Here is a 57,671-nt window from a genome sequence, read left to right on the forward strand (position 1 = left end):
TATTGACCTATGTGGGTAATAACCCATTATCAGGCAGTACTTTTGGCACTGATACTTTTTATGGCTTTGTTGATCGCCCTGCGGTATATGGCATACAAGTTGATTATAATTTTTAGCTGACGCTATTAAGGGCAGTTGACCTTGCAAACTAACGCTGCCCTTTGCCTTTATTTACCCCTGAAATAGCAACGTTCCAGTTGCTTTTTTTATCGCCCGTTAGCTCTGACTCAAACAGTAACTAAACCTTTGCATGGCATCAACGGTCAGTGTTGAGCCTTGATATTGCTTCATTTGTGCCAATAAATAATTTAATCCTAGAAAAATCTCATTTACTTCTATAATTACCATTCTTCACCTTAATTTTTAATTTAATTAGCACAGGGATGTATAATATGAATGTTTTATCTGGCTCAACCTCTTCTCGTCCGGACTTAGACTGGAGCCAATTAAAAGAAACTATCGTCATGCTTAACTTGGCAGTGACTCAAATTGATCAATCGATGAATGAGGGTAACTCTTCTGTTTCAACTTTATCTAAATCATTTACCGGTCTTGCCACCAATTTAAGTGATATTCAGAGCTCCATTGCCCAATTAAATCAAAAAGATGAAAGTAGTGAAAAAATGAAGTTAATAATTGAAGGCTCTACGTCAACTGCCTTGGATAAAGTACATTCAGCTATAATCGCCTTTCAGTTTTACGATAAACTCAGCCAAAGGTTAGATCATGTCAGTCAAAGTCTCAGTGCTTTAACCGCACTTATTAGTAACCCAACAGATTTATATTCGCCTATTGCTTGGCAAGGATTACAAGAAACAATCCGCAGTAAATATACTATGGAAGAAGAACGGCAAATGTTTGATAAGGTTATATCTGGCGTGCCCATTGAAGAAGCTTTAATTGAATTTAACCTAGATATGGCAAATAAAATTGCTTCTGAAGAAGATGAAATCGAGTTATTCTAGCTTGAATATTTTACTGTAAATCCAGTTCGGCTTTACCAAGTGCTAGGTTAAATTATAGCTAAAACAGTGCGATTAGCGCCTAGCTAACTAGCTAATAAGCTCACTGCCGTTAGCAACGAGCAAACTTTGTTACTCTGCGGCCTTAATTAAGGCTATGTCTGAAGTAGCTGTTGTGGCATTCGCCCAACAGCTTCAAATAAGCAAATCTCTGGGCTTATATGAGAATAACGTTCTAGCATTCTTCTCCATCCTAAGTAATTCCCCAAATACTTGGTTGCAACACCGTGAAACCGTTTCATCCACCCTTTAAGCCTGCTATCAAATGCATTGACGTTTTGAATATGAAATGCGCCTCGCGTTCTCGGGCCTTTAGTATGGATCACCTCATGTTTGATCCCTTTAGTTTTACAAAATGCGGAATATACTGCTGCACCATCAGTGCAAAGTACCGCATCTTTATCAACAAGAGGGGTTAAAACCGCAGCCACATGCTGGGCATCAACTTTTGCTAAGATCACTGTCGCGGTAGATTTATGTCTATCCCTGACGACTAGCACAGGAATTTGATCATCGCTGGTTCCTCTGGTTTTACCCACGCCTCCACGCTTTCTTGGTGGCCGCGGTAAGTTGCGTTGACCTTTAAACGACTCAAGAAAAAAGGTTTCATCAGCTTCAACAATCCCTTCTTCATGCAACGCTTGATGCGTGTTAACGATTTCTAGAAACCGGTGACGCCAAAGAAATGCTGTGTTCTTATCAACACCGCATAATTTGGCTGCTTTTCTAATACTCAACCCATCAATTAATGTTTGAGCATAGGTTAGCCACTTATCGCGTTGGCGTAATCTAGCCAGTGGCGTTTTAGTTAATGGATTACATGTTTTTTGACAGGTTGCACACCGATAACGGGGCAGTCCATGGCTTGATCCCCATGGTTTTAATAACGTTGATTGACAGTGAGGACATCGTTGCAAAGTTGCCTGAACTGATAAGACTTCTTCTGCCGATAATTCAGTCTGTCCTAGTCTCTGATGAAGTCGTTGTCGCTGACTCGGCGATAACAATGTAAGCTGCTGTAAAAAAGGAGTAAATTGTTGTTCATTCATGAGTGTCACCTTGGAAGTTATTCACACATAAATTAAGTATGGTTCCTTTGCAACAATTTACTCAGACATAGCCTTAATTAAGTCCATTATTCAACTGACTGCTTTGCCGCTCTATATTCTGCGTGCATAAAGGCCCATACAGACAATATGCCAACGGCAGAAATCAAGATGAGCATATTCATAAAGCTAGACCAGCCACCGGCGCTATCTGCCAGTCTGCCGCCAATGAAAGCAAAAATTGCACTGGCAGCAAAACCAAAGGCATCAATTAAACACACCAAAGTCGCACTATGGGGACCGCCGTATTCAATAGAGAATATCGACATAGGTAAGTAATAGGCAGGGGAAATTGAAAAAGCAAACAAAAATATTGCGCCCAGCGCTACCGAGAAGTTCATTTGTGCACTCAAATTAAACCAGGGTAAATACTGCAAAGTAAGCACGCTCAATAAACTAAGTATCAGCGCTATGGTTAATACTGTCCTAATGCCTCGCTTTGAACAGCGGTCATAAAAGGCGATTGCGGCCAACAGACCAGTCAAAGAGCCAAGGGGAAAGACGGTCGAGGCCATTGCGGCTTTAGAGGGGCTCAGTTGATAGCTTTCCATCAGATAAACCGCAACAAAGTCTAAAAAGGCCATCATGCAAGTAAGCACCATCAACATGATCACCACTAGCCAAACTCTGGGGCTTTTTGCAAAGGCCACCAGTCCAGCAATCGTGTCGGTGTCTTTAAGTGGGTGATTATATTTGTTATCCAGCGCCTGTTTTTCTGCCCTAGCCTGCACTGAATTGTCAGTTTTGTGATTGTCTTTGTTATCGCCTTTGTTATCGCTATGGCTTTCATTTACTTTGAAAAATGCTGGATTATCTGGCTTCTCTTTCAGGTAAATATAGCAGCCGATAAAAATTATTAACGCTAAAGCAGCCGCGATGAAGGCCACGGTTCGCCAAGGCATAAAGCTCAACAGCCAACCAAAGAAAAAAGTGGCCAATACCACACTAAATCTCGAGCTGGTAGCGAGAATACTCCACACTCGTCCATAATGTTGCGGGTGATACCACTGCCCGATCAATTTAGTCATACCGGGCCAGCCAGAGGATTTTGTGCAGTAAAGCAGAAATGAACAGCCAGTAAAGGCCATGACATTGGTTGAAAGTCCAAAGGCAATGATAAATAGCGCGGTAAGAAAAATTCCCATTAACATTGTCAATCGACCGCCAATCTTGTCGGCAAGAGGTCCCCAAATAAGTTTGCCAACCAGAGCACCTAAGGTGCCATAAGCGGCAAAATCGCCAAGGTTTGTTTTGCTTAACGCTAAGGTTTCATCGGCAAGTAAGGCAGGACTGAGAATGGTGACCATTTGACGACAAATCATCATGGCGGCATAACCTAGATACATGGCAACGATAATATTGATTTGGTGTGGGACTCGGTTAGACATAATCACTCCCTGAACTGTCAGCAGTATCGCCGATGACTCGCTTAGCGTTAATGGTTAAGCGCTTTCAACTTTGAACAAAACTTTAGGGTTGACCATGGTTTTCATTTCAAGAATATTTCCGTTCGGATCGGCAATAAAAAAGGTTTCTTGTTCATATTCACTGTCGATAAAACGACGATAAGGCGGGTCTAAATAGACCAGCCCAGCCGCTTCAATACGCGCTTTTAAGGCTTGAAACTCCCGTTCAGGTAAATGTATACCAAAGTGGGGCACAAGTACCGCCCCCATGTCCACATCATGCCGTACTTTTGGTAAACTCTCCTCACTTTGATGTAGCGTCAATTCATTGCCCCAAAAATCAATGTCGAGCCAACGTTGCTTTTCGCTATTGCCACTCTTACAGCCAAGTACATTGCAATAAAAATTTTTAGCCAAATTTAAATCTCCTGCAGGAATGGCAAGATGAAAACAGTTGGACATAAATTTCCCCTTATTTTTATATTAAAGCTGTGAACTATATACCCGTGACCATTCAATATGCATATTTCAGAGTGCTTGAGCAATTTCAATTCAAGGCGCTGTGATGAAATAATGGTTGTTCAGGAGAATATGCTCAGGATAATATGCTCAGGATAATTGCTCCTGCATTATCCGTATAAGGTACTTCCTGTACCGTCTGCATTATCCGTATAAGGTACTTCCTGTACCGTCTGCATTCTCTAATAACACCATCCATGTCGCGTCATTATAAGTTACAGCAACGATGAAGTGCTGTTGCTCAAACGTTTCTTTGATGGGTAACGGGTATAGCTACTCTATTTTATAGAACACCTATCCATAGAATTCTATATTTTATGAATTTTTTGATGTTATTAGTTTGCTAATGAGTAATAAATCAGTTCGATTGCTATAAAATATAACCACAAGTGCCACGAAAGGAATATTAAGGATTTAAGCTTGGGCAAGACTTGCTAGGAATAATACTGGGTTAATTAAATCATGGGGTGCTGGAGGAAGACCTGATTGCCCGCCCATAAAACGCAAGCATTATAGCTAAGCTTACCAGAGCAACAAAGGATATAATTCATTGCCTTAGCGCTCTGTTTATTTTTGTTACTACCGGTTCAGCAGCTCAGCATTCGTTGGGTATTTCTCCAGTAACTCAACAAGTTTACTTGCACCTTCTGCAGGTTTAAGACTGGTAAGTGCCCTGCGCAACATTCTTATCTTGCCAAGTTCCTGCGTATTTAGCAGTAGTTCCTCACGTCGAGTGCTACTTTTAGCAATATCCAGCGCAGGAAAGATTCGTTGATTTGCCGCTTCTCGTGATAAAACGATTTCCATATTCCCCGTGCCCTTGAACTCCTCAAATATCACCTGGTCCATTCGGCTACCAGTATCAACAAGTATGGTCGCTATAATGGTAAGTGAGCCACCATGCTCAATTTTTCTCGCTGCGCCAAACAGTTTTCGTGGTATTTCCATCGCTCTAGCATCAAGCCCACCCGACATGGTACGACCGCTACTCTTTTGACTAGCATTATGTACTCTTGTTAGCCGAGTGAGCGAATCAATGACAATCATGACATCGTGACCTTCGCCCGCTTGCTGGCGCGCGATTTTAAGTAGGTCATTGGCTACACGGACGTGTTGTTCATAAGTTTCATCCGTGGATGAGGCATATACTGTTGCTGGTACGCTGCGCTTAAAGTCGGTCACTTCTTCTGGACGCTCATCAATGAGTAACGCATACAGCTTTATTTTGGGATAAGCTGCCCCTACCGCCTGGCATATATGTTTTAACAGGGTTGTTTTGCCCGAGCCTGGCGGAGCTACAATCAAACCTCGCTGACCCATGCCAATTGGCGTGAACAAATCTATCGCTCGGGTGGAGAGTTGCTGAGAACCTAATTCTAGGCGAATACACTGATGAGGGTTGATCGCTACGCCATTAGAAAAACGCTTTTGTGGATCAATATGAGGTACTTCCTTAAGTACTTCTTTGACGGGGGGGGCGACTTTTTTTCTTTTCAGATTCAACGTTAATATTTTTCTTGTCATGATATCGTTTTAGAGAATTATGTGTTTTTTGCAAGAGTTACCTTAATATACCCGTTCAACTTCGAGGTACAAGGTGACAAACTTAATGGAAGAGATATAATAACGTATTAGAAAAACTATTGATAAAATATTTTCGCTAATGTCCACTTTGTCCACACCTGTCTGCCTTAGCTCAAAGCCATGCTTATATCCCTTAACCAAAGCAAGCGCGAACTGTCTACAAGGTCGCGAGCACGTTTAGCCTAGTTGCTAAGTTAACGGCAGCAGGAACATAGGGTCAGCAGAGAGGTTTTATCAAAGGAGCGGCTTATTCAATGGCTATTTAGGCGCTGAGTGGTTGTGGAAAAGTTTTTTCAAACAAGAAAAGATAAGCTAAGCAGAAAAGCAATTGACAAAGTGTAGTACATCTTATTTTTTTATCCAGTAAATAGTAAATTATTCGATGAATAAGTCACTGACTGCCTCTTTTTCACTCACTTGTCGCTTACTGGTTGAACAGTGACTTACCGATGGCTTTTAACATTAATTGTGGATAACTCTGTGAATAACGATTAAACAGTGCCTGCCCCTCGAAGTATCCTATGCTATTGAATATGCCATCAATATAGCCAATTTAAAAGTGTTACTTGCTCAGGGCGTCAGCTTTATTTTACATGCCTATGTAGTTTACTCAGGAACTCTTTGTAAACGCTCTGTTGTTGTTGAGTGTGGGCGAGTAAACAAGCGAGACGCATCCATGGGGCTCTGCACAAGCATCAGGACAGTGTGCTCCTGCACTGTCTAGTAAGGGTATATCCATATACCGTCATGCTTGTGACGCTCGCTTTTATCACACCACCAACACCTAACTACAACACAGCTCTTTGTAAACGTCATCTTCGAAGTTTCTAATCGAAGATCCATTGCTCTTTATACACTGCATCCCCGATTAAAACACCACGGGGATGACGATCCTGAGCCAAGTGCATAGGCATGTTATTTTATTGCTTTGGTCTAAGGCTTGGGGTGGGTATCACAGGTTTTGTTAATTAGCCCAGACCTTATTCAGTTCATTACGGCTGAGCTGCTTTTAACTGGCAATAGTGCAATAATTTGTCGCCATTCTAGCTGATATTATCAACTAAAAGCCTGAGACCTGCTCTGCCATTATTGGCGGTGTTATTAAATGACTTACCGTGGGGAATAACTGAGCTCGATAAAGCGCATTATCTAACATTAATTGGATTACTTTATCATAGCTTAAGCCAAATTCCATTTCACATGATTTTGGAAAATAACTAGAATCTTGAGTCAAGCCTGGAACAAGATTAGCCTCCATAAAAAAACACTCGCCATTCTTGTTTGATTTAATGTCTATTCGTGCAAAATCTCTTATGCCAAGGTTAATAAAAGAATTAAGGGCAAGTTGCTTCACTTTATTTAACATTTGATTATTATCAATTTTTTTCAATGCTTCGCTATTATCATTTTTCACTTTATGCCCTAAAATTCTTAGGCCATTTTTTGATTCAGGTGGAATAATTTCAATGGCAGCAACAATGAATTCGCCATTAGATTTACTTATTATGGCCACTGTAAATTCTCGACCGTCCAAATATTCTTCAACCAGTATAGGCTGAGAAAATAACGTATATAGTGATAAAACCTTAGCTTCAAATTCTGAAAAATTTACCACCCATGATGAATCGTCAATACCATTACCATTGGCTGCATCTATGGGTTTCAAGAACAAAGGAAATTTAATCGGCAATTCATTTTCACTACGGTACTTACCCGGTACCGTGGTAAAATATTTGGCGGTAACAATGCCTTTATTTTGTAAAATGGTTTTAGCAAGCACTTTATTGGAGTCAAATTCCAATATATTCCTTAAGGAACCAGTAAAATTAACTTTATGCCTCATAAAATATTCAGATAACCAAATATCACCATTATTATCGATAGCGATATATTTAACCGCCAGAACGACTAAATCTGGACATCTGTCGATGACATTATCTAAATCAGCCATTGTTTTACAGACTGTTAGTTGTACAGTATGGCCCATTTTTCGTATGGCTGACAACACGCCCTCGCAAGCATTAATACTGCCAAAACCAGTTTCTTTTAATTCTTGATTTGGTGTGGTAATTATCTCTATTTTCATTATTATTTCCTGCAACAAATAAATAATCTGTCTAAATTTTAATTGACTAAAATAAACATGTTGCTGTTTTAATTTCACCCAGAAAGTCTAAGTACGGACACTGGGTAAAATAGTGAGGTAAAGTAAATAATACTAAGGTAATAGTACGTCTTAGGCTTTTTTAGCAAGGAAAACTTAGCAAACAGCCCTAATGATTGTTTGTTCTAATCGGTGATAGCCTTCATTTAGCAATAAATTTTCAGTCACCGATTTATTATGATCGAGGATGCCCAACAGTTCACAAATGACCCCACAAATATCGGTTTGTTTTGGTGTGCAACCTGCTTGGTGAGAGAAACGGTCGCCAATAACATATAAGGGAATATCTCGTTCTTCTGCTAAAGAGCCGCCATGGCTTTTATCCTTATTCATACCATGATCTGCGGTAATTATAATTTGGTATCCGGCTTCAATCCAAATTGGCAGGTATTCGGATAGCTCTTTGTCTGATTTGCGGGTGGTGTTGCGGTAATGAGAACTATCAAGGCCAGACCGATGACCCGCTTCATCAATACTCATCGGATGAATCAAGAGAAAGTCAGGATTATAGCGGCGGCGTAATAATTCAGCATCAAGGTACAAGTGACCATCAGGGTATTGCCCATCATGATAAAAAGAACCATATTGAATGAGTTGTTCGGTATCTACGGTATGGCGATCGCGTATCGCATTGTAAGGGCTTTGATTATACAGTTCGCTAAACCAATGAAAGGCAGCGGCAGCGGTTGACAACCCCGCTGCGCGAGCCAAGCTAAAAACACTTTTTTGGTTGGAATTCCGTATCACTTGGTTGTGAACTATGCCGCTAATTGCTGGTGTCACCCCCGTTAGGATAGTCTCGTATAGTGGACGAGACATTGAGGGTAATTCACATTGTACCTTGTAAAGTGTAGCCCGTTTTTGCTCCTTTAATGCCTGAACAAATCCCATGCATTGCTCGGCAACTTTAAACGCTAAACCATCAAGAACAATAAGTATCACTTTGTTTGTCATTATATATACTCCGAACACAGCGTTGAATTAAGACGTCATTTTTTCATGACTAACTGTGTAAAAAGAATACGCACCTTTTATGACGATAATATGACGCTAAAAGGGTATTTTGATGACAAGACTCATTTTAAGTTAATTGCGGCACTGCTCTTTGCTAAAATCTTCAGTGACACGAAATTAAAGCTAAGCCATGATTAGCAGCCTCAGCTAGCGCTCAGAAATTACTAACGCTTTAATTTTTAATGCTTTTTCAAAGTGATCAAGCTTATGGGTGATAATCCACCAGGTTGCCGCTTCCATCAATAACTCAGCATCATCATTTTTGTTAGCAAAGAAGGCATAAAATGATAAACCGACATTAGTGCCTTTCTGGGCAATTTTTTTATCACATACGGCGATAATTTTTTCTTGTAAAGTATCTTTCACCCGTTAATTTCCTTTTAATGAGGGTAATGGTTAACTCTTTATGTTGACTAAAATAAAAAGCCAGCACTTCTATTTGCTGACTTTATTATTTTATCCCCAAGCTAGTTGCAGCTGCAGGTTTAAGTGTTAGTTGCTACCAAATAATCTAGCTACTACTTATCTTCAAAATAAAATTTTTCACGCTTATTATCATAGTTACCTATTTCATTCATGGTTTCAGCGTTATATAAACGGCCATTAATCATGGTATGGGTAACCTTATCACTTAAGCGAATGTCATTCCTGACATCGCCATCAATAACAATCATATCGGCAAGTTTACCCACGGTGAGTGAGCCTAAGTCTTTATCCAAACCAAGCGTTCTTGCCGGTGAAATAGTTGCGGTACGAATGGCTTGCAGTGGTGTCATACCACCCTGTACCATCATCCACATTTCCCAGTGCATGGCTAAACCTTCACGTTGACCGTGACCACCGGCGTTAACTTCAATGCCTAAGTCTTGCATTTCTTTCGCCACTTTAGCGACATTGAAATGATTGTAATGATGAAGCGGCGCTTTTGGTCGACGCATAGCACGGGGATCTAAAACTTCACTCGGCACATATTTACTTAAACGCGGATGCTGCCAAACATTGGTGGTATCGTACCAATAATGTTCACCGGAAATACCACCATAAGCAACCCCCATGGTTGGTGTATAAGCCATGTTTGATTGTGACCATAACTGCTTGATATCATCATAAATTTTAGCCGTAGCAATTGAATGTTCTAACGTAGTATGGCCATCAACTACCATGGTTAAGTTATGTTGCAGTAATGAGCCACCTTCTGGCACAACCATCATTTCTAATTCACGCGCGGCTTGAATAAATTGTTGGCGCTGGTCACGGCGTGGTTGATTATAACTTTTGACACTAAAAGCCCCGGCCGCTTTTAACCGTTCAACGTGAAATTTAGCATCGTCAAGACTATCCACATGTGACGTATAGCCAGGAATAGTGGCGCCATATAAAATAGCACCGGTAGAGAATAAGCGTGGGGCGACTATCTTACCGGCTTTTTGCATTTCACTAGCGGCAAAGAACTCTGTGGTGTCGTTTGAAGGATCATGAATAGTGGTGACACCTAAGGATAAGCCGGCATAGTTTTTCCAGTTTTGCTGGGGAATAATTTCATTACTACCTTGTGAGCCATGGGCATGGGCGTCGATTAAGCCCGGCATTATTGTTTTTCCCGTTATATCAATGACATATGCATCACTGGGGATCTTAACGTGTGCTTTTGTACCCACCGCGGTAATTTTGTTGCCCTCGACCAGAACAACGCCATTTTCAATCACTTGCTCTCCGTCCATAGTGATAACAGTACCGCCAACAAAGGCAACTCGACCCGATGGAATATCTACTTTTTGCTGATAACTTAAATTAGTAACTTTAACTTTATTTTTAACTTTGTTTTTAACTTGGTTAGCGGTCTTATCCGCCTGTTGCTCTTTTTCTTGCTCACTAACTTTAGCGCTGATATCAAATAAACCTTGCACTGAGCTTTGGTATAAATCAGCACCTAGACTCCAATAAATCTGGTTAGATTTACCATTCCAATTAATACCTTCACCAGCACGAATTGATAACTGCTCTACCGGTAAGTTTTTTGCTTTAGGACCAATATCTATAACATCACCACGCTCTACCAAGGGGGTAACAAATACTTTAAAGCGCTCGGCAAAAGCCAGGTATTTACCGTCGGGCGAGACCCGGTATTCTGAAGAAAACTCACCTTGATATAACTTGGTATCATGCTGACCATCTAAATCAATACGAGCAATATGGGGCTTTTCTCCGTTACGCGTTACATAGATACGATCATTTCGTGCGCCAAAATGTGGTTGTAAACCACTTTCGGTGACAAGTTTAGCCTTACCACCCTTGGCTGATACCGCATATATACCAGGGTTTAAGCCCCAAGTAGGATCGATAATATTGCCACCACGCACTTTACGATAAACAATGGTTTTACCATCTGGTGAAAAGCTTGGCTCAATGTATTTTCCTGGCTCACGAGTAATGATTTTACCTTTACCACCTCGACTAGAGACCACTCGTACTTGGCCAAGTTTTTTATCATCCCAACTGACATAAACAATTTTTTTGCCGTCACGTGAAAAACTTGGATTTAATTCAAACTGACTTTTTTGTTTAGTTAAACGCTTAGCTTTACCGTTTGGTAGGGTTTTTATAAAAATATGACCCATGGATTCAAAGACCACTTTTTTACCATTCGGTGATATTTTAACATCACGTAACATTTTGGTATCAAAGACCTTTTGGTCTAAGTCTTGAGGAAAACGTAGCGCTACTTGAATTTTCTTTGCTGTTTTTACATGAAATTCAATTACTGTAGCTTTTTTGGTTGCAAGTGATACTTTATTTATTTTTCCACCTGCCCAGAAAATTAAGGCATCACTTTCTGGCGTCCAAGCCATCGTTGGGTAAACACCATGAATAGCCCATGTTTCTTGCATATCACGGTCTAAACCGTCATAAATTTTAGTGTGAGCGCCACTTTTAAGATCATATAGGTATAAATTTGATTGAAAATCATCACGACTAATAAAGGCTAGGTACTTACCATCCGGTGAAAGTGTTGGTCTGATCGCACCACCTTTACCTGAAACGATGACTTTTATTTCACCGGTTTCAAGCTCTAGACGTTTAATTTTATAAATGCCCTTTTCCGAGTCTTTCGAATAATGGAAGGTTTTACCCGGGGTAGCATCTTGGGAGAAATAGACATATTTGCCATCAGGTGAGAAGGCCGGTTCACCTAAATCTTTTTGCTCATTGGGACGTTTGGTTAACATAACGCCATTACCACCCGACTTATGGTACATCCACACTTCACCCGCGCCCAAAGAACGAGTACCGGTATAATGTTTACGGCCAACTAGGTAATTACCATCGGGTGACCATGCTGGACTGTTTAATAAACGAAATTTTTCTGTGCTTACCGCTTTAGCATTACTGCCATCAGCTTGCATTATCCATAAATTATCGCCACCATCTTCATCAGAAGTAAAGGCTATATATTTACCATCTGGGCTAAAGCGTGGTTGCATTTGCCAAGCAATATCAGTCATTAATGCTTTCGCTTCGCCACCTGAAGCAGGCATGGTATAAATATCACCCAATAAATCAAAAACAATGGTTTTACCATCAGGGCTTAAATCAACATTCATCCAAGTACCTGAGCGAACGTCGATTTTGGCGGTGGTAAACTCACCTTGTGGCTCATTAACAGACCATTTTTCTGGCGCTTCTTTTGCGCTAACGTCGGTAGTGCTCTGGTCGTTAATTTTAACCTCTGCTTGAGCAAAGACAGTTGGCAGTGCTAATAATACACTCAGAGCGACGCCTGAGAGCAGTAGTTTTTTTGACGGTATGGTTTTCAACATCATGAGAAGTACCTTATACATTTTTATTGCTTGATTAGCTGAATTATCGATTAATTACCTGTACTTACTTACAGAACACTAAAAGTGAAGACTAGAGTGTGCCCTGCCAATAACCAACATCTAACCACTGATTGAATTTAAAACCCACCTCTTTAAAGTGAGCAACTTTTTTCATGGCAAACTTTTCATGCACAGCAACACTAACCGCATTGGGTAAAGTGATCCCCCCGATAACACTGTGGATGTTTTTGTCTTTTAGCTCATTAAATAAGGCTTGATACAACTGGCTACCCAAGCCTTTGCCCGCATGCTCTGGCGATAAATAGACAGTGACTTCAACTGAAAATCGATAGGAGTAACGATCCCGCCATTTACTGGCATAAGCATAACCCAAGACTTGCCCTGATTTATCTAGGCTAACAAGCCAAGGTAAATCAGCGGACTCAATTGTCCTCATACGGTTACTGATATCTTGTGAGCTAAGCGGCTCTTCTTCAAAGGTGATCACAGTATTGGTAATATAATGATTGTAAATATCGCTAATGACTTGAGCATCTTGCTCTTGTACTGCCCTTATCATATAAATCCCTGGTAAATATTGTAAAACAAGATGTTTTGTGATTGTTTTATTAACGACTACTTAACTGTCTTAGCTATTTCACTATTAACCGCTTTTAATTCTGCCTTACATTGTGCATTTTGTTTACTTGAACCATTAGTACATGGTGCCGATGGGTCGCCACCAAAGTCTCGCTGCACGCCATAATAAACACAGGACGATAGTAAAAATAGGCAAAGTAATGGATAAATTATTTTCATAAAACGTCCTTAAACAGTAGTTATGCCAAGTCGATTAAATTAGTGCGGACAAGGAACTGACTTTATAAACAAATTTAATTTAGCACGGTATTTAGCTTTTAAGAAGCTCGAAAACAACTTTATATTGGGGTACCTAGCTGTTTCTCCGTAAGCGTATAGGGATCGGCACCTAGCCGCGCTCAATATTCCATGGTAACAGCGGTTCAAGGTTGTTTGGTTGCTCAGCAATATGTTGCAAGCATCTTGAGATATAATCATGCACGACTAGGCCATTAGCCTTAGCCGTTTCAACGAGACTATAGAGAATAGCACTCGCATGAGCGCCATTGCAGGTATTTGAAAACAGCCATGCCTTGCGACCTATCACAAACGGTTTTATTGCCCGCTCTGCTCGATTGTTATCAATCGAGAGTCGGCCATCTTCAAGGTAGCGTTGGAATTTATCAAACTGATTTAAACTGTAGCTTATTGCTTCGCCAAGTTTACTTTTAGGCGGGATTTTATCTTTGTGCTTCATCAGCCAGTGATGTAGTTCTTTTACAATCGGCTTAGCGTGTGACTGCCGGATGTTGAACTTATCTTCACTCGACTTTCCTTTAATACGTTGTTCTATGCCGTAGAGCTTGCCGATTAAGTTTAATACCACATCAACTTTACCTGTTTTCGCTTTGGCATGTATCTTCTTCGCATCAACGAACTTACGACGAATATGGGCAAGACAGGCGACTAATTTGGCCTCGGTTAGCCCATAAGCTTTATAACCATCAACATGCATATAACCTTGATAACCATCAAGAAAGTCAATCGTACATTGTGCTGCGCGACTGTTGTGATAATCGTATAAAACGATATTGGTTTTTTTACTTGGTCTATCACTGCCGCAGCAATACACCCACATATAACTGGTCGCTTTTTCTGCCTTGATAACTTTCAAGGGTGTTTCATCCGCAAAAATGACTGACTCTGCCAGCAGTATTTCTTTCAAGCGCCTATACAGTGGCTCAAGTAATTGCGCACTGCGCAGCATCCAACTCGACATGGTTTGACGGCTTAATTCAAGTCCAATATCACTAAACATCGTTTCTTGGCGATTTAACGGCAAGCCAAATTGATATTTACAGGTGATTATTTGGCTGAGTAAGCTGGGTGTGGCAATACTTTTTGGTATTGGCGTTGCTGGCATCAAGGCGGTTTTTACCACACTTTCAATGCCATTACGCTCACAGTGGCGACAGGTGTATTTGGGGCGAATGGTCTTAATGACTTTGATATGAGCGGGCACAAACTCTAGTGCTTCGCTGCTACTTTCACCCATTTTGTGCAATGGGCTTTGGCAGCAATCACAAATTTTGTCGCTTTCGGCAATATCTACCACCACTACTTTACGCGGCAGTGCTTGAGGTAAAGGCTTACGTTTTGGCTTGATTTTCGTTGTCACGTCAGCGTTTTCTTTGGCCAGAAGTTTTTTATCGTGTTCATCAAGCACTAACTCTACTTCATTAAATACTTCATCAGCACCCGGCATCTTTTCTGATTTCTTGCCGTATTCTTGGGCAAGTTTGAGATTGTAACGCTCAAGCAATAGTTGATAAGCTACGTCTTTCTCTACTAACTCATTATCTTTTTGAGCTAATTCTTCATCCATGCGTTGCTGCAACTCAAGCAGCATTTGCTTAAGTTGATCGGGGTCATTGGGGAGTGAATTTACCTTAAATTTCATCCGCTGATTTTAACAAAATATTCAAGCCAATACTGCTTTGAACCTCATTTACCATAAGCGTTTGTGTCAATGATCGTTGACTGCTTTGAGGGGATGAATACTGATCCACTAGAGCATCGACTGATAATGTAATTCTTGATGACCAAGCACGTCATATCCAGAGAGTAACCAGTCGAGCTGCTCAGCGCTTAACGAAAATTCATTGCCATTAACTTTGCTCGGCCATTTGAACTTTTGTTTTTCCAAACGTTTTTGCCAGAGTGCAAAGCCTGTTTTGTCCCAATACAATATTTTCAGTTTGTCTTTGGCTTTATTGCAAAAAACGAATAAAGCGCCCGTATAGGCATCACGGTTTAGCTCATCTTCAACAAGCGCAGCGAGGCCATTTATTGCTTTACGAAAATCAACAAAATCGCGATGAAGAAAAACGGCTGATGGCTCAACAAACATCTTCATACAATAAGCTCGCGTAATAATTGGCTGAGGTAAGTCACAGAGGTTGATGCCGGTAAACTGATATTTGCTTTACCCACGGTAACTGTTATGAAGGTTTGCTCTTCAATAAGTTCCACCTGTTGTGTTATTTTGGCGCGAACAAAGTTGCCTGAAGACAAGCTGAGTTTCTTCCTAAGGGCATAAAAGCTCGACGTTGATAATTGCTGTTGTTGGCAATAATCAATAATGGTTAAGCCGCTGGTTTGTTGATCTTCAATGATGGTTTGCCATTGTTCTTGGCTACGCGAAATTCTCATGCTTATCTCCTAAGTTAAGTGAGGAGATAATGTATATGAGATCAAGTGCTAGAGGCAGGTGTCGTTAACTATACGCTTACGTTTCTCCTACTATTATGGTTAAAGTCAATAAATAGCTAGCCTAGGTGTTAGTCACAAAGACGGAAATGAATAACAATGATTTTACTGGGGATTATAACAAGTGATGCTACTGCTATATCCTATCGGGATATAAATTGACTGGTAAAAAAATCAGTTTACCTCATTACTGAGGAAAACTAATTTCTAATTTTATGCTTTGGCCGTCTCTTAGTTCAGCAACTTTCTGAGTTTATTGCCAATTATCCCTATTGGCAATAAATGGCTTTTAATCGTCTAATTAACGGTAAATCACCTTCAGTAAGGGTACCCAACATCAACCAATCGACCAGTAATTTACTGAGGTCAATATCGATACCAGAAAGCATTTGCTCTTGCATTAATTGTACTTGAACTTTCATACGCTGGTCAGCTAACTCTGCTGGCGATTCACTTTTGCCAAGTATTTCAATTTCTAAGGTCTTATCGAGACGATGACCACCTTGAACTTGCTCTGATAACTTAACATGCTCTTGCCAACGTTTTTGCCAAAAGCTACTTAGTTTATTAACCATAGCCGACGCAGTTAAAGCCTCAACATCTTGATTGCTTTGAGCCTGTAAAGACATTAACTCAAACAAGTTTAACCAACGTTGTTGTTCCTTAACTTGTCTATTACTTTTAATTAATTGCTCAACTTGTTTGATGATTTTTTCAAGACGAGCCACCGCAACTTTAATAACGGGTTTATTAGCAATAACTTCGGTAAGTAGCGCTTCGGCCTGTTGCTCAATGTCTTGTAGGGTTTGCTTATTTTCTGGCTCTACTTCTTTATTAGCTGCTTGATTAGTGAATGAAATAAGTGACTCTGCTATTGTTGACACTTTTTCATCATATGCTTGCTGTTGATTAGATAAGGCCGCTTGTTGCTCTGACTTTAACACTTGTCTTTTGGCAAATAATTCATCGTTCACCTGACGAAACTTCTGCCATAACTGACTCTCTTGATGATTGCCGGCAAAGCCGACTTCACGCCATGATTGCTGTAATTGTTTGGCTGAGTCAATAGCAGCAAAAATATCATCACTGGCAATTAACTGCTGCGCTTTAACTATTAGTGCTTGTTTCTCTTTGCTATTAGTTAAATGAAAGGCACCAATGGCACTTTTTACCGGCGCAATAGTATTTTTGAATTGCTGTTGTAATTTTTTGTACTGGTTACGATCTACTTCGCCGGCATTTTTCCAGTGCTGTTGTATAGTATTAAGTTTGCCATCAAGCTTTTTAAAATCGACACTCTGCGTCTCTTCTGCCTTATTAAGCTCGGTAACCAGTTGCTCCACTTGCGCTAATATATTGTTACGCTGCTCTAAATGCTGCTGACGTATTTTATCTTGCTCAGCATAGAATAATCGACAAGGGGCAAAAGCTTGTTCACAACGTTGGTTAAACTGCTCATTCAATTGTTTATCAATATCTTCATCGGCATGACCCAACGAATTCCATGTGCTGCGGTAGGCTTTAACTTTTTCGGCTTGTTCATTTGGATTATCAAGCGGCGTATCAACCAGTGCTTGCACTGCTAGTAATAATTCTTGTTTACGTGGCGTGGCGATATAGTGTTCCCAATCGCTAAGCTCAGTCATTTTTTCGCTAACTTGGTCAAAATCACGTTGCAGTTGTTGCTTTTGCTGTGCGGATAACTGGTCAATATTCTCTTTTACGCCCTTAAATAAACCAAAGCAAACCTTAAATTTACCATTGTTAAGTAGGCGTTTTATATCTTGTAGTTTTTTCTTATGCACAAAAAACAATTCTTTTTGCTGACTTTGTAAGGGTTTTAACCCCCCTTGCCAAGTACTGACTATTTGTTTTTGCGCTTGCACAATAGACTCAGGCAAAATTCCCGCCGTTTTTTGTTCAATTAAACGCCATGTTTTTAACCAGTCATGATAGGTTTCTTGACGAGAATTTAACTCTTGCAATGATGTCGGCAAAGTAAGTTGCGATATTTTAGAGATTAAATTCGTCGCTTGGCTAACCGACTCGGCAATCTCAGGTATTTGACCTAAACGTTTAGTTAATTGCTTAACTTGTAAGATAAAGACTTGTTGCTCGTCTTTATTCAGAGCCGAGGCTTCAATAGCTGTATTTAACTGACCGAGCGAGCCTAAAAATTGTTCTTCATCCAGATTATCACTTGAAAATACCGCCGTTGTTATCGCTTGGCTAATGTGATTAAGCTGTTGAGTAAAATCTTTTTTGTCTCGCTGTTTATCATGGGCTAGTTTATCGATAATGATTTGTTGCTGATAACTTTCTGCTTTGGCGATAAATAATTTTTCCAGATGGTTTATTATACCTTGGTACTTATCATTAAAAATGCTGCGTTCTTCGGCACTAAAAACTTCATGTTCAGGCTCCAGCACTTGCCATTCATCAATTAACCGTGACTTCCGCTTTTTATATTCACCATAGTCTGCAACATCTTTTAGCGCTTGTAATTTGGCTAAAACAAGTTGTATTGTTTTGGCTAATTTTTTTGGCTTTTCAACAGCCGCCTGAATAGCGGCTAGTTTATGGTTAACTTGTTGAGCTAAAGTATCGTTACAAACTTTTTTACTCAGTTTCTCTAATACTTTGCTGTCATCAACTTGGCTAAGTAAGTAAGTTTGAAACTCAGGGTTTTGTTTTTGACTAAAGCTATGACTTAATAAATGCGTAGATGTTTTACGGGCACTAATTTGTTGATAAAGCGCAATCATAATTGCACTGTCTTGTTCGTGGGCTAGCCATGCTTCTAATAGAACGGTGCCAAGTATCGGGTTTTGCGCTTGTTTAGCTAATATATTCTGTTTCATCTCAGCGCAAAGCACAATTTTGTGATCGGTCGCTAAAATATCATGAACTTGTTTACCGGCAAATTGTTTTACCTTCGCTTGAGAGTTATTATGGCTAGCGTCAAGGTAACAGTCAAAAGAGGCCACCTTAATCAATGCGGCACGGCGCACTAAATCACTGCTATCTTGTTGAATAAGATCGGTTAAAATAGCCAGTTGTTCGCTGTTATCCACGGATAACTCACTATTAATGGCCGTGATTCGTACCGTGGTGTCTTTATGTTGCCAATTGGCTTTTGTTTTAAAAAAGGAGGAGAAAATCATAGTTTATTTGGTTTCATTCCGTTGGAAAATAACCATGAAATTTAAGTTCATAGTTAAAGCTCATGGTTACTGAAATAAGCGATATCCGCTTGTGTTGGTTTACTACGTTTTTTAACTTTTTCTTCCGGCTTATCACCAGAAAATTCGGCTTTTAACTGGCGTTTGTTTTTTTCAACTATATGACCATCAGGGCCTATGGTAAGCATTTGGTCACTTTCTAGGTGCCTAGATTGATATGCCATACTTAATTGTAAAGCCGTAGCGCGCTGGGCTTTATCAACCACAGTGCCCTCAGGCCACTTGCCAGTTTCCGCAGCACATTTTAAGCGTAAGTACATGTCATTTGACATAGCGTCTATGGTGTTAAGTAAGTCCATCAGAATTCCGAGATCTAAGTAGTATTAATAGATGATTATTTAGTTATATTAGTTATTTAGTTATTTATCGTGTTTTATTCGTGCTGTCTTAGCACAGCCTAGCTCGCTTTATGCTTGGTGAAGAGCAACATACAGCGGATGATTATGTACAGAACAAAACCGAGCATGGTACTGGCAATGGCTAAGTCATGTTGCCAGCTACCTAATTCAACACCTTCCCAAAACATAAATAAGAAGCCACCACAAAATAACAGCATGGCGATAAATGAGTAATTCATCAAATTTTGGGTTTTATTAATCAGATCAACTCGATTCAGGTTGGCAATTTTACCGGCATCAAGGCCTGATAAATCAAGATTACAGTGATTACAGGCTTTTGCTTTATCAGATATTTTTTTCGAACAACCCGGACAATTAATAACGGCCATTTAACTACTCATGCAATATATAAAAATGATAACCAGCGAGTGCCTTGTGAAAAGACCTTTACCAGAAATTCGCTTGGATTTTGCTTAGTATACCTGACCTGTTGTGCTATTTCACTAGGCAGATACACAAAAGCCTTGAGTTCTGAGTCAGAGTATTATTAATTAAAATTTGAGCGTTTACTAGCAGAGTAAATTAGCTAGGGATTATGCAAGTGTCTGAACAATAATCCCTATTTTAGCGCAGGGCTGTTCAACTAATACCTCGAATAGCACAGTGTTAACTCGTCGTAGTTGCTATTGGCATTTTGATAGCAAACAATACCGCATAAACCACGGGAATAACGCCTAAAGTCAATACAGTCGAAAACAATAAAAAAGCCGCTCAACGAGGAGCGGCTTTTTCTTTAGAACCAATGGAGCTTACTCAGCTCAATTCAGCCCGGTTAACTTTCACTGTCTTTGTTTGAGACTTGCGACTTGTTCTCACTTTGCGCTTTAGCTATACGTTCTTCCCAAAAAGTAGCATTAGTAATACCTAACTTTTTTGGATCAAAAGTATAGTTTTTAACACCGGCTTTTTGTTGTGCTTCGTAATCCTTTAACGCCTTTATCGCCGGTTTTGCCATAAAGAAGATAATAAGAATACCAATAATATTAAGCCAAGCCATCAAACCAACACCAATATCACCCATGCCCCAAGCCGCACTTGGCTGAGCTACGGTGCCGTAAAAAACGGCTGACATAAGAATAATTTTTAATACAAACCGTAAGGCCGGTATTTTAATGGTTCTGTTGATGTAAGAAACATTGTTTTCGGCAATAAAGTAATAAGCCAGTATGGTGGTAAAAGCAAAGAAAAATAACGCAATGGCAATAAAAGGTTTGCCGAAGCCGGTTAACACACTATCCACTGCAATCTGAGTAAATGCTGGGCCGCTAATCACTATATCGGCGGCAAGATGTTGCACGATAAAAGGACTACTACCTTCAGGCATCAGATTGTATATTTCTGCAGGGGTCATTACATTATAAGACTGAGTAATTAAAATCATAAAAGCGGTTGCCGAACAAACAAATAAGGTGTCAATATAAACCGAAAATGCTTGTACTAAACCTTGTTGTGCCGGATGTTCAACTTCGGCAGCGGCGGCAGCATGTGGACCTGTGCCCTGACCTGCTTCATTTGAATAAACACCACGTTTAACGCCCCAACCAATTGCAGCACCAAAACCCGCCATAGGTGTGAAAGCATCCGTGATGATTGACATAAAAATACTCGGTAAAATATCAATGTGCATACCAATAACAACACAAGCAATAATGATATAAGCTAACGCCATAAATGGCACAACAATTTGAGTAAAGTTGGCGATGCGTTTTACACCACCAAAAATGATAAAACCTAGGATTAACACAATAAAAGTCGCGGCATAAACTTTAGTTAAGGCAATATCACCTAAAAATGAAGGTACTGTGCCGCCGGTACCAAAGACATTAACCAAGGCATCACCAATACCATTAGACTGAACTACGGGTAATAACACCCCACAGGCGACGATAGTTGAAATAGCAAATATCCACGCATACCATTTTTGTCCCATGGCTTTTTCAATATAATAGGCCGGACCACCACGGTAGACCCCGTCTTCTTCTTCTTTATAAATTTGTGCGTTGGTTGATTCAATGTAAGCGGTGGCGGCGCCAAAAAAGGCGACAACCCACATCCAAAAAACAGCACCCGGACCACCAAAACCAATGGCAGCGGCAACACCGGCAATATTACCGGTACCAACACGACCCGATAACGACACGGATAGCGCTTGAAATGATGAAATGCCCTTCTCTGAGCTTTTACCCGAAAGCAATAAGCGAATCATTTCTTTAAATTGACGTACTTGGACAAAACGGGTGATTATTGAGAAAAATAAACCTGTACCTAAACACAAGTATATAAGCGCTGGGCTCCAAATGATGGCATTGATACTATTGACAAGATCTTGCACAGTTAACTCCTACTGTTTTTATTTTTGTTTTTGTTTTTATAGTAAACTTTTAAATAGCGTTTAGCTTAAAGCTGTAAAGTTCCATTAGCAGGAAAATGCACGGAGTTGACGCATGTCAATGAGTACATTTAACGCATTAATTGGGCTATACAGCAATAAGATAACTGTCTATGACTCGCGTAAATCGTCTACCATGTGGTACACGCCTGTTAAGAAGTCTCGTCCTAACAAACTACTGCGTTCATCAGACCAACCGACGCTGTAATCAGGTAACAGGTCATTATCTTTAAATGGCATTTCAATGGTATAAGCTAAACACTTAAATTGATTACCAACCCAGTTAGTGCCTACCGTTGGTAATGCTTTACCTGGTTCATCTTTATCATAACCGCGCTCATCTTGGAACTCTGGCGTGAGAGCTACCATGAATTTTTTAAATTTATCTTCAAGTGCTTTATGGCGGGCATCGTAATTAACAACACCTTCACAGCCAGCAACAAAGTTTACTGGTAGGGCTTCATCACCATGAACGTCTAAGAACATATCAACACCGACTTCAAGCATCTTTTTACGAACGAGGAAAACTTCTGGGCTGCGTTCCATGGTTGGATCTAACCATTCACGGTTAAGATTGGCGCCACAAGCATTGGTTCGTAAATTACCACGGACACTGCCATCTGGATTCATATTAGGCACAATATAGAATACGGTTTTGTTTAATAAAGCACGACCAACACCGTCATCTTCATCAAGTAAACGCTCTAACATGCCTTCGACAAACCATTCAGCCATGGTTTCACCCGGATGTTGACGAGCAGTGATCCAAATCTTACGTTTGCCCTCACCCTCTTCACCGATTTTTAATAAGGTCATGTCACGACCATCAAGGGTTTGTCCGAGCACTTGTAACTGACAATCAAGGTGCATTTGCGCGTTATGAACCAAGTCTTGGTGGCGTTCATAACTATAGGGTGCAAAATAAGCGAAATATACTGAGTCATATTCAGGCGTTAAAGTGATAGTAAGTTTTTCACCATCATATTGCGTTGGTACACGAAACCAATGTTCACGGTCATAAGAGGCAACCGCTTGATAATCTTCCCAGCCTTCTGTATAAGCAGATTTACCAGCATTGTTTAAATGCATGACATGCTCTTGACGTTCGCCATTAGCATTTAAGTCAGTTTGCAGTTTAAAGTGGAACCATTGGTAAAAATCAGATTGGTTGTCTTTTTTTATTTCTAGTTGAATATTGCTGGCATCAGATGCATCAATAACGCGGATGTTACCGCTGTCGAAATTGTCAGTAATTTGCATAATAATTATTTCTTAATTTGCTTGGCTTATTTATACGGCATTTACACGGTATAGCGCCAATGAATAATTGAGTTACACAGTGTACACAAACGGCTAGCAGATCACTATATAGATTCCGCTAAAATATTTTACAATGAACGTAAATAAAGCCCTAACTCTGAAGAATATCCCATAGATTTAGCAATAATCACATTTTCTTCACTTAAAACGTAATAACTGGGATATCCGCTGATTTCAAAAGTTTGTTTTATCGCTTCATTACCTAAAGCAATAGGGAAAGTTAAGTGATGTTTGCTAGTAAATGCCCTGACTTCTTTATGACTGGTAAAGTCCATGGCAATAGCGATAACATCAAGCTGCTCATTCTTTTCATACAAGGCTTGCAAATTACCTATGCTGGCATGGCAGACCTGACACCAAGGCGCAAAGAAATACAAAATGGTGGTCTTGCCTTGAGCATTTAATGACACTGTCTCGCCCATCAAAGTCGGTACCTTATCAATATTGATACTTTGATTAGAGCTGACCACTTCGCTTAGCGGCGTATCTGTCGCCAACATACTGGTTTCTCGTAAAAAAGAAATGAGTTGAAAGGCCACTAAAAAAATAATGGCTTGAATAGCAAAACTGCGTAGCAAGGGGTATTCCTGAACTAAATAAAAGGCTATAGCTTAATAGACCCGACAAACATTCATTTTCTTTTGTAAAAGTTGGCTGACTTGGTAAGCAAGTGTCTAGTTATGTACTAGGGTCTCTTTCTATCGCTAGCGTTCATTCATTGTCATAAGCTACGTTTTATCTATATCTATATCTATATCTTATTTAAATATTCGTCAGCTCGCTCTTGCCAATTGGGTAAGCAATGTAATTGCTCTAACTCGATGTATTCAAGATCAATTGTACTCGCTAACTGCTGTGAAAAAGTCGACTTACCACTACAACTAGCACCAATAACGACGATACGTTGCATCTAGTTGCCTTAATAATATTCCATTTCACTATGATTTAGCTTTGATTTTAAAAACCTTTCTTATCAAGTTTGAAACTAAGAATGACACGACAAAGCCAACAACAAAATAAAGTACAACGGCTATAGTTGCGAGAGTTGACTCATATGTTTGACCATTTTCAAGTAAGCATTTAGCGGTAGCGTAATCAAACGAGCCGCCATTATCTAAACAATCATCAACGATTAAAAAAGTATGTAACGCCCAAATGGCAAATAAACTGGTAAAAACACCGACAAATGTCGGCATAACATTTTGATTCATATAGATATAAGGACCTTAACTGGGATTAAAAGACAATAAAGATGAACTGGGCATAGAATAACAGATAAAACCGAGCGGAACCGAACTCGCTTGCCAAGTTACTCGTTATTTCCTGTTGCGATTAGGCTTACACAAGCTATTTATTTATCGCCAAACAGCCGACATAACGATGATTCTTATAATTGAGCACCGTGTTTTAAAATTATGCCCTTCACTGACAAACTGCATTGTCTTCAGCACTATTTTTCATAACTAGAGATTATAGTTGCGCTACCGACAGACTTTACAAAGAACTTTTCTTTAACGAGTAGATATTTAGGGTCAGAGAAAAAGCCGTCCATTTTTTCTTTATTCGTAAAATTTAGGGTGAAAACTCTGTTGATATCGGTATTTCCTTCTGAAATCAATACTTCAGAGACTTTAAAGTCATAACCGAAACGACCTTGATAATCTGCAAGCATAGGCTTCATTGCGGTTCGATAATCTTCATAAGTAAGATCATCGACAACATTCAAGCCGACTAAAATCTCATGTGACATATAAACTCCAAAAGTAGCAGTTAAGTTCTTATTTAAAACGGATTTAACAATAATGCCACTTTGTTTATTTAAGTAACATTAAAATTGATTATCCTTAGTGTTCCAGACTCATTTTGTGTGCTGTATGCCATTCTTCAACAAACGAGAAGCCAGCCATGTTTTCTATTTTGTCTAGGGTAAATTTCATTAACGCTTCATCCGTTTGCTCAAGATTAATTTCGAATTTACAAGGTTGATTAACATACCAAGGAGTATCAGTGAATAGTTCAAAACGATTTCCTTCTGGATCTCTAAAATAAATTGACCATGCAGAGCCATGAGAAACCGTTTGAATACTAATATCTGTTGCTTGATTTAACGCAGAATAAAAGCCTCTTAAAGCTGGGATAGACTCAACTCTAAAAGATATATGATCTATAGGACTGTCAATTGAACGATGAGACTGCCTGGGATTTAAAACAATTTGATGATGTTCTTTAGGGCTGCGGCTTAAAAAGACCATAGCATTTTCTCCAAGACCTCTGTCAGTGACAACAAACCCTAAATGTTCAGTATAAAATTTTTCCATCGAGGTAATATCTTTTACATATAATTCTACATGGCTTAAAAGCATGTTGGAGAAACTTTTTATATCTACTGCTGACATGATTACCTTATTTTTAACGCCTGATAAAGGCTTTATAGTCGTTGAACTTATATTTAACGTAGTGGGACTCTGCCACGTTATTCACTGTAAATAAGCTGTAACCACATTAACTGGCCTATTATTGCGTGTCACGTTAAATAGAAAAAATATATTGAGTATTTTGTAAGAGAGTTCGTAAAGTAACACGGGCAAAAGTATTATCTTTTATAGTATTTTAATCAAGCTAGCAATAAACAGAAACAAAAAAGCACAGAATAATTACCCTGTGCTTTTCAATCATCTAAGTAACCTTGGTGGCATACTTTTTATATTGAGTCTAGCTACTTACCAATCAGGCGAGTTTTAGCATTAGCTGCCATATAGGCAAATACCGCATAAACGGCCACGTTTTGACGTAATTTTTCCGGATCTATTTTATCCAGCGTATCATCAGCGGTGTGATGGTAATCAAAGTAGTCGCTACCGTCTTGCGATAAACGAAAGACTGGAATGTTAAAAGGGCGAAATGGGATTAAATCTGGACCGCCACGTGCTGAGTTTTTAGCGAGGTACTCAACATCAAGAGATTTCATCATAGCGGCAATATCACTAACCAAGGGCAATACACTGACGTGAACATTGGCATCAAATGCCCATATTTTACCGGCACCAAAGTCTGATTCTGCTGCCGCAACTATATTGGCTAAGCTTGCTTTATTCGCTTTAACATAAGCTTTCGCGCCCCATAAGCCAAATTCTTCTGCGGCAAACAATACCACACGAATACTGCGTTTAGGTTTACCTTTTGATACGGCTAGTTTTGCCGCAGCCATAGTTATAGCAACACCGGCGCCATCATCTAAAGCGCCTGTGCCGAGATCCCAAGAGTCTAAGTGACCACCAATAAGTACATGCTGTTCAGGGTATTCACTGCCAGTAAATTCAGCAATAACATTATAAGAGGTGCCCTCACCCATCGATTTTGCTTGTACCTTAATATTGATAATAACGGGTTTATCTAAAGCAATTAAACGATGTAATTGATCAGCATCGGCATTTGCAATGGCAGTAGTAACAATTTTGGTAACGCCTGCTTTATAATGACTGCCACCCGTATGAGCAAAGCGGTGATTAGCCGTGCTTACTGAGCGCATGACATAACCGACAGCACCTTTTTGTGCTGCGACAACAGCGCCATCTCTACGTGCCTGTACCGCTGGGCCGTAACCATTGCCATCGCGATTACGGTTCATGCGATAATTTATAAAAACAATTTTACCTTTTGCCGCATTGTCCGGCGCATTTTCTAATTCGGCTAAGGATTGAAATTCAATAACTTGTGCTTGAATACCGGCTTTAGGTGTACTTATACTATTACCTAGCGCTGTTATATGAAGCGCTTGCGGTGCTGGGCTAACAATAGCGGCTGACTCTGAGTAGCGAAGCCATTTAGGAAAAGTAGCCGGCTCTGTCCATACTTTGTCAAAACCCATGGCTTTAAACTTGGCTACTGCCCAAGCAACTGCAGCTTTATCTCCTGGGGTACCTGGCATTCTCGGGCCTACTTCCGTGGTTAACGACTCAACTAAACGCCAAGCAAGATCACTTTCTAAAGCCTGCAACTTTATCTGTTCAACTTGTGCTAATTGTTGCACAGAAAAGTTATCTGATTGCGCATGAGCTTGGCTAATATTAAAGCTTAATGTAGCAAAAAAGAGCCCTGATAACACAGAGATAAAACGATTATTCATAGAGTAAAGCCTACCGGTAGGTGAGTAAATGTTCATCAAAATTTGATTGTTAATTTTATTGCTGAATCGGTTGTTGAGCAACTCCGCTTAGCGTTTTTTCTTTTTCATATACATTACATCACGCGCTATAACCAGTAACTCTGGTGAAATATCGTCAGCACCACTTTTAATTAGCTTGCTGACATCACCCGAGGAAAATAGCGAACCACGCTCAGATTTCACCCCTAATGATCTAACAAAATCTTTAGTTTTACCTGTACTAGCGGTATCAATATACTTAAAGATAACTTGTTCATTAAAGCTTTTTGGCTCTTGCTTTAAGGTGGCAATGGTATTGCTAAGTGCTTTTATTTCTGACTCTAAGGTTACAATTAATTCGGCGGTATCGGTATAAGGTATCATTAAATTATTTAGCTCTTATAGGGGGTAGCTGACAATGCAAAAAGGCATCTAGTTTACCTCGAAGTAAATTAGTATTAACCAGAATGCTTAAAAGCTCATTGTACAGGGAATAAAAGCCAGTAAATAGCGAGATTCCGGCAAGATGTGTTTTATTAATGACTAAAATCGATGATAAAGGAAAGGAATGTGAACAGACAAGGGGGTTTCTCCTGTTTGATCTACTGGTCTTCGATTGAACGCCATTGCCACGTGCACGGATTAAGTAGTTGTGGGCTGAAATATATAGTGGCATGGAGCCAAGCTAACAGCTACCCGTACGTTATTAACGACCCAGTGGTATTTTATTTACTCGCTGTCGCTAGCCCTATTGTCGACTAGATCTTAACTTTTCAAGGGCAGATGTACTAAGCAGAACCTGCAATTGTGCAGGTCAATAACAGGTTGTCAGCTGAACGTAGTCAAGTGACAACAAGCCTTGTTCCACGTTGATGCTTAATTTTTAAATAATTAACTAACTTAATTGATAAAATATCGATAAACTTGACCATAGGAATTTTTATCCCGTTATAGCTTTAATAAAATATCACCTCATTTACCTAGGAGCACTTAGTGCCAACATCTTTACTTTCACCTTCATCAGAGCCAAAACCAAAGCAAAACATTACCGCACCACTTGCTAAAAAAATCCCCCATACAATGGCAATACATGATCATCAGCGGGTGGATAATTATTATTGGATGCGTGATGACCAGCGTAGTGATGAAGTGATATTGGCACACCTTAAGGATGAAAATAGTTATGCTGATGCTATGTTGGCTGAACAAAAACCGTTACAAGAACAGCTTTTTGAAGAGCTTAAAGCACGTATCGTAAAAGACGATAATACTGTGCCGGCAAAAGACGGAAAGTATTGGTATCACAGTGAAATTAATGGCGAACAAGAGTATTCAAATTATTTCCGCACAACCAGCTTTGCTGGTGACCACAAAACTCTATTGTTAGATGTTAATGCGCGAGCCAAAGACCATGAGTTTTATGACTTAGGTGATATATCAATAAGTCCTAATGATCAAATAATGACAATAGCTGAAGACACTGACAGCCGCCGTATTTACACCATTAATTTTAAAGACTTAAACAAGTTAAGCAACGAAACTGACGCACAAGACGCTTATTTAACCGATGTTTTACTTGCAACGGAAGGACAGATTGTTTGGGCTAATGACAATCAAACGGTATTTTATGTAAAAAAAGACCTAGAAACCTTGTTAGGTACACAAGTTTATCGCCATAAACTGGGTACGCCACAAGCTGATGATGTTTTGGTGTATGAAGAAGACGATCACAGCTTTTATATGAGTTTAGATAAAAGCAGAGATGAGTCACAAATTTATATTTGCTTACATGCCACTGAATCAACACATACTTTAACGCTTAGTGCCGATGAGCCTGAGGGCGAGTTTATTGAGCTACTGCCTTATCAAGAACAACACGAATATCACGCTGATAAAATGGGCGAACACTTTTATATTGTCAGCAACTATCAAGCTAAAAACTTTCGCTTAATGAAAGTCGCTGTCGATAAAGTTGATGATATAAGTAACTGGCAAGAAGTGATCCCACACAGAAAAGAGGTGCTACTTGAGGGCATTGAATTATTTCATAACTTCATTGTGGTGACCGAACGTGAAAATGGCCAAATTCGTTTTATTGTGCACACCACAAGAGGTAAAAATTCTGGCCATCAGTATCCATTATCATTTGACGACCCCTGTTATTTTGCTTGTCTTGGCGATAACCCAGAGCCAAATAGTACTACGGCAAGATTATATTATTCAAGCTTAACCACACCCGGCTCTTTATTTGAATTTGACTTAGCTACGGGTGAGCGCACGCTGCTCAAACAGCAAAAAGTCTTAGGTGACTTTAACAAAGAAGATTATCAATCAGAGCGGTTATTTATTACCGCCCGTGATGGTGTTGAAGTACCGGTATCCCTTGTTTATCGTAGCGATATGTTTAAAAAGGATGGCACTAACCCTCTTTTACAGTACGGTTATGGTGCGTATGGCATTACCATCGACCCTGATTTTTCCAGTCAAACATTAAGTTTACTCGACCGAGGTTTTGTTTACGTTATCGCCCATATTCGGGGCTCAGAAATGTTAGGTAGAGAATGGTATGAAACCGGAAAAAAAGAGTTTAAACAAAATACCTTTAATGACTTTATTGATGTCACTAAGGCCTTGGTTGCCCAAGGTTATGGCGCAAAAGATAAAATATTCGCCTCGGGTGGTAGCGCCGGCGGTTTATTAATGGGCGCTGTGGTAAACCAAGCACCTGAGCTGTATCTAGGCATTGGTGCACATGTACCCTTTTTAGATGTGTTAACCACTATGCTCGATGAAACCATACCGCTAACCACCAATGAATATGACGAATGGGGCAACCCGAATGAAGCAAAGGCTTACCATAGTATTTTAGCGTATTCGCCCATTGATAATATCAGTGCGCAACACTACCCCAATATACTGGTTACTACCGGACTGCACGACTCACAAGTGCAGTACTTTGAACCGATGAAGTGGGTAGCAAAAATGCGAGAGCTGAAAACCGATGATAACTTATTGTTATTTAAAACTGATATGGAAGCGGGCCATGGCGGCGCATCAGGACGTTTTAAAAGTTTAAGAGAAAAAGCCTTGGAAATGAGCTTTTTCATCTCATTATTACCCGGTAAAGCTAGCTAAATAAAATTAGCGGAGTAAAGTTAGCGGAGTAATCTGCTAACTTTGTTATTCGCAAGTTTGCTCAGCCATTTATAAAAACTTCATAGTTTTCCCTTTAGGCTCAAAAACTATTTTACTCTCAAAAGTTAGCTTATTGCTTTTATAGCTCGCCCGATGCCATCAACGGTTAACGGAAACATTTTGTTGTCAATCAACTCATTGATCAGCCCTATAGAGTGATAATAGGACCATTGCGCTTCAGGTTGCGGATTTAACCAGGCAATTTTACTAAAATGACTGGTAAGTCTATTCATATGGTCAGCGCCAGGTTTTTCATTCCAGTGTTCAACACTGCCGCCTGGGTAGGTGATTTCGTATGGCCCCATAGTGGCATCACCGACAAAAATCACTTTATAATCTGAGCCAAAGGTTCTGATGATTTCTTCAATATCGACAGTTTCGCTGCGACGTCTTTGGTTATCTCGCCACACTTTTTCGTAAACGCAGTTATGAAAATAAAAGAATTCTAAATGTTTAAATTCGCTGTGCGCCGCTGAAAATAACTCTTCGCAAGTCTTAATGTATTCATCCATAGAGCCGCCAATATCAAAGAACATCAATACTTTTACCGCGTTATGACGTATCGGCTCCATGTGTACGTCAAGCATACCGCCATTTTTTGCCGTGGCGTGTATGGTGGTATTAATATCCAGCTTTTCACTGGCGCCAGTACGGGCAAATTTCCTTAACTTTTTCAGCGCTAGTTTGATATTTCTAGAGCCCAATTCACGGTCTTGGTCGAAGTTTTTAAACTCACGTTTGTCCCACACTTTTACCGCGCTGTTGTTACGGTTTTTATCCTGGCCTACCCTAATACCTTCGGGGTTATAACCATAAGCACCAAAGGGCGATGTGCCACCGGTACCAACCCATTTACTGCCGCCAGCATGACGTTTTTTCTGCTCTTCAAGTCGCTCTTTTAACGCCTTCATTAATTGGTCAAGGCCACCTAACGACTTGAGCTTTTCTTTTTCTTCATCACTTAAGTGTTTTTCAAACTCTTTTCTTAACCAATCTTCCGGTAGAAGCTTGTCAAAGATATCAATTTGTTCAATACCTTGGAAATATTCAGCAAAAGCACGATCATACTTATCGTAGTGAATTTCATCTTTAACCATGACTATTTTGGCAAGGTTATAAAAATCATCGACATTAGCAAAAATCACACCTTTTTTTAATACCGCGATTAAATCTAACAGTTCACGCAAACTACAGGGCACTTTGTGCTTTTTTAAGGCGAGGAAAAAATCAATAAACACGGCTAGTTACCTGTTTCTACGGGTCATAAAGGCAAGTCTTTCCATTAAAGAAACGTCTTGCTCATTTTTTAATAAGGCGCCAAATAAAGGAATAATGTCAGATTTTTTATCCATTAAAACCTCTTGGGAAATATCATCAGCCATCAGCAATTTTAACCAATCAATTAATTCTGACGTTGACGGCTTTTTCTTCATGCCCTTTAATTCTCTTAAGTCAAAAAATACGTCTAATGTTTGCTTTAATAAGTCTTGTTTAACATGAGGATGGTGAACGTCGATAATTTGCTGCATTTCAGTTTTTGTTGGGAATTTAATGTAATGAAAAAAGCAGCGTCTTAAAAAGGCATCAGGTAATTCTTTTTCATTATTTGAAGTGATAATGATAATAGGACGTTGTTTCGCTTTGATAACCTGTTGAGTTTCATAAACAAAAAACTCCATTTTATCAAGCTCTTGTAATAAATCGTTCGGAAATTCAATGTCAGCTTTATCTATTTCATCAATGAGCAATATACAACGTTCGTCTTCTTCGAACGCCTGCCATAACTTGCCTTTAATAATATAGTTACCGATATCATTTACCCGTTCATCGCCAAGTTGACTGTCACGCAAGCGCGATACCGCGTCATATTCGTATAAACCTTGTTGCGCTTTTGTCGTTGATTTGATGTGCCATTGGTACAACTTACAATTGAGTGACTTAGCCAATTCTTCCGCTAATTGTGTTTTACCTGTGCCGGGCTCCCCTTTAATTAATAAAGGTTTTTCTAGGGTGATAGCGGCATTCACGGCTAAGCGAAGATCGTCTGATGCAATGTAATTTTCGGTACTGTTAAACATGGTGTGATTACCTATTAATAATCTATTAAGAGCCTATTTAGCTGACAATTTATTTTGCCTTAGAAAATAAGACCAGCGTCGTTTGTGACCAGTCTTTATTTTCAGGACATTTCTGGGCGAAATGATAACACCATAAATACCCGTAAAAATAGCAAAATAAAACAATCGTTTTAATTAGCTGTTTTTATTTTAGTCACTGGAGAAAATTAAGGGTGACAACGGTACCCCTGGCTAACATTTATTACGGCAACACTTGAGCGGTAAGCCTATATTGCCTACAATAGCGCACTATTTATTTATCACAGGTCACGAACATGAACGACACTACATCGAAACCAGCTTTACCGGATCACCTTTCTGGTAATCCCCGTAGCCCTCACCATGATGAGCAAGTTTTCGAGCACGAAATTGGTATTACGCTTAATGGCAAAGAACGTTTCGATGTTGAGGAATATTGCATCAGTGAAGGTTGGGTAAAAGTGCCGTCTAAAAAAGCGTTAGACCGTCGTGGACAACCGCTTATGATGACAATAAAAGGCACTGTTGAAGCGTTTTATCGTTAAAAACTATCTAAGAATAACCTAAAAATTAGCAATGAAAACCGATTAAACTTTTCTAAAACAGTTTAATCGGTCATTCGTTGGTATTAGTCAGGGTCAGATGAGCTTTATTTACCGGCATGCTGACCCTGTTAAATTAGCTATTGCTTGCGCTTAGCTTTATAAGCTCTGCATCCGCTTTTTCAATCGTGCTAAATCAATCGCATTTGACCTAACCGTAATCTTGATATGATCACTTTCATACTCTTCCTTGGTGACACTCATTTTTGAGCGAATTTCACCTATGATACCGTTAGCAGTGTAAGGGACAATAATCTCTTCTTCAATCATCTCATCCTGCGCAATTGCAACGATATATTTATGCAATTTACTGATATCAGCCGGATCACGAGCCGATGTCATCATGGCTTCAGGAAACTCATCCATCAATGCTTGTTGTTGCTCACTGCTAAGTTGATCTGATTTGTTTAGTATCAGTAATTTTTTACTGTCCTCAACACCGACCTCTTCTAATACGCCGTGCACCACATCGAGTTGCGCACGAAAAGAAGGATCTGAAGCATCTACTACATATAACAATAATGAAGCATCATGTGCTTCTGCTAAGGTTGAATGGAATGAGGCAACTAAATCGTGCGGTAATTTTTTAATAAAACCAACCGTATCTGATACTAATATTCGAGGTTGACTGATTGGAAACAAGGCCCGAACCGTAGTATCAAGGGTGGCAAAAAGTTTGTTTTCACCTTCGACATCACTACCGGTAATCGCTCGCATCAATGATGACTTACCGGCATTGGTATAACCAACCAAAGCCACACAAAAAAGCTCCGCACGTTGGCTACGCCTGCCCTTCATTTCATCTTGCACACTCACCAACTCACGCTTAAGGTCTGCTAATTGGTCACGGACTTTTCGGCGGTTTAGCTCTAGCGTAGTTTCGCCAGCGCCTTTACCCATTTGACGTTCTTTATCACCACATGATGTCTCACGAAGCCGTGGCGCGACATAATTAAGGCGAGCAATTTCAACTTGTAATTTTGCTGTTTTGGTACGGGCATGGCGACTAAATATTTCAATAATAATGCCGGTACGGTCAAACACCTCTACGCCTAATTGATTCTCTACATTACGCAACTGCGATGGGCTTAAATCACAATCAAATACTACTACATCCGCACAAGCAAACGGCAAGTTGTCCGAGGGAATATCACTAAATGGCGTTTCATCAACTTCTTCTTCCGGTAAAACCTCGCCCGCTTCTACTTCGGTGTTAACTTCACCTTTGTTACCAGTGAGGTGCGCTATTTCAGCCAGTTTCCCTAAACCCAATACATTAATTTTTTTAGTCGAACTCTGCTTTTGCGACTGACTACCAACCACTTTAAAGCCTAACGTCGTCACTAAACGCGCCAGCTCTGCCAGTGATTCAGTTGCCTCATCACCTTTGAAATCCGGTGTGCAAATTGAAATAAGTAAAGCGTTAGTACGTGATGCTTTTGCTGTTAGTTGCATATTTTTATGTATACCATTTTGATTAAGTTGGTATTAGTGCACCTATTAGCCAATTGGTATAAGTGCAAACCTAATTTTTATCGAACGTAATATGATCCTACGCTGTTATAGCCTAGCTTTATAGAGCAATAGCAGACTAATGCAGATTTTATTTTAGTTGCTGCCCAAAAATAAAAAAGCCCATTACTTAGGTAATGGGCTTTCTTAATATAGCAATCGGCTAGTTTTGTACAACAAGCCTTAACAATAACGTAGTCTGCTACTTATACCGCAGTAGAGGTGGATTTTTTCATATTCGCTTTAATTTCTTTAATATCACAATGATCAAGTAACAATAGCACATCGGCTATAGCGCTTCGAAGTGCAGTACTTTCTTTAAGTGTTTTTTTATTTTGCATATGTGATACAGATTCTCGATTCATCACGGTATCAAGTAATTTTTTCAATACTTCTGCATCATCAATGTCTAAGGGTGCTAGTGACTTAGTTGCTGCGTCATTATAAGCGTTATAAATAAGAGTTAACGCCTGTTGAGATTCTCTTAATCTTTGCATTATTTATTCTTATTAAATTGAATAGTAATTTTAGATTACATCAATAAAACACTTTGTCTATAAGAGATTAACTATATTGATATAACCTTATCTGATGGAGGAATTAGCCACTTGATTTTTTGTGCCGATTTCATGCTACAGACCCTTTAGTTACCATTACTTAATTCAAAACGAAAAAACCGCAACGGGTTAAGTTGCGGTTTTTTAAAATGTGGCGGGAGGAATGGGACGAGAATAGGCACTGGCTTTATTCAATAAAATTGCCATTAAAGTAATATATTAACAAAATAACGTTCTTAAAATAAAATCTACAGGTAAGGATATATCAGTATCCTTAGCTAATATGCGGAGGTGTCATAAATAATGAGAAACGGTTCTTCTGCCACAAAGGCAACATTAGCAACTGTACCAGTAAAATGTTTTCAATAAAAACTAGAAAATTCTGTTCTCACTGATTATTTTCACTCCAAGGGAATTATTTATTACTTAACAAGCGATCGCTTTAATACGTTTTTGTCGTATGGTACTTTTTGTGCATCGGAAAGAATTGCACGCATTTCAATAAGGTGCTCATATCTTAGGCGCATAATCTGTGTTTTTGCCGCCATAAGTTCATCAATCTTGACATCGATATTTTCAAGTTTAACATCATCAAGAATGGTCATTTCATTAAGTTCTTTGAGTGCCTGCACTTCTTGTAGTTTAAAGGGAGCCTGATCAATATGCAGTTTGTGATGCATTTTATCTATTGAGGCTTTTTGGGATGCATCCGGATCCGAAATTTGAGCTGCCAAAAGAGATGTACTGATAAGACAGAACATAATGACGAGTGGAAACAAGCTAGACACTGATCTATTTTCGTACAAATTCATAAGTTTCTCCTGTGAAATTATATACATATTAGACCATGTTTTACATATTATCTTTACGTTCAACCCACCTTAATATTCTGTAAATTCTTTAATACTAATTTTAGGATCGTGCTGCATCGGTTGAACCCAAGACACAAAGTGGTGCTAATTAATTGTAAAAATGACTTCACTTTTATGATCACTATCTTAGGGATAGCTGACCTTAGAATATTTTTTCAAAATAAATTGGTTTGTGTAGTGAAGAGGTAAGTATAAAATTGATACTTACCTCCTCCTTCATTATGCAATCAGTTTTTGATTGGTACTATACCGTCATTGACAAAAGATAATAGGTCCTCTGTTGATAACGCACCTAAACCTAATGAAGTTAAGGTTCTTCCTTCTTTATAAAAATCTCTTTTTAAAATACCACCACACATCTCTATTAAGCGATGACACTCAGGCACAGCAATATTCAATTTATCACCTAATGATGCTAATAAAACCAATCCCATAGGAACATCTTCTGTAATGTAACGATTATCAAAACTATAGGGACCTGGTGGTGATGATAATTTATAACTTTCAAATACATCTCTTGGGTTTTGCGTGAGATCTTCCTCGTTTCTAAATAAACAGGCATCTAGATAAGGGATTGATTCACATCCTAGTGCACTTAATACCGCCATCTTTTCCGCATCTAATTTTTCTATCATCAGCCATGCCATATCAGTCGAAAGTGCGTCTCTGTACATATATGGAACTTCATCAGGATGGTGTTTTGCACAATACTCAAGCATCGGGTACATAACATACATGCCCACTGTGTGAACAATGATATTGGGATTATGTAGTGCTGATTCGAATATATGTTTTCGAACGTTGTTCATTTCAATGTTATAGGCAGGAAATAAACGGGAGGCAATGGCCATGCCTTCAGTAGTTCTTGAAGCTGGAAAAAATGATAGAGAGTTTCTGACATTTTTAAATAAGACTTTGACCGTACCAGGTGAGACTATTCTTGCATCATTAGGGGTTGATTCACCCTCAGCAAAGATTGGATTATTATCGCAAAATTGATGATAAAACAAACTTCCTGCGTATCCAGGAACTAACATGACCAATTGATCATCCTGAAAATACTTTGCAATCCGTTCAGCTAAAGCTTGATGGTATGTAGTTTGAATGAAAATCATCACAACATCTGCTCCCTCAATCGCTTCTTTGGGATCTCTAGTGATCATTTCCAAGGGTTGGAAAGTTTTTTCGGCATCAACGGCACTGTCGGTAAAATGGCCATTGTTGGTGTTATTGACGCAATATATTCCTTTATTGCTGACCATTGCTTCAAAGTGCTCATCATGTGTAATACGATTTGATGTCTTCAATAGTCTTACTTTATGTCCAGCCTCGGCAGCCATAAACGCACAAGCAGAACCTGCGTTACCAGCTCCAATTATGGTGATTTTCATTATTATTCCTTTTAATGATTGATCTTATTTCAAGGTATAAATATTTACCCTTTGAAACCATAAAACAGTAAATGTAGATGTGTAGATGTGTAGATGTGTAGATGTGTAGATGTGTAGATGTGTATTTAGAATAAGTTTTCTAAAACGCTAGTTCAAAAGTACCTAATTCCAATAACTAAACTGATTACTACAGGTAGTAAAATGGTCAGTGTAAATTTTGTGTCTGCATTATAGCATATACTCTTGAAATATATTGGAATAGTTGAATTAAAGGCGGTAGAGTTCTGTTACTGACAGGCCCGCAATACCGAGTGATTTTGGGGTGCGTAGCGCCTCTGCTGCATAGTCACGATTCATCAGTACCGACGTGATCTGAATGATGGCATCAATGCTCGGAGTCTCTACGCCGACCTGCTTCGCCAGCCCAGACATGAACACAAGACCGTAACCTACATCCTCATTAATATAACGATGATCAAGTTGTGGTTGGGCAGGAATCCCCTGAAAACCAGGCGCTTTTCGATAAGCTGAGCCATAGTTATTTTCCCGCATATAGCCCTGATGTATGCCTATTTCCGGATCAGAGAGGATGGTAATACCCAGACGCTCGCCGATGGCAATCCGTTCCCGATCGACAGCCTCAATGAGCCGTCCCACAGAATCGGTCACACCTTCTTCGTAGAACAAGAAATCTCCAGCCCCTTCAATGCGTGCTGCGTTAGTCAAGGATACGGCAGGGTGAATGACGGGGTTGGCATTTTGCAGACTGGTTTGGATCACGTTGTGTGCGGGTTCCATTCCCGGATATACATCCGCAATCAATTTTAATATGTCAGCTGTATGTCGGCTAGGCAAGGCAGCCAGAAGATTGCCAGCTTTCAATTTAAGAAATACCTGCACTCGGCCCGCTTCGAGCAGACGAACGGCATACTGTAGAGTGTGGGTTTCCGCAATCCTTACAGAATCATCCTCAAACCCCAGTCCAGCAGCTTGCTTGAATACCAGAGCGCCTGCACAGGACCCTGGACTAATAATAACGGTTTGCCCTGGCTTTAGTTTGCCCGCACAGGCATCACCAAATGGTAATGTGCTAAATGCCGGCCCTATGACATAAATAAGTTCGGCATCTTCCAGCGCTTTATCGATGTCATGCCCTGCGTAGGCTACAGGGCTAAACCCCGAGATATATCCTTCTGCATAGATACCTCCTTGGTTGGCTATCGCCTCGATATTACTGGGAAACTCTGGAAAATCGAAAAGCCTGACAGAATGCCCATGATTGGCGTAATCGAAGGCTGTAACCGAACCACCAGCACCGGCTCCCAATATCGTTATATTCATTAATTCTCTCCGCATTACATCGATTGAGTACGGGAATATATATTCGCCCAATTTATCAAGTTCAACAGGCATCAAAGACCAGTTTGAGGGTTGTATACCTCATTTTCAGATTTTACCTTGTATGTTTCATTGTATAACAAGGTCAGTTTAATGCACTCTTAAATGACGAACGCCAAAAAAGTCTTTGATTATAGGAATAATAAAAACCCTTTACCCTCCCAAAAAATCACCAAAAAATCACCAGACACCCACTCAAAATAATTAATACATAAGTTCAATAAATCATCGTTTCTTATTTACATTGGGCCGAATTTTACTTTGATTTTTATGGTGACGAATAGAATATGAATCAGATATGTACAAAACAGGAATTCAAGGCACAACTAGCCCTAAATGAGTAATGTATCTAGATGAGTTATATGGATTATTAAGCAAGTAACTTTTGGCAAATTGACACCGTTGCGCGTTTTTTTAAGTGTTGATGTTCACAAAAATCCGTGAGTGCTTTCGCTCTACCCACTGCGCCATGGAAACATTGTCTAAACTGGGTGGTTAATACTAACCAGTTTTCGTGACTTATGCCTAAGCGGGTTAATATTTCAGGTTGGGCTTTGTCAATATAACCGCGTTTATCCGCTCGAATACAGCGGCCAGTTACATCAAGCAATTGTATATAGTCACTTAATTCAAACGGTAAACCTGTTGGCATGTTCTTTCTTGGGTTACCAATAAAGGGCAGTAGTTGTTGGGCTTGTTGCCCTTTAATCGCGGCTTGTATCCGTCGTTGAATGCTGGTGTAGTTTGATGTTTCTGGGGTTTTAGCACTCTTAGCTCTAATTGGATTTAAATCAACATAAGCCATACAGGCTATTAACGCGGCTTCATCAAGCAAGGCTTGAGATTTAAAACGTCCTTCCCAAAACCTGCCGGTACACCCATCTTCAAGATTGGCTTGTTTAGCAATGGTTTCATTTAAAATACGCATAAACCAACTGATATCCATCAAGCGCTGACGATAAACCTTGGCGGTTTCGTTTACAATCTGTTGTAGCGTGTCAATGAGTGGCTCACCACGCAAATATTGCTGGGTTAGCAAGGTACCTTTAAATAACCGATGCCAACGGCTAATCACTTCATGCATTGACCATGACTTAGCTTGCTGCTCATCAATAAATAATACCAAATGGGTATGATTACTCATGACTGCATACGCACAGACATCAATCGAAAACACCTCACTTAATGCCTGTAGTTTATCGGCGACCCAAGCACGTCTATGTTCATAACTTTGTCCGGTAAATTTATCTTCACCACACAGATATGCCCGCCGAACACAACGAGATACACAATGATAATAAGGCGTGTCAACTAAGCTTATTTGTTGTTTTCTTGCCGTGGCCATAATAACTCTCAATGGAAATTTATTGACTGTTATTTAAGCATAGTAGAGTCACTCATTATTTCCATTTGAGTGGGTGTCTGTTATATTTTTCTTGACCATGACTTAGCTTGCTGCTCATCAATAAATAATACCAAATGGGTATGATTACTCATGACTGCATAAGCACAGACATCGATAGCAAACACCTCACTTAATACCTGTAGTTTATCGGCGACCCAAGCACGTCTATGCTCATAACTTTGCCCGGTGTGTTTATCTTCACCACACAGATATGCCCGCCGAACACAACGAGATACACAATGATAATAAGGCGTGTCAACTAAGCTTATTTGTTGTTTTCTTGCCGTGGCCATAATAACTCTCAATGGAAATTTATTGATTATTATTTAAGCATAGTCGAGTCACTCATTATTTCCATTTGAGTGGGTGTCTGTTATATTTTGTTTGTTATATTTTTTGATTTAAGGTTTATCATTTATGGGGTTATGTATTGGGTATAAGCTTAGCTCTATGATATGGATTATTAATTTAGGCGACAACTGCCTTGAAAAACTCCGGTAGTGATACTCTCGAATATTCATAAATCCGATGGAGCCTATTAGCAATAAATATTTAACATATGAATAGATTAAAACTAGAGTATTCACAAATCCAATACAACATTTACTTCAGAACATACCAAATCTTAAATGAGGAATAAATCATGATTAATGTAAGCGGAACACATCAAGTCAATGCAAGTAGTTCAAACGTATGGAGAATCATATCGGAAATTGATGGTATTCATAAATGGCACCCGAAAGTACTCCACTCACCGCTTTTGAGTAACAACCCTACAGGTGAAGGTTCTGCGCGCAAATGCGAATTTCACGATGGTACTTCAGTTGTCGAAACAGTTACCGGTTGGAAAGAAGGCGAGTCAATTTCCATGGTATTAACTGAGATGTCGATGCCCATGAAATCGGCTTCAACGGTAATGTCTGTGCAAGCGACGGGCGTAAATTCATCAACAGTTACGATCGAAATGAGTTTTGAGCCAAAGTTTGGCATGCTGGGTCATTTAATGGGGCTACTTGTAATGAGACCCTTGATGAAGATGGTGTTTAAACAAGTCATTAAAGGTTTAGACACTTATATCGCTAACGGAGAAATTGTCGATGTAGGTGCATAGGGAGTAAAACTATAGATAATGAGGGTCAGATGAAAATTAAATAAAACAACAAATATGACTAATTTGAAATACATTAGAAAAAGTACTGCGAATTGATTTAGTCACACGACAATCGAAACCCGCTCTATCTCGATTTCGCGCAAAATCGAGATAGAAAAACACTACTAATGTCAGCTATCCTGAAGATAGTAGACATAAGAGTGAGACTAACTCTTGCACCAAAAAGTTATCAAATAAAGTTAACGACTTAATGTCTTCTTTTAGCGAGGAGAAGACCTAACGATTTGCCTACCGCTAACGCCCGGAATGCGCACCAAGAAGTCCTTAACAATATAACTGCTTCATCTGGAATTCACTAATTTTTAAAGTGAGTTGTTAAGGGCAGTAGCTACCACAGAGCGGAAGTTAACATTTAAAAATTTAGACTAAAAAGGTCTGTATGTTTTGATCTAGAGCAGACCTGGCTGAACAACCATACTTCGTTAACAGTTTCCCGATAGCGGACGTTCCCCCACAGATATAAACAGGTATTGTTTGACGATAAATTTTACCGATGAGTCGAATAGCCTGACTGGCAACTAAGCCAACAAAGAGGTCATAGGGACTTTAAACTATTCCGACCTATAACATGACAATCAATAAGCTGTTTTGCTGTTTTGAGCAAGCATTTGTGCTCTTTAATTTTATAAAAAATGCACTTTATTGTATCTGAACTTCCTAGCTATCAAATTGTTAAAACAGGGCTAAGCGATTTATTAGCCAGATCATAGCAATAGAGCCAGAAAAATAACTAATTATGCGTGCCAGGTTTTGTACTTTTAGGGGGGGATAAAGCCATTTAGTGAGTACAAATAACAAGGCTAAAGCAGCAATAAAAATAAGCTGTCCCAACTCTACGCCAACATTAAAATACAATAAGGCGATGATTTTTTCGTCTTTAGGTAGACCTATTTCAGCGAGCACTGAAGCAAAGCCAAAACCATGTAATAAACCAAAACTTGAGGATACTAATACCGGATATTTGAAGCTTAAACTAGCCTTATTTTTCTTGGCTATTTCTATGGCAAGAAAAACAATACTTAAGGCAATAACAGCCTCAACAGGTACGATGGCAATACTAACAACGCCCGTTGCCGCCATAATTAATGTTACTGAGTGCGCTAAGGTAAACCCCGTAATAGTCAATAAGAGCTTTTTTCTGGTCGTTGAAATAAATATTAAACAAGTAATAAAAAGTAAATGATCAAAGCCAATTAAAATGTGTTCAATACCTAGGGTAATATAAGTAAGTGTCGTTTGCTCGCTCGCTTGTTTGGCTAGGCTATAACTAGGTTTATCAGCATTTAATACTGTGGTAACCGTTTTATTATTGCTATCAATTATTCGTACTAATACATCGGTAGAGCTTTTAGATAAGCCCGCTATCATAAAGCTAATACCTAATAGACCCGCATCTCGGTTTATTGTCCAAGTTTCTATATAAGCATTGTTAAAAAAACTCACTTGTTTTGGCTTTGTTCTTGATACGCTGTTATCAAAAATAAGGTCAAGTTTTAGCCGTTTATTGCCTTTTGCAGGGACTTTCCAAACAACAGAAAAGTTGGTCTCATCAATCGACTCAATCGTTAATGATGCGGGTCGCATATTATCGCTTTGCGCGGTAAAGCTAATAAACAATAGGGTAAAAAAGAGTAAGTTGACTATTGCTTTCATCACTTTACTTTTCCACCGGTGAAGAGTCATTTACCGATAATAAGTCACTCACCTGTTTGGCGACAATAACATCATACTGTAGCAATAACTCTTGCTGATACTTGTTAGTAAAATCTATGCTTTGTTGATGTTGCCAATCTTTAATGACTTGCTCTTTTACCTGCATTAAGGGCAGAATTTTACCGTCAATACGTTGTGATACTTTAATAAAATGCAAACCAAGCCCTGACTTAACGGGGCCAACCCACTGATTTAAAGGCGCCTTATCTAGCACTTCGTTAAAGTATTTACCAAATTGTCGATTAATATGATAAACACTCATTTTAGCAAAGTCTGCCGCTATCAAACTGGTATCACCTTGAGGATTTTGCCCCGTCAATATACGCTGTTTTTGCTTGGCTATAAGTTGTTTCAGTTGCTTGGAGCTGCGATTAGTGCTTAGGTATTTTTGCTCAAAACTATAGAGAGCTTCCTCTTGATAATTTATCCTATGTTGTTGGAAATATTGTGTTAACTCTTGAGTAGTAGGCTGTTGTAAGGCAGAAATATCTTGTAGGATAAACTCCATTTTTTGTCTTAAGCGACGGCGGATAACCTCATCATTTTCCCCTAAGCCAAGTGCGATTGCTTCGCGGCTATAAATTTCATTAAGGGCATAATCGTCAATTATCTTAGTTAATTCTTGCGCTGTCGGTGGTCGCGTCCATGTTTTTTCGAAGCCTTGTATTAGCAAACCAACACGGTTTTGGCTAATCGTTATGATTTTACTTTCATCAGCAGTTTGTGGATTTAATAAATCATAAACAAAGAAAAAACCAAGGCTAATAAATAGAAAGTGAATCAATGGCTCATGAATCAATTTTTTAAACGCAGTTTTCATTGGGGCTGTAACCTAACAATAATAAAAAACAGGGTAATAGATAAAATGAAAAACCGATGTTGTTTTTATCTGACAGTGTCAGAAAAAAATCAACATCGGTTAGGGTATTCAGCCCAAAGTAGTTTGAGCTTGAAGTTTTATACTTAGTGGTTATACCAAATAGGTGCCGTATAGGCACGATCTTGAATGCTAGTAGGGATATCATCAGGTATTGCAATGTTATAACGTACCGCATCATAAGTGGTCCAACGAGGTGTTGGAATAGCAAGCACACGGACATAATAAAAAGCATTTTGTGAGGCATCGAACTCAGGATCTGTCCACAATGCTTTTAAACTGTCAGCACCGATATCATTGGTATAAGTTGCTGTTTTAACATCAACGGTATTACCAACAACTTTGTCACAGCGCCGTGCAACAATTTTCCTGTTATCACTACAGGCCACATCAAAAATACGCTCATGAGTATTACCTTCACTATCTAACCAGCCTTTCACCACTTGTAGACGATCTAAGTTAGCCGCATCAGGGTCTTTCATCGCTACAACCATAAATTGAGGGGCGTCACCGGCTTTACTCGGTAAATCTGCCCCCATAGGAACGCCTTTTTCATAACCAAGTTGTACAAAGTCTTTGCTGTTTAAATCACTTTCATTGAAATTCCAACCCGCAAAAAACCTTACTTGAATACGTTGACCTGTGGTTGCATAGGTTTCTTTTCTTTTCATCGCATCAAAAAGACCTTGGCGAGTATTTTCTGTTGCCCAAACTGCCGCTAAACCTGAATTAATGGTTTGTCGATAATATATGGTCTTGCCAAGACCAGTAACAAGAGCGTCTGTCATACGTGCTTTACCTGGCTCCGAGGTAGACATTTTACCAAAAAAGTTATCCGCTTCAGTCGTTGCTAAACTGGTGTGAGAATCGGTTGAGCCAATTAAACCAAACTTATAAGGGTTGATCCCTAATTTTTTCTCTATGGCTAAACCTCGTTTTAACGCTTCACGGCCATATTCACCTGGCAGCATTTCGTTGGTTTTAAGCTCAGAAAGATCTAAGTTACCTACATCCCATTGCTCAAAGTCGGCAAACTCGTCATTAGGTGATAAAACTGGATGGGTTTCACCATCACCTTTCATTTGAGTTATTTCGTATAAAGGCTCCCAACGAGCACGTGATTCAACATATTCTTTATCAAGCTTAGTACCATCATATTGTTCATCAAGTGGAAACATAATACCGTTAGATAAATTACCATTGTGAGCAATCGCGAGTATATTTCCCTGAGTTTTGTCTTCGTAGGTTTGCATCCACTTCCATAGGTCTCGAGGATTTTGGCTACCATAAGGAGGAGTTGTGGTGTAGGGCACCATTTGACGACCTTTTTCTTCACCGTCACGATAAATAAGAACACGATGCATGTTGGCGCCTTTGATCATTGATGTCCATTCATAACCAATAAACGCGGTGAATTTACCCGGCTCATTATATTTCTCAGCGGAATCGATTATTGCATTCCAAGCGTCTTTGTAGCCTATTGACTCTGGATCATAATTTAAAACATCAGGCAGTGTGCCCTGAGAAAAACCTTTAATTAATTTAAGTGCAACTTCATGATTTCTGCCTGCCATTAAGCCTTCATAAAGCTCTTTACCCAGAGGGTTGGCAATGAGCTCTTTTTTACCGGCATATAAATCAGGGATCATGCCCATATTATCAGAGTGATCTGAAACCACTAAAAAATCGAGTGGTTTAATTAGCTGTGTTTCTAAGCCCATAGAAGCAGTAATTTTTTCACCTCGAGCATATTTATAAGCATCATCAGGGCTTAAGGTATTGCCAAAAGCACCGGCATCAAATGAGTTGTTAGTATGTAAATGGGTATCACCAAAATAGACATTTTGTGCATATTTGACTGTAGTTTCTTTCTTAGGTTGTTCTGCTGTCGTTGTAACAGGCTTTGTTTCAACTTTTGTGCTGGTATTACTACTAGGTTGCTCACAACCTTGTAGTAATAGTGCTCCAACAATAAAGCTTAAATAAGTAATTTTCACAATAATCTCCATTTAGGTGTGGTACAAATTTAATACATAGAACTGATTGATAACCATAAACTATCTAACTGATAATTAGTACAAAAACCTACATTGCTTCTTACCTGTCAACCATTCCAAGATGGTGTAACATCAACCTAAGACGAACTAACATAAGCTCGATATATGCTTTAATATCTGTGTATTTAACCAGTATTTGGACGTTAGGTTGTAGATTTTTCGCTATAAACCGGTTTCTGTTCAAATACTCAAAATACAAACGCTAAAAAGTAAAAAGCCGTTAACTCTTTCAAATTATCGGGCTCTTCTTAATGTGCTGGTGAGATGACCTATTGTTTTCACTTTTACCTTTAAGAAACCGATGTTCATTTTCTTTACTTGGCAACATGCAGCTATCGTATTGTCCAAATAAATAATATCTATTAAGGGCAATTCGATCATAAAGCCAATTCCTTATACCCTTGGGAATAATTTTGAATAGGTATAATAAACGCCATGGCAAGCCAAGTTTATTCACGACATTTAAAAAAGCGTCACTCTTATCAAAACAATGATTACCTTCTACAAGTAGCATGGTATCGAAATGGTTAGTTGGCATGCCAAAATGCTTTAATATGTTTTGCCCTTCTGGTGATTGCACGCTGCATAATGTAAAACGCTGTTGTCTATCAACCTTAATAATAAATTGGCACCAAGCATTACAAAGTTTACAGACACCATCAAATAGGATCACACCATCATTTATGCCAACGTTAGGTGGGTATTTTACCATGGTCATGTGCTCCCCTTGTTCATCTCATTTTAACTCATTTTTCAATTCGAATAGTAATATCAAACTAAAAGCAGTTTATAAAAGCTTTAACCACATTAGACCCGCTCAGAATGCTACAACGAATGACAGTGCACTCATTGAGTTTAAAAATGTAAGAGGAAAGTGTGCGGTTTAACTTGAGTAGGTTTAACTTGAGTAGATGAATTTGACCAAGTTAAACCGCAATCAAGTAAACATCTTGTCATCTTTACTTAGAGCAATCAGTATAAAAAAGCTTTCGCTAGCGTTCATTGTCTTATACCGATTGGTATTACTGAATATTTTACTTTAGTTATTAAAGACGGCTTTAATCGGTGCGCCCGCTTTTTTCTGAAACTGGTTGTAGTCTAGGTTTAAAAATGATGCAATTGTCGCCGCTATCTGATTTTGTTGCCAAGGTTCTTTACCTTGTATCAACCCCTTGCTAGGCGTGTCTGGTCCTATCACTGCTGCCCATATCTGATCTGAGCCCACTATCCCTGTTTTCTGGTATTTAGTGTATTCTTTGTTATCACTTTGCGTCATGTACAAGGCTGTGCCATGGTGTTTCCAGGACGCTTGTGGCATCTCACCACGGCCGTGATCGGTAGTAATAATCATAGTTGTCTTATCTTTATAGTGTGGATCTTGTTGCAGTAAGTCCCATAATTCAGCAATAAAGCGGTCGCTTCGGTGTGCTGCTTTTAAGTATAGATCGTAACGTCCATCATGAGCAAAGTTGTCAGTATCGCCGTAACCTATGTATATGAAGCGTGGTTTGTGCTTTTTGATGTGCTCAATTGCATAGCCCTGTGTAAACGCATCAAATCGTGTATTATCCGAGGTGCCAAGAGTATCTGCCAATTGTTGATTCAACCATTTTTCAACATTTGAAAGATCGCCCTTCACCGGCACAAAACCCGCGTTAACCGTTAAGTTAGTAGCACGCTTAGTATTTAGTATGTAGGGCAATGCGTTCCAAGACCCAAAAGCGGAGACTTTACCGGCAAAGCCAGCTTGATTTTCTATCCATTCCAGCACATTAACATTGGGGTTCCAGATTTTTTTGTTGGAATCAATACTCGGATCTACATAGCCAGTAAAAATCTCACTGTAACCCGGATAGGACACCACTGCGGGGTTAGTTACATTCATATAACTGCCATTATCGCGATTGCCAATGAGCACTCCTTGATGAGAAATAGTCTTCCACAGAAAGGGCATCAACAGCTCAGCCCGTTTAGCCTGGTTTTGATGCCAAAAGTTTTTTCTCAGTGCATCAACACCTTTGGTATAAAGTTTATTTTTCAGAAGCCCTTCATCGACACCACGAAATACCTCCTGCCAACGCAGACCATCTAGCGTGATAAGGACAACATTTTCTGTCTTTAAACGTTGAGCGTTACAGATCCCGATAAAAAAAACTGCATAAAGCAGCACCAAAAATTTCATATTATATACCTCTTAATTTATGCAAAGTATTTTCTATCTTTGCAATGTTATTACGTTACCGGAGAAGCTGATTTTATTTTAATTGTATTAGCTAAGGATATGCAGGATTTTGACGAATTTACGCAATCAGTTTTCAATGACAGCAATGTTAAATATTTCAAAACCAACACATACGTGTTGGTTTTACTTTTTAGTTACTGCCTAATATCTATTAGAAACTATAAGTGACCTTCCCATAAACAAAGCGACCATTAAAGCCGTATGGTGACGTTGATGAATATGAACGTCCACTAGGAGCGCCTTCAGCAACAGGACCATTATCATCGGTCAAGTTATTAATACCTACGGCAAAGCCTGCACCATTATCAAAGTAATAAGCAAATTCAGTATCCAAAAGAATCGCAGCATCACCAGGGATATCGGGATCAAATTGTGACCATTCGCCAAAATAATTAGCTCTGGCCATTAATGACCATGAATCAGCTTGATAATTTACCGTGAATGAACCTTTGTGCTCAGGTAACGATTTTTCTAAACGATTAAGTTTAGTTTGGTTAACATTTTTACCGTATTTGTCTACGGTTGTCTCTGTCCAGTTATAAGCTAAAGCATATTTTATATCACCGCCAAACATTTCATTCGAATAGTTCGCGACAACATCGATACCTTGAGTAGTGGTATCAAAATCATTAGTAAAGAATTTAACTTTTGATAAACCAATGGCATCAGTCACTCCCGCATCAATAAGTTCTTGGCGATCTTCATCACTTACTTTAATTTAAGATGTTTGCGTAATTCTGTCGGTAACTTCAATGTTAAAATAATCTACAGTTAGAAAAAATTCATCAAGTTGATAAACCATGCCCAAAGAATAACTTATTGACTGTTCAGGTGTTAAGGCAATGCCACCATACTTAACTGATACTGGGTGAGTGGGTGGTAATGTGGCAACATCAACTAATATGCCATTTTCAGTTTGAGTTTGTACCGCACGAACATTATTTTGCCCGATAGTCGGAGCGCGAAAACCAGTACTCACTGAAGTACGAATTTTGAATGACTCATTAATGTCATACATACCCGCTAATTTCCAGTTAAAAGATGAACCGAAATCACTAAAATCTTCATATCTAAACGCTACTTGCGCTAAAAAATCTTCTGTAATGTTTGCTTCAGTATCAAAGTAGACCGCTTTACTTGTGCGTGAAGATGCACCCGCATCCGCAGGTTTAAAACCAGGAAAACCATTTGAACCGATACTAAATCCTTGTGTAACTAAAGGGCCTAATTGCCATGATGCTTCATCACCTGCGGTAATGGTAAAAGTCTCATGGCGGAATTCTAAACCATAAGAGACCACCAAATAATCTAAGCCCATTACTGAGTCTAATTCTTTAGAAAAATCTGCATTAATAGACTTTTCCAATTGAGCGTATGCCCCAGGGGTAAATTCAGTAGGAGTATTGGCTCCCATAGATGAGTTAACTGAATCACTCATGTGGAATTCTGTTGAATGCTCGCCAACACTACCACTGAAATCATAACTAGTACCATCGCTGAACTCACCACGAGTTCCCATTACTAAAGAAAGATCGACAACTTCACCACCAAAATAAGGTGTAAATCCGCCAGGAAAACGCAGGTTATGCGCATAACAATTAGCCGATTCTAAAGAGGCTAAAGCGTCAGCGTCTGGCACATTATTAATAATTACTACCACAGGACAAGCAGAGTTATCAGTTGCTCCAGGTGTTAAATCAGCAACCAAAAGAGTTGGTGTACCATCGTCAAGAGCTGGCCCTTTAAATACGCCACTTTTGGTCTGTGGATTACGGAAGAAAAAGCCACCTTCAACGGTTTTTTCAGACCAATTACCAAACATATAAGCTTCGCCACCGTTAGCTAGCTCAATGCCGGTATTTAAAAACAGTTTGAAATCATCTGAAATTTTAGGTGAACCCCATGTTTGAGCGGGGTCTGCAACCGAGGTATTACCGGCATCAATGAGCGCTTGTGCATCACTTCGTTGTGTACTTCTGCTGGTAGCCTCTTGTTGATTAACTTCAAAGCTAAAATTAGCAAAACCGTTATCACTTAAACCCAAACCAAAATTACCGGACAAAGTAACCTGCTCACCATCACCCTCAGAAAACTGACCCGCTTTCAATTCAAATTGACCGCCACTATCATTATCTTTTAGGACAAAGTTAATCACACCCGCGACAGCATCCGAGCCATATTGAGCGGATGCGCCATCACGTAATATTTCAATCTGTTTTAAGGCTATAGCAGGAATAGTTGATACATCAGGTCCTTGTGCACCATCGGAAATACCACCGCCCGAAAAGGTGATGACCGAGGCTCTATGACGGCGTTTGCCATTCACTAAAATTAAGGTTGAGTCTGGAGATAATCCTCGCAAATTAGCTGGTCGTACTACGGTGGCACCATCTGATATGGCTTGGGGGCTGACATTATAGGAAGGGGTTACCGCTCTGAGTAATGAGTTCATATCAGATGTTCCGTTAGCCATTAGCTCCTTAGCGCCAATTACATCAACAGGCACTGGAGAATCAGCAATAGAACGAGGTGCGGCACGAGAGCCAACCACAACGATAATTTCATCAATTTCGGCATCTTCTTGCACCTGTTCAGCCGCTATGGTTGGCATTGCCACGCAGGTCATCCCCATAGCAATAACTAAGCTTTTAAATTTAAATTTATTCGACATTTCTACTACCTTAATGAATTTTTTAGTCTATATGATTTTGTTTAATTTTACGGAGAATCAACAGCTTACATATTTGGTGATTTGGATTTACTAATATGACATACATTTATTAAAGTAATATTACACTTAACAACAAAAAAAAATTATATGAAGATTTTTTATAACTAAAGAAAATTTAATAACTGTTTAACCGCTGAGTTATTTACCTAATTTCCTTGGTTCACAAAGATGAAATGATAAAAGGAGTATTAAAATACTTTGAAATATTTGATAACACTGACCTTAATATATTGTCAGAGTTATACGCTAACTCACGTATCACCAGTACCGTTCAACATGTTTGAAAGAGTCAAAAGATTGCAATACTCTGGAGTCATTTAAGGCTTTATATTACGTATAGATTACAAAGTAATAGGTGGGAATATTGAAGTGATGACAGCCATAAAATTCGATAAACATAGTAGTAAAGTTATTCAAAATTAGAGATGAAAAAGTTAGAGATGATTTAATTTTATCTCGAAGAAATCATGATGAATCAACAATCATGTCCCAATAACGGGCAAAGCGGTTAATACGTTGCTTGGTGGTAAAACTCACCCTGTCAGGACTTATTAATATATTAAACGGCGGTAATGGATTAAAACGCAGGTCGAATGCTTCGGTATGTCGAATAATTGGACTACCTTGCAAGCGTTTCAAAATACCCATTTGAATTTCATGAGGACGGCAATGATACAGTTGGTTGAAGCTATCTTTAAAGGTGTCGTAGGTTTCGCCGGGTAAACCAAAAATAAGATCAGCATGAATATGTGCGGAAGTATTATCTCTTAACCACAATAAATTCTCTTTTGACTTGGCGTTGTTTTGCTTACGTCTAATATTCTTTTGTACTTCCACGTTAAAGCTTTGTCTGCCTATTTCAAACTATAAACTGCCTTCCGGCATATTTTTTTATTGATTTTTTAGCCATTAAACTGCTCGAATTTTATTGATAATTCTGCTGCCATTTTATTTAGCCCTTTAAGTCTTAAAACTTCGATTATACATTCAATGGTGCATAGACCTCCTTTAGGTTGATTGGCCCTAAGTTTGTATAAAGAATTATTTACTGTTTTCAAGGTGAATTGCGGTGCATTTTTTAAATAAGCGCTGTGGTTGAATATTTTTTTGGCTTCCTGCCAGGTACTATCAATAATAATGATGTTGTCATATTCTTCAATCTTTACCGGTGATACTGCCGATGATGACTCTGCCTTCGAATATAATAATACCGCCTCATTATTGTCTATAAGTCTAACGAGGTCTTTATTAGGGTTTACTCTTTGCCAAAGAATACGCTCCACAATTTCATTAGCATCTTCTAAAGCAAGAGCGCCAGTATTGGTTGCTCTATGCAATTCACGTTCATGGGTAAGTAAAAATATTTTCATTTATAGAGTTTGTTCCGCTTTCAATTATATGCCTATGTACATGGTTTAGGAACGTCATCCCCGTGGTGTTTTAATCGGGGATCCATTTCTAAAAGGTAATAGATCTTCGATCAGGGACTTCGAAGATGACGTTAACTACATAACCATACTGGTATTCAATGGGTAATAAACTATATGGCGAGAAGATGTGGCTAAAATACACGGCGAATAATAAAAAACCAAAATCCGCCAAACTCCCGATTAACGGATTTTATTCATAAGGATATTATTCCTAACGAGGTAAGTTCGAGGCATACTTTGGCTATGTAGTTATGACTACCGTAGCTTTGACCATTTAGCTGCCTCACTGATAAACACTCAATGAGCAATGCCAATTTACAGAGCTACCTTAAGCAACACTTCTTATATTTCTTGCCACTGCCACACGGACAAGGATCGTTGCGGCCAGCCGTAGGTAACGAACTAACGGGCACACTGTTCTCTAAAATTGTATTTTCGTCGTAAAGCATATTAGCCAATAAACTGCCTTGCCCCATTAACGAAGCAAAATCATCAAAATCTTCATTTACCAGACTATCGATTTCTTCATCTTCTGAGTCATCATCAGCCCAAGCACTTAAGGTATCAACAACATTAAAGTCTGTTTGAATCATGCCAGACTCAATCAACTTACGTGCATCAGCCTTATGCCATGCTTTTACTTCGTCATATTTAAATCGCTCTTCATCAAATACATTTTTATCACCTAAGGCAACAAACTGAGATTTAAAATTATCAAGTACTGCCAATTCAGGTATACAACAATCTCTTTTCCCTTTAGATCTTAATGAATGATTTACACCCCATGAAAACCTCAATATTCATGATGATATTCACCTCCTTCTAAATATTCTTGAAACTCATCTACATGTCCACTCCCTACAGACATGACAGTTTCACAACATTTTTTATTATTACATTTTAGAAGAACATTTATGGTGTACTTAAAATATTGCTATATCTCATCCAAATTAACAATATTATCAACACCAAACCATTCACTGGCTTTAGCGATAACATTAGCACTAGGTTGATGAAAAAAAACAGCAAGATTTTCTTTCGCTCTTGTACAACAAACATAAAATATTTTTTCTGTTTTATGACGTACATTATCGTTGCCATTACCTTCAAATAAATAGTTAAAATTGTAACTATTCCACTTACCATTATCTAAAACGACAAGTACATTAGAGTACTCAGCACCTTTAGTCTTATGCTGCGTTGAAAAGGGAGTATAACCTTCTAGATATTGATATAAATCTCTAAATTGTTGGTAAGGTATTTGACAGATTTGTTGGTAAACATAATTTCTAGATATTTGAAACCTTTCTAATTTATCATCTACAACAACAAGGTTCAGTGTGCTTGCAAAGCCTATCACATCGCCAATAGATCGTTCTTCTACTTCAATCAATGCATCCATTGATTCTTTTAAGCATTTTTTATCTTCTACTGAAGTAATTGAAAAATCAGTTATTCGTGAAAACTCATTGAATCGTTTTTCTTTATACAAATGAATACAGTGTTCTATTTTAAATAAATGTTTAATCAAATCATCTCTTTTAGAGGCAGGTTTACTTAAGTCTTCCGCATTGTTTTTTTTGTCATCAAGCAACATATCTTTATCAATGTAGAGTTTGGATATTTCATCGTAAGGCTGCTCGAATGCAAAATGATATGCTTGAGGGTTAGCATCTATATATTCTCGCTGTCCTTTGGTAGGCGCTAGTAGTTTAGGAACATCATCTTTTAAACCACCTAATTCCCCATATACTTGCTTAAATGTTTTCCCTTCAGTTTCTATTTTATTATCATCCTTTTTGATATAGCCCTTAACACGCTTAATAAATTCTAAAACTTTATCTTTATCGTAAATACGCATTAAATCATCAAAACCTGCTTTCCCTGCAATTAGGTTATGAGTTAGGTTAAGCTCTTTAGTCTTCGTAGAATCATCAAAATCCCAAGCCAAGTTATGGCGAACAACATCTAAATCATCATTATTAGAATATAGGAAAAGTGCGGTCCCTTGCTTTGCTGTGCCATCTGCATTCATATTGGGGGCATTAATATCTTTAGATGGCTCTTGCAATAAACCATCAGTTCTTATTTTGTTGGCGAGATCAATAACGAGTTGAGGGTTCCGTCGGTTTTGTACTTTTTTGACTTCAGTAACACGCGGTGGAACTTGTTGAGTATATTCATTTAAATTCCCGACACTGCCAGGGTAAATAGATTGCATCGCATCACCGAAAAAACCAACAATGTTGTTTTTTGGAGATTGATTTAAATGTTCAAGTAATAATTTGACAACATTTGGGTCTGTATCTTGATACTCATCAACGAGAATAAGTGGGTAGGAATCTTTAGTAATCGTACAAAGTTTTTCATATTTCTCGTACATTTTACAAGCTAGAATTAACACCTCATCATGAGAGATACACCCATCTTTAATTTTTACAAATTCTTTATATTTAATGTCACTTTCAAGTTCATTAAAAAAATCAACCGCAACAGTCTCTCCATCAGGTGATTTTATTTTCGGCTGCTCATCATCATTCATCAATTCGATCAAAGTGCACTTTAACTCACACTGAAAATGTTTAATATTACGCCATAAAAAATCATGAATAGTCGATACATGAAGCTGGTCATGTTGAACACGCTCTTCAATCTCATGCACTGCTGCATTAGTATAGGTAATACAAGCAATCGAAGACGTTGGCTTTTCAACCAATACAGCTTTTAATACTTCAACAAGAGAGTAGGTTTTACCGCTACCCGCACCACCACTTAAAAGGAAGCTATGGCCTTGCCTGATTAATTGAATAACTTGTTGAGATTCAGACGTAAGTTGGGATATATCTAACTCTTGCGTAGCCATAATAATCCTTCCTTGATATAGCTAGGTACTTGCCAATTACTAAATTCATGTTCACCAACTTTTTCACTATTCAGCAGTATCTCAATCGCAAGTGTTGGCTTGCTATTTACCGCCTTTTCAGCAAATACATATGGATCTCCATCGGCATCATCAACAAATTTGTTGAAATGTTTTTTCGTTAATGACGGGAAATTTTCTGCATCATTACCTAACAATGCTTTATTTAAACTAAAGAAAGCATCTTCAAAGCTGCGTCCGTGGTACCTTGATTCTTCTGTTTGGTAAACCATAAGAAAATATCCATCTGGATCTTGAATCCATTGGGTATCAACTTTTCTTAAGACCTTTTCATCGATTGATAAATTTTTATAAAAATCTAAATCGTGATCACCAAAGAAGAACTTTAAAGATGCATTTGAAGTTTTATTTGCTAAAGGGTCTGACGGCTTACACTTAATCGTTTTTTTCTTGGTCTTCTGCCCGTCAACGATCTCTTGTGTGTATTGGCTATCAATATCGGTGATCACCAACGACTTAATACCAATAAAGTCAATGAACTTCTCAAATATTTGTGAATAAGCACCAACCTCTACCAATGAAATATTTTGAGACAATAAGGGTGTTTCATCAGGGGAGCTAAACTCTTGGTCAATTTTTTTCATCATGGCTGGGACTAATATTCTTTCAGTATCTCCTTCAATAAAAATGGCTTTATCAGCGAAAAACAGCTCAGCTCGATTTAAGGTCAGGTACTGCTTTAAAAATTTAAAATCTCTTTTTAATTTAGCATCTTCAATATCATCTCCTGATTTATATTCATCCTGAAGTGCCTTGAGGTTTTTGGCTTTAACGTCGTAGGTTGAATTATTTTTACGTAAGTATTTAATATCATTGAAATCACATTCAGAAACAATATGAGATGAATGTGTTGTAATCACCGTCTGAAGTTGAATAGTGATACCATCTTCACGTTCTCGATTTTCTTTTAATAATGATTTTATATTTTTGATAAAGATATATTGCATCTGAGGATGAGTGTGTGCTTCAGGTTCTTCAATGAAAAACAGATTAATCGCGGCAGGTTTCTCCTTAAGTGTGCGGCGAAACTTCCCCATGACCATTTCAATATCAAAGATCATACTTATCAGATTCATATACCCTAAACCATTATAATGCTCTGGCAGATCGTGAGAATCATGAGAATACATCACCGTAGTATTACCATCGAGTAAATCACGGTGCTGAAGCGTTGAGGCTATTTTAAGTTTAGTATCTGTAGGATTGACACCTCCAAATTGATTAACCTTCTTGATTAAACCATCAAACATGTCAGCATATATTGTACTTAACTCTTTATCAGTATTTCGAAGGGTTTGTTTAAATCTGTCAGATGCATCAATTTGTTCTTCAGAATCGTCTGTTCGTTTATAAATTTTTGCTGTTTGAAGTGATAATGTTTTATCACTTTCTTTATTCGTTACACTCCTTTTGGCACTAATATAATCAAATGACAAGATATTGGTGAGGTGAATATTCTCTTTTACAAGGTCGATGAAAACTGTTTCATCTGAGAATAGAAGGCTTTTCTTTTGAACAGAACCAAAATAATCTAAAAGGTGCTCTTTAAGAAATAACTCAGGATTATTGTTAAACTTTTCAGACTGCTCAGCATAATAACCTTTAAGCTTGAGAAGTTGTTCATGGCCAATCTTGTATTCAAATTTAAGGACAATGTTATTATCACTAGGATCGAGACTCATTATTAATAAACGGACTTGCGATAGATCGTCTTGCTCCGTATATTCGATATATATTTTAAGTTCTATTCCTAACGGTTGATAGTCGTTCTCATTAGGCAGCACTTTGCTACCGGAGAGATATTCAACCAGCTCTTTTTTTAATCCAACATTGAAATCATCTAGCGTAATTGCTTTACGGCTTGATGGATTAATAAATTTATCAAGCGCGGTTAATACGGAAGTTTTCCCTGTATTATTTTTACCTATAATCAACGACAGTTCATCTTCAAGATCTAAAGAAAAATCTTTTAATAACCTGAAGTTTTTGATTTGAATTTTTGATATT

The 57,671-nt window shown here is 38.8% G+C and carries 50 protein-coding genes and 2 pseudogenes (2 of these 52 cut by a window edge); 6 read left to right on the plus strand and 46 right to left on the minus strand.

What is annotated here, in order from left to right:
- Nucleotides 1–116, plus strand: the 3' portion of a protein-coding gene (locus CMT41_RS09160) for a TonB-dependent receptor (protein ID WP_057181016.1). The gene continues 2,236 nt to the left of window position 1, outside the view; the window shows 116 of its 2,352 coding nt (coding positions 2,237–2,352); its start codon lies off the left edge, out of view; it ends in the stop codon at nt 114–116.
- A 100-nt stretch (nt 117–216) separates the two neighbouring features.
- Here the strand turns inward: CMT41_RS09160 and CMT41_RS19725 are convergent, their stop codons facing one another.
- Complete coding sequence (locus tag CMT41_RS19725; RefSeq protein WP_257721038.1) at nt 217–348, minus strand: hypothetical protein; 132 nt, start codon at nt 346–348, stop codon at nt 217–219.
- Nucleotides 349–392: 44 nt separating this feature from the next.
- On the opposite strand from CMT41_RS19725, the gene CMT41_RS09165 reads away from it, so the two are divergent.
- Nucleotides 393–965 carry a hypothetical protein gene (locus CMT41_RS09165; protein WP_057181017.1) on the plus strand — a complete coding sequence of 191 codons (573 nt, stop codon included), beginning with the start codon at nt 393–395 and terminating at the stop codon, nt 963–965.
- A gap of 152 nt (nt 966–1,117) precedes the next feature.
- Here the strand turns inward: CMT41_RS09165 and CMT41_RS09170 are convergent, their stop codons facing one another.
- The 25 genes from CMT41_RS09170 to CMT41_RS09285 all read right to left on the minus strand — a co-directional run bounded on the left by CMT41_RS09170 (nt 1,118) and on the right by CMT41_RS09285 (nt 27,858).
- Entirely contained in the window at nt 1,118–2,071 is a 954-nt protein-coding gene (locus CMT41_RS09170; RefSeq protein WP_058027089.1) for an IS1595-like element ISCosp3 family transposase, read from the minus strand.
- A gap of 86 nt (nt 2,072–2,157) precedes the next feature.
- Complete coding sequence (locus CMT41_RS09175) at nt 2,158–3,516, minus strand: MFS transporter (RefSeq protein ID WP_058027090.1); 1,359 nt, start codon at nt 3,514–3,516, stop codon at nt 2,158–2,160.
- Nucleotides 3,517–3,570: 54 nt separating this feature from the next.
- Nucleotides 3,571–3,996: a VOC family protein gene (locus CMT41_RS09180; protein ID WP_058027091.1), complete on the minus strand. Its 426-nt coding sequence runs from the start codon at nt 3,994–3,996 to the stop codon at nt 3,571–3,573.
- Nucleotides 3,997–4,632: 636 nt separating this feature from the next.
- A complete protein-coding gene (gene rho / locus CMT41_RS09185; RefSeq protein WP_058027092.1) occupies nt 4,633–5,577 on the minus strand; it encodes a transcription termination factor Rho in 945 nt (314 codons plus the stop codon).
- A 1,120-nt stretch (nt 5,578–6,697) separates the two neighbouring features.
- Complete coding sequence (locus tag CMT41_RS09190) at nt 6,698–7,723, minus strand: D-alanine--D-alanine ligase (RefSeq protein WP_058027093.1); 1,026 nt, start codon at nt 7,721–7,723, stop codon at nt 6,698–6,700.
- 174 nt (nt 7,724–7,897) lie between these two features.
- On the minus strand, nt 7,898–8,755 hold the full coding sequence (locus tag CMT41_RS09195; RefSeq protein ID WP_057181022.1) for an alkaline phosphatase family protein: 858 nt from the start codon (nt 8,753–8,755) through the stop codon (nt 7,898–7,900).
- Nucleotides 8,756–8,962: 207 nt separating this feature from the next.
- A complete protein-coding gene (locus CMT41_RS09200) occupies nt 8,963–9,181 on the minus strand; it encodes a DUF6500 family protein (RefSeq protein ID WP_057181023.1) in 219 nt (72 codons plus the stop codon).
- A gap of 152 nt (nt 9,182–9,333) precedes the next feature.
- Nucleotides 9,334–12,633: an amidohydrolase family protein gene (locus tag CMT41_RS09205; protein ID WP_058028190.1), complete on the minus strand. Its 3,300-nt coding sequence runs from the start codon at nt 12,631–12,633 to the stop codon at nt 9,334–9,336.
- Between the two features lie 91 nt (nt 12,634–12,724).
- Complete coding sequence (locus CMT41_RS09210) at nt 12,725–13,213, minus strand: arsinothricin resistance N-acetyltransferase ArsN1 family B (RefSeq protein ID WP_057181024.1); 489 nt, start codon at nt 13,211–13,213, stop codon at nt 12,725–12,727.
- Between the two features lie 56 nt (nt 13,214–13,269).
- Nucleotides 13,270–13,452 (minus strand): hypothetical protein, encoded by a 183-nt coding sequence (locus CMT41_RS09215; RefSeq protein ID WP_057181025.1) that lies wholly within the window; start codon nt 13,450–13,452, stop codon nt 13,270–13,272.
- 169 nt (nt 13,453–13,621) lie between these two features.
- Entirely contained in the window at nt 13,622–15,172 is a 1,551-nt protein-coding gene (gene tnpC / locus CMT41_RS09220) for an IS66 family transposase (protein ID WP_058027094.1), read from the minus strand.
- A 108-nt stretch (nt 15,173–15,280) separates the two neighbouring features.
- Nucleotides 15,281–15,628 (minus strand): IS66 family insertion sequence element accessory protein TnpB, encoded by a 348-nt coding sequence (tnpB, locus tag CMT41_RS09225; RefSeq protein WP_058027095.1) that lies wholly within the window; start codon nt 15,626–15,628, stop codon nt 15,281–15,283.
- Nucleotides 15,625–15,924 carry an IS66 family insertion sequence element accessory protein TnpA gene (gene tnpA / locus CMT41_RS09230; RefSeq protein ID WP_057181041.1) on the minus strand — a complete coding sequence of 100 codons (300 nt, stop codon included), beginning with the start codon at nt 15,922–15,924 and terminating at the stop codon, nt 15,625–15,627. The genes tnpB and tnpA overlap by 4 nt, the downstream gene beginning before the upstream one ends.
- 326 nt (nt 15,925–16,250) lie before the next feature.
- Entirely contained in the window at nt 16,251–19,145 is a 2,895-nt protein-coding gene (locus CMT41_RS09235; protein WP_083494251.1) for a HEAT repeat domain-containing protein, read from the minus strand.
- Nucleotides 19,146–19,198: 53 nt separating this feature from the next.
- On the minus strand, nt 19,199–19,522 hold the full coding sequence (locus CMT41_RS09240; protein ID WP_057181026.1) for a YeaC family protein: 324 nt from the start codon (nt 19,520–19,522) through the stop codon (nt 19,199–19,201).
- A 98-nt stretch (nt 19,523–19,620) separates the two neighbouring features.
- A complete protein-coding gene (locus CMT41_RS09245; RefSeq protein ID WP_057181027.1) occupies nt 19,621–19,950 on the minus strand; it encodes a hypothetical protein in 330 nt (109 codons plus the stop codon).
- Between the two features lie 443 nt (nt 19,951–20,393).
- Nucleotides 20,394–21,953: an alanine/glycine:cation symporter family protein gene (locus CMT41_RS09250; protein WP_058027096.1), complete on the minus strand. Its 1,560-nt coding sequence runs from the start codon at nt 21,951–21,953 to the stop codon at nt 20,394–20,396.
- Between the two features lie 168 nt (nt 21,954–22,121).
- Nucleotides 22,122–23,270: a M14 family metallopeptidase gene (locus CMT41_RS09255; protein ID WP_058027097.1), complete on the minus strand. Its 1,149-nt coding sequence runs from the start codon at nt 23,268–23,270 to the stop codon at nt 22,122–22,124.
- Between the two features lie 128 nt (nt 23,271–23,398).
- Nucleotides 23,399–23,908, minus strand: a complete 510-nt coding sequence (locus tag CMT41_RS09260) for a TlpA family protein disulfide reductase (protein WP_058027098.1) — start codon at nt 23,906–23,908, stop codon at nt 23,399–23,401.
- Nucleotides 23,909–24,081: 173 nt separating this feature from the next.
- Nucleotides 24,082–24,240 carry a hypothetical protein gene (locus CMT41_RS19090; protein WP_157447804.1) on the minus strand — a complete coding sequence of 53 codons (159 nt, stop codon included), beginning with the start codon at nt 24,238–24,240 and terminating at the stop codon, nt 24,082–24,084.
- A 28-nt stretch (nt 24,241–24,268) separates the two neighbouring features.
- Nucleotides 24,269–24,541, minus strand: a complete 273-nt coding sequence (locus CMT41_RS09265) for a hypothetical protein (RefSeq protein ID WP_057181030.1) — start codon at nt 24,539–24,541, stop codon at nt 24,269–24,271.
- 239 nt (nt 24,542–24,780) lie between these two features.
- On the minus strand, nt 24,781–25,080 hold the full coding sequence (locus tag CMT41_RS09270) for a DUF1330 domain-containing protein (RefSeq protein ID WP_058027099.1): 300 nt from the start codon (nt 25,078–25,080) through the stop codon (nt 24,781–24,783).
- 94 nt (nt 25,081–25,174) lie between these two features.
- Nucleotides 25,175–25,726 (minus strand): VOC family protein, encoded by a 552-nt coding sequence (locus CMT41_RS09275; protein WP_058027100.1) that lies wholly within the window; start codon nt 25,724–25,726, stop codon nt 25,175–25,177.
- 320 nt (nt 25,727–26,046) lie between these two features.
- Nucleotides 26,047–27,456, minus strand: coding sequence for a M20/M25/M40 family metallo-hydrolase (locus CMT41_RS09280; RefSeq protein WP_058027101.1), 1,410 nt, complete (start codon nt 27,454–27,456; stop codon nt 26,047–26,049).
- Nucleotides 27,457–27,543: 87 nt separating this feature from the next.
- Nucleotides 27,544–27,858 (minus strand): hypothetical protein, encoded by a 315-nt coding sequence (locus CMT41_RS09285; protein ID WP_057181032.1) that lies wholly within the window; start codon nt 27,856–27,858, stop codon nt 27,544–27,546.
- A 609-nt stretch (nt 27,859–28,467) separates the two neighbouring features.
- Here CMT41_RS09285 and CMT41_RS09290 point away from each other — a divergent pair.
- The gene (locus CMT41_RS09290) at nt 28,468–30,609 is read left to right on the plus strand and encodes a S9 family peptidase (protein ID WP_058027102.1); all 2,142 of its coding nucleotides are present in this window, start codon (nt 28,468–28,470) and stop codon (nt 30,607–30,609) included.
- Nucleotides 30,610–30,734: 125 nt separating this feature from the next.
- On the opposite strand, the gene CMT41_RS09295 is transcribed toward CMT41_RS09290, so the two are convergent.
- Together CMT41_RS09295 and CMT41_RS09300 are read right to left on the minus strand one after the other, a co-directional pair.
- A complete protein-coding gene (locus tag CMT41_RS09295; protein ID WP_057181034.1) occupies nt 30,735–31,907 on the minus strand; it encodes a vWA domain-containing protein in 1,173 nt (390 codons plus the stop codon).
- A gap of 6 nt (nt 31,908–31,913) precedes the next feature.
- The gene (locus CMT41_RS09300; RefSeq protein WP_058027103.1) at nt 31,914–32,747 is read right to left on the minus strand and encodes an AAA family ATPase; all 834 of its coding nucleotides are present in this window, start codon (nt 32,745–32,747) and stop codon (nt 31,914–31,916) included.
- A gap of 314 nt (nt 32,748–33,061) precedes the next feature.
- On the opposite strand from CMT41_RS09300, the gene CMT41_RS09305 reads away from it, so the two are divergent.
- The gene (locus tag CMT41_RS09305; RefSeq protein ID WP_057181036.1) at nt 33,062–33,310 is read left to right on the plus strand and encodes a DUF3297 family protein; all 249 of its coding nucleotides are present in this window, start codon (nt 33,062–33,064) and stop codon (nt 33,308–33,310) included.
- Nucleotides 33,311–33,466: 156 nt separating this feature from the next.
- Here the strand turns inward: CMT41_RS09305 and hflX are convergent, their stop codons facing one another.
- The 7 genes and pseudogenes from hflX to CMT41_RS09340 all read right to left on the minus strand — a co-directional run.
- Nucleotides 33,467–34,822, minus strand: coding sequence for a GTPase HflX (gene hflX / locus CMT41_RS09310; RefSeq protein ID WP_058027104.1), 1,356 nt, complete (start codon nt 34,820–34,822; stop codon nt 33,467–33,469).
- A gap of 263 nt (nt 34,823–35,085) precedes the next feature.
- Nucleotides 35,086–35,376: a hypothetical protein gene (locus tag CMT41_RS09315; protein WP_058027105.1), complete on the minus strand. Its 291-nt coding sequence runs from the start codon at nt 35,374–35,376 to the stop codon at nt 35,086–35,088.
- A 482-nt stretch (nt 35,377–35,858) separates the two neighbouring features.
- Nucleotides 35,859–36,248 carry a hypothetical protein gene (locus tag CMT41_RS09320; RefSeq protein WP_058027106.1) on the minus strand — a complete coding sequence of 130 codons (390 nt, stop codon included), beginning with the start codon at nt 36,246–36,248 and terminating at the stop codon, nt 35,859–35,861.
- A 287-nt stretch (nt 36,249–36,535) separates the two neighbouring features.
- Complete coding sequence (locus CMT41_RS09325; RefSeq protein ID WP_058027107.1) at nt 36,536–37,699, minus strand: NAD/NADP-dependent octopine/nopaline dehydrogenase family protein; 1,164 nt, start codon at nt 37,697–37,699, stop codon at nt 36,536–36,538.
- A 267-nt stretch (nt 37,700–37,966) separates the two neighbouring features.
- Nucleotides 37,967–39,040, minus strand: a complete 1,074-nt coding sequence (locus tag CMT41_RS09330; protein WP_058028192.1) for an NAD/NADP octopine/nopaline dehydrogenase family protein — start codon at nt 39,038–39,040, stop codon at nt 37,967–37,969.
- Between the two features lie 427 nt (nt 39,041–39,467).
- Nucleotides 39,468–40,442 (minus strand): transposase, encoded by a 975-nt coding sequence (locus tag CMT41_RS09335; protein ID WP_058027108.1) that lies wholly within the window; start codon nt 40,440–40,442, stop codon nt 39,468–39,470.
- A gap of 92 nt (nt 40,443–40,534) precedes the next feature.
- Nucleotides 40,535–40,795: pseudogene (locus CMT41_RS09340) on the minus strand (transposase); the annotation flags it as partial.
- Between the two features lie 350 nt (nt 40,796–41,145).
- On the opposite strand from CMT41_RS09340, the gene CMT41_RS09345 reads away from it, so the two are divergent.
- On the plus strand, nt 41,146–41,613 hold the full coding sequence (locus tag CMT41_RS09345; RefSeq protein WP_058027110.1) for an SRPBCC family protein: 468 nt from the start codon (nt 41,146–41,148) through the stop codon (nt 41,611–41,613).
- 732 nt (nt 41,614–42,345) lie between these two features.
- Here CMT41_RS09345 and CMT41_RS09350 read toward each other — a convergent pair.
- The 5 genes from CMT41_RS09350 to CMT41_RS09370 form a co-directional block, all read right to left on the minus strand.
- Nucleotides 42,346–43,326 (minus strand): HupE/UreJ family protein, encoded by a 981-nt coding sequence (locus CMT41_RS09350; RefSeq protein WP_058027111.1) that lies wholly within the window; start codon nt 43,324–43,326, stop codon nt 42,346–42,348.
- 4 nt (nt 43,327–43,330) lie between these two features.
- Complete coding sequence (locus CMT41_RS09355; protein ID WP_058027112.1) at nt 43,331–44,206, minus strand: peptidyl-prolyl cis-trans isomerase; 876 nt, start codon at nt 44,204–44,206, stop codon at nt 43,331–43,333.
- Nucleotides 44,207–44,349: 143 nt separating this feature from the next.
- Complete coding sequence (locus CMT41_RS09360) at nt 44,350–46,260, minus strand: DUF3604 domain-containing protein (RefSeq protein WP_058027113.1); 1,911 nt, start codon at nt 46,258–46,260, stop codon at nt 44,350–44,352.
- 289 nt (nt 46,261–46,549) lie between these two features.
- Nucleotides 46,550–47,038: a thiol-disulfide oxidoreductase DCC family protein gene (locus CMT41_RS09365; RefSeq protein WP_058027114.1), complete on the minus strand. Its 489-nt coding sequence runs from the start codon at nt 47,036–47,038 to the stop codon at nt 46,550–46,552.
- A 321-nt stretch (nt 47,039–47,359) separates the two neighbouring features.
- Nucleotides 47,360–48,502, minus strand: coding sequence for an alkaline phosphatase family protein (locus CMT41_RS09370; protein ID WP_058027115.1), 1,143 nt, complete (start codon nt 48,500–48,502; stop codon nt 47,360–47,362).
- Nucleotides 48,503–48,541: 39 nt separating this feature from the next.
- Between CMT41_RS09370 and CMT41_RS19540 the strand changes: the two genes are divergently transcribed.
- Nucleotides 48,542–48,730, plus strand: a complete 189-nt coding sequence (locus tag CMT41_RS19540) for an Lrp/AsnC ligand binding domain-containing protein (protein ID WP_257721025.1) — start codon at nt 48,542–48,544, stop codon at nt 48,728–48,730.
- Here CMT41_RS19540 and CMT41_RS09375 read toward each other — a convergent pair.
- The 6 genes and pseudogenes from CMT41_RS09375 to CMT41_RS09400 all read right to left on the minus strand — a co-directional run.
- A pseudogene (locus CMT41_RS09375) lies at nt 48,714–51,233 on the minus strand (TonB-dependent receptor plug domain-containing protein). The gene CMT41_RS19540 and the pseudogene CMT41_RS09375 sit on opposite strands and share 17 nt — an antisense overlap.
- Nucleotides 51,234–51,758: 525 nt before the next feature.
- The gene (locus CMT41_RS19100; RefSeq protein WP_058027116.1) at nt 51,759–52,130 is read right to left on the minus strand and encodes a radical SAM protein; all 372 of its coding nucleotides are present in this window, start codon (nt 52,128–52,130) and stop codon (nt 51,759–51,761) included.
- Nucleotides 52,131–52,195: 65 nt separating this feature from the next.
- The gene (locus CMT41_RS19105; RefSeq protein ID WP_058027117.1) at nt 52,196–52,663 is read right to left on the minus strand and encodes a tRNA-uridine aminocarboxypropyltransferase; all 468 of its coding nucleotides are present in this window, start codon (nt 52,661–52,663) and stop codon (nt 52,196–52,198) included.
- Between the two features lie 383 nt (nt 52,664–53,046).
- Nucleotides 53,047–53,451 (minus strand): YecA family protein, encoded by a 405-nt coding sequence (locus tag CMT41_RS19110; RefSeq protein WP_232299939.1) that lies wholly within the window; start codon nt 53,449–53,451, stop codon nt 53,047–53,049.
- Nucleotides 53,452–53,657: 206 nt separating this feature from the next.
- The gene (locus tag CMT41_RS09395) at nt 53,658–55,586 is read right to left on the minus strand and encodes a UvrD-helicase domain-containing protein (RefSeq protein WP_058027118.1); all 1,929 of its coding nucleotides are present in this window, start codon (nt 55,584–55,586) and stop codon (nt 53,658–53,660) included.
- Nucleotides 55,568–57,671, minus strand: the 3' portion of a protein-coding gene (locus CMT41_RS09400) for an ATP-dependent nuclease (protein WP_058027119.1). 5 nt of this gene lie beyond the right edge of the window; only the last 2,104 of its 2,109 coding nucleotides appear in the window; the start codon falls outside the window, past its right edge; the stop codon is at nt 55,568–55,570. Before CMT41_RS09400 ends, CMT41_RS09395 begins: the two co-directional genes overlap by 19 nt.

The organism is Colwellia sp. MT41 (assembly GCF_001444365.1).
In the GTDB taxonomy this organism is placed as follows: Bacteria; Pseudomonadota; Gammaproteobacteria; order Enterobacterales; family Alteromonadaceae; genus Colwellia; species Colwellia marinimaniae.

Coding starts and splice junctions, on each gene's coding strand:
- CMT41_RS09305 (WP_057181036.1), top strand. CDS start 33,062: ATGAACGACACTACATCGAAACCAGCTTTACCGGATCACCTTTCTGGT.
- CMT41_RS09215 (WP_057181025.1), bottom strand. CDS start 13,452: ATGAAAATAATTTATCCATTACTTTGCCTATTTTTACTATCGTCCTGT.
- CMT41_RS09210 (WP_057181024.1), bottom strand. CDS start 13,213: ATGATAAGGGCAGTACAAGAGCAAGATGCTCAAGTCATTAGCGATATT.
- CMT41_RS09165 (WP_057181017.1), top strand. CDS start 393: ATGAATGTTTTATCTGGCTCAACCTCTTCTCGTCCGGACTTAGACTGG.
- CMT41_RS09270 (WP_058027099.1), bottom strand. CDS start 25,080: ATGTCACATGAGATTTTAGTCGGCTTGAATGTTGTCGATGATCTTACT.
- CMT41_RS09245 (WP_057181027.1), bottom strand. CDS start 19,950: ATGGCCGTTATTAATTGTCCGGGTTGTTCGAAAAAAATATCTGATAAA.
- CMT41_RS19725 (WP_257721038.1), bottom strand. CDS start 348: ATGGTAATTATAGAAGTAAATGAGATTTTTCTAGGATTAAATTATTTA.
- CMT41_RS09255 (WP_058027097.1), bottom strand. CDS start 23,270: ATGCAAATTACTGACAATTTCGACAGCGGTAACATCCGCGTTATTGAT.
- CMT41_RS09175 (WP_058027090.1), bottom strand. CDS start 3,516: ATGTCTAACCGAGTCCCACACCAAATCAATATTATCGTTGCCATGTAT.
- CMT41_RS09350 (WP_058027111.1), bottom strand. CDS start 43,326: ATGAAAGCAATAGTCAACTTACTCTTTTTTACCCTATTGTTTATTAGC.
- CMT41_RS09325 (WP_058027107.1), bottom strand. CDS start 37,699: ATGAAAATCACCATAATTGGAGCTGGTAACGCAGGTTCTGCTTGTGCG.
- tnpC (WP_058027094.1), bottom strand. CDS start 15,172: ATGAAATTTAAGGTAAATTCACTCCCCAATGACCCCGATCAACTTAAG.
- CMT41_RS09170 (WP_058027089.1), bottom strand. CDS start 2,071: ATGAATGAACAACAATTTACTCCTTTTTTACAGCAGCTTACATTGTTA.
- CMT41_RS09335 (WP_058027108.1), bottom strand. CDS start 40,442: ATGGCCACGGCAAGAAAACAACAAATAAGCTTAGTTGACACGCCTTAT.
- CMT41_RS09355 (WP_058027112.1), bottom strand. CDS start 44,206: ATGAAAACTGCGTTTAAAAAATTGATTCATGAGCCATTGATTCACTTT.
- CMT41_RS09365 (WP_058027114.1), bottom strand. CDS start 47,038: ATGACCATGGTAAAATACCCACCTAACGTTGGCATAAATGATGGTGTG.
- CMT41_RS09370 (WP_058027115.1), bottom strand. CDS start 48,502: ATGAAATTTTTGGTGCTGCTTTATGCAGTTTTTTTTATCGGGATCTGT.
- CMT41_RS09265 (WP_057181030.1), bottom strand. CDS start 24,541: ATGAATCAAAATGTTATGCCGACATTTGTCGGTGTTTTTACCAGTTTA.
- hflX (WP_058027104.1), bottom strand. CDS start 34,822: ATGCAACTAACAGCAAAAGCATCACGTACTAACGCTTTACTTATTTCA.
- CMT41_RS09190 (WP_058027093.1), bottom strand. CDS start 7,723: ATGAAAATAGAGATAATTACCACACCAAATCAAGAATTAAAAGAAACT.
- CMT41_RS09240 (WP_057181026.1), bottom strand. CDS start 19,522: ATGGACTTACTTAACACCATAGACGCTATGTCAAATGACATGTACTTA.
- CMT41_RS09235 (WP_083494251.1), bottom strand. CDS start 19,145: ATGATTTTCTCCTCCTTTTTTAAAACAAAAGCCAATTGGCAACATAAA.
- CMT41_RS09205 (WP_058028190.1), bottom strand. CDS start 12,633: ATGTTGAAAACCATACCGTCAAAAAAACTACTGCTCTCAGGCGTCGCT.
- rho (WP_058027092.1), bottom strand. CDS start 5,577: ATGACAAGAAAAATATTAACGTTGAATCTGAAAAGAAAAAAAGTCGCC.
- CMT41_RS09320 (WP_058027106.1), bottom strand. CDS start 36,248: ATGAATTTGTACGAAAATAGATCAGTGTCTAGCTTGTTTCCACTCGTC.
- CMT41_RS09275 (WP_058027100.1), bottom strand. CDS start 25,726: ATGTCAGCAGTAGATATAAAAAGTTTCTCCAACATGCTTTTAAGCCAT.
- CMT41_RS09180 (WP_058027091.1), bottom strand. CDS start 3,996: ATGTCCAACTGTTTTCATCTTGCCATTCCTGCAGGAGATTTAAATTTG.
- tnpA (WP_057181041.1), bottom strand. CDS start 15,924: ATGAGAATTTCGCGTAGCCAAGAACAATGGCAAACCATCATTGAAGAT.
- tnpB (WP_058027095.1), bottom strand. CDS start 15,628: ATGAAGATGTTTGTTGAGCCATCAGCCGTTTTTCTTCATCGCGATTTT.
- CMT41_RS09195 (WP_057181022.1), bottom strand. CDS start 8,755: ATGACAAACAAAGTGATACTTATTGTTCTTGATGGTTTAGCGTTTAAA.
- CMT41_RS09315 (WP_058027105.1), bottom strand. CDS start 35,376: ATGCAAAGATTAAGAGAATCTCAACAGGCGTTAACTCTTATTTATAAC.
- CMT41_RS19090 (WP_157447804.1), bottom strand. CDS start 24,240: ATGCAACGTATCGTCGTTATTGGTGCTAGTTGTAGTGGTAAGTCGACT.
- CMT41_RS09345 (WP_058027110.1), top strand. CDS start 41,146: ATGATTAATGTAAGCGGAACACATCAAGTCAATGCAAGTAGTTCAAAC.
- CMT41_RS19105 (WP_058027117.1), bottom strand. CDS start 52,663: ATGAAAATATTTTTACTTACCCATGAACGTGAATTGCATAGAGCAACC.
- CMT41_RS09285 (WP_057181032.1), bottom strand. CDS start 27,858: ATGATACCTTATACCGATACCGCCGAATTAATTGTAACCTTAGAGTCA.
- CMT41_RS09330 (WP_058028192.1), bottom strand. CDS start 39,040: ATGAATATAACGATATTGGGAGCCGGTGCTGGTGGTTCGGTTACAGCC.
- CMT41_RS09280 (WP_058027101.1), bottom strand. CDS start 27,456: ATGAATAATCGTTTTATCTCTGTGTTATCAGGGCTCTTTTTTGCTACA.
- CMT41_RS09395 (WP_058027118.1), bottom strand. CDS start 55,586: ATGGCTACGCAAGAGTTAGATATATCCCAACTTACGTCTGAATCTCAA.
- CMT41_RS09300 (WP_058027103.1), bottom strand. CDS start 32,747: ATGTTTAACAGTACCGAAAATTACATTGCATCAGACGATCTTCGCTTA.